Source organism: Halomonas urumqiensis (assembly GCF_003028575.1).
Classification (GTDB): domain Bacteria; phylum Pseudomonadota; class Gammaproteobacteria; order Pseudomonadales; family Halomonadaceae; genus Halomonas; species Halomonas urumqiensis.
The window spans coordinates 286,793-342,757 of sequence record NZ_PYUD01000003.1 but is presented as its reverse complement, the minus strand read 5'-3'; the positions used below and the strand labels follow the sequence as shown (position 1 = coordinate 342,757).

Below are 55,965 nucleotides of genomic sequence, written 5' to 3'. Positions count from 1 at the left end.
GGTCGGCATCTATCGCCTGCTCAAGGCCCTGGCGCACTACCAGGTGCGGCCGACCTTCGCCATCAACGCCCAACTGGCCGAGCAGACGCCCTACCTGCTGGAGCGCCTGATGGCGTTCGTGAACTCAGAGGGTGGTGAGTTCATGTGCCACGGCTGGAACATGGATCACCTGCATTACGGCGGCCAGGACCGCGACGAGGAGGCCGAGATCGTGGGGCGTTCGGTCGCTACCCTGCGCAAGCTGACTGGCCAACCGATTCGTGGCTGGTTGAGCCCCGCCAAGCACCAGAGCTGGAACACCCCGGAACTGCTGGCCGAGCAGGGCATCGAGTACTGCGCCGATTGGGTCAACGATGAGTTGCCCTATGCGTTTCGCACCGACAATGGCCCATTGGCGATGATGCCGCTGACCACCGAGATCGAGGATCAGTTCGTGATGTGCCAGAACCTGCACTCCGAGGACGCCTGGGTCGATCAGGTCAAGGATGCCTTCGATTTCCTGGTCGAAGAATCCCGGCAACAGGGCGGGCGGATGCTGGCGCTCAACCTGCACCCGTGGCTGGTCGGCCAGCCCCACCGCATTGCTTGCCTGGAGGAGGTGCTGGGCCATATCGCCGGCCATGAGGCAGTGTGGCAGGCACCGGCCGGCGAGATCCTCGATGCCTTCCAGGCCCAGGCCGGAGGGGCACGCTGATGGGGATCGTGGCATTTAGCGAGGGCGACGAGTTCGACGTGCACCTGCCGTTGGTGATCATTGGCGCAGGCGCCTGTGGCCTGGTGGCCGGGCTTGCCGCCATGGAGTGCGAGACCGATGTGGTGGTACTGGAGCGTGATGCATTACCACGCGGCAGTACCTCCATGTCCCAGGGGTTCATACCCGCCGCCGGCACCCGCTTCCAGGCCGAGAAGGGCGTCGAGGACAGTGCCGAGCTGATGGCACGCGATATCCAGCACAAGAATGGAGACGAGGCGGACCCGGCCATCGTCGCGGCGCTTGCCGACTATTCCGGCCGGGTGATCGAGTGGTTGGCCGATACGCATGGCGTGCCGTTCGACCTGGTCGAGGGATTTCTCTACCCCGGCCACAGCGCGATGCGCATGCATGCTACCCCAAGGCGCACCGGCGAAGAGCTGATGGGGTGCCTGCTCAACGCCGCCGAAGCGGTGGGCCTCGATATTCTTACTCAAGCGCGGGTGGTCGACCTGCATGTGGACGCAGGCAAGCGCGTGCGCGGTATCACCCTCGAGCGCCCCGACGGCAGCCACGAAAGCATCGGTTGCGATGCGTTGATCCTGGCCTGCAACGGCTATGGTGGAAATCCCGAGCTGGTGGCGAAGCACATCCCCTCGCTCAAGCATGCGCTGTATTACGGCCATGAAGGCAACCAGGGGGATGCACTGCTGTGGGGCGAGGCGATTGGTGCGAGCCTCAAGGACCTGGGGGCTTGCCAGGGGCACGGTTCACTGGCCACGCCCCATCAGACGCTGATCTCCTGGGCGCTGATGATGCGCGGCGGCGTGCAGGTGAATGGCGAGGGTCAGCGTTTCTCCAACGAGCATGGCGGCTATTCCGAACAGGCCGCCAAGGTACTTGCCCAGCCCGGGCAGGTGGCCTGGAACCTGTTCGACGAGCGTATTCACCAGGCGGCGCTGGAGTTCGAGGACTACCGCAATGCCGAGCAGGGTGGCGCGGTACGCACGTTCGGTAGCCTGGCGGAGATGGCCGAGGGGCTGGGCTTGCCATTGCCGGCGCTCGAATCCACCTTCACCGAGATGCACACACTGGCGGAACATGGAGAGGCCGACGGTTTCGGACGCACCTTCGCCGCCGAGACCTTGCTGGTGCCGCCATACCGGGCGATCAAGGTCACCGGGGCGCTGTTCCATACCCAAGGTGGGCTGGAGGTGGATACCGAGGCCCGTGTGGTGGACGCCGCTGGCGAGAAACTCCCCAACCTGTTCGCTGCCGGCGGCGCGGCGCGTGGCGTCTCGGGCTCCAATGACAGTGGCTATCTTTCCGGCAATGGCCTGCTCAGTGCCGTGGTGATGGGAGCGATTGCCGGTCGTGAAGCGGCGCGTGAACTGAAACGGCACGGGAGCTGAAGCGGCGATAATGCGGTTACCCGCTCAGGCGTTGCCCGGTATCGTCAGCGTGGGTGCCTCCCCCATCAAGAAGTCATGGTTGGTTTCCAGTGCCTCGCGCAGGAAGTCCCACAGCACTCTCACCCTCGCCAGGCGGCGCTGCTCCTGGCGGGCGGTGATCCAGAACTGACGCACTACGTCCACTTCGTCATCGAGCACGGTGCCAAGCGCCGGTGAGGTGCTGGCGATGAAGCATGGCAACACGGCGAGGCCTGCACCATGCAGGCAGGCGGCATGCTGGGTGGTCACGCTGGTGCTGCGCATGGCGAAATGCGGGCCGGGGTGGCCTACCACCGCCGGGTCCAGCAGCGGTTCCAGGTAGCTCAACTGTTCGCTGAAGATCAGATCGTCCACATAACCGATCAGGCGGTGTTGGGCGAGCTCTGGCAGCGCCTTTGGTGTGCCGTGGCTGGCCAGGTAGTCTCGGCTGCCGTAAAGCCGCAGCCGGTAATCGCACAGCCGCGAATTGACCAGGCCAGGGCTCACCGGGCGTTCGATGGTGATGGCGAGATCCGCCTCGTGGCGGCTCAGGTTGACTACCCGAGGCAGGGCGAGCAGGTCCAGGGTGACGCCAGGGTGGCGCGCGCAGAATGCCGAGAGCAGTGGGGCGATCACCCAGGTGCCGAAGCCTTCGGTCACCCCCAGGCGAATCTGGCCACTGATCTGATGATTCTTGTCGGTCAGGCTTTCGCCGGCCTCGAAGGCGTGGCGGGCCATTTCCTCGGCATGGGCGAGCAATTGGTGGCCGGCCTCGGTCAAATGATAACCGTGGGTGCTACGCTCGAAGAGCTGAGTATTGAGCGTCTGCTCGAAGCGCCGGGTGCGCCGCGACAAGGTGGAGTGGTCTACTCCCAGGCGCCGTGCGGCGTCGGTCAGGCGTTGACTGCGCGCCACTTCCAGGAAGATCTGGATGTCCTGCCAGTCGAGCATCGCGGCGTTTCCATGCTGGAGAGTGGGGGTAGGGCGGCTTCAATGATCGCTGGTTGTGCGCTGGTGCACAAGTAATGTGCCTGAGTGTGTGTTGTCAGCCTCCATGGGCACTGGATAGACTCGTTGTTATCCAGCTTCGTGCTGATATGCACATAAAGTCGAAGTCTTGTTATCGAACAGACAGCCACCAGGTTGCCAATAAATTCTTATGTTCTTATAAAAAGGAGCACGCACCATGAGCATTCGCGAAATTCCGATGTATATCGACGGCCAGCCCGTCCCGTCCCAGAGCCAGGAGTGGCGTGATGTCGTCAATCCGGCCACCCAGGAAGTGGTCGCGCGGGTGCCGTTCTGCAGCGCCGAGGAAGTCGAGCGTGCCGTGGCCAGTGCCAAGGAGGCCTTCAAGACCTGGCGCAAGGTGCCGTTGGGCAAGCGCATGCGCATCATGCTCAAGCTGCAGGCGCTGATCCGTGACAACACCGCCGAGCTTGCCGCACTGATCACCGAGGAGCACGGCAAGACCCTGCCCGATGCCGAGGGTGAGGTGGGCCGCGGCCTGGAAGTGGTCGAGCATGCCTGTTCCATCACCTCGCTGCAGCTTGGCGAAGTGGCCGAAAATGCCGCCAGCGACGTGGATGTCTATACCCTCAACCAGCCGCTTGGCGTGGGTGCCGGTATCACCGCCTTCAACTTCCCGATCATGCTGCCGTGTTTCATGTTCCCGCTGGCCATCGCCACCGGTAACACCTTCGTGCTCAAACCTTCCGAGCAGGACCCAAGCTCCACCATGCGCCTGGTCGAACTGGCCCATGAAGCCGGGGTGCCGGCCGGCGTGCTCAATGTGGTTCACGGCGGCCCGGATGTCGCCAACCAGATCGCCGACCACAAGGACATCAAGGCACTCTCCTTCATCGGCTCCAGCCATGTGGGCTCGCTGCTGTATAACCGCGCCTCCGCGGCCGGCAAGCGCATGCAGGCGATGATGGGGGCCAAGAACCATTGCGTGGTGATGCCGGACGCCAACCGTAGCCAGGCCATCAACAACCTGCTCGGCTCGGCGTTCGGTGCCGCTGGCCAGCGCTGCATGGCCAACTCCGTGGTGGTGCTGGTGGGCGAGGCGCGCGCGTGGATCGACGATATCGTCGATGGCGCCCGCAACATGAAGGTCGGGCCAGGCACCCAGCGCGATGCCGATCTCGGCCCGCTGGTGTCGCCGGCCGCCCGCGACCGCGTGATCCGGATGATCGATGCCGGTGAAAAGGAAGGCGCCAAGCTGCTGGTCGATGGCCGCGGTTACGAGGTGTCGGGTTATGAGCAGGGCAACTTCGTAGGCCCGACCGTGTTCAATGACGTGACCGCCGACATGACCATCTACCGCGAGGAGATCTTCGGCCCGGTGCTGTGTGTGGTCAGCGTCGAGACCCTCGATGAGGCGATCGAATTCATCAACGCCAACCCCAACGGCAACGGCACCTCGATCTTCACCAACTCCGGCTGGGTGGCGCGCCGCTTCGAGACCGACATCGACGTCGGCCAGGTGGGCATCAACGTGCCGATCCCGGTGCCGGTCGCCTACTTCAGCTTCACCGGCTCGCGCGGCTCGAAGCTTGGCGACCTGGGCCCCAACGGCAAGCAGGCCATCACCTTCTGGACCCAGACCAAGACCGTCACCGCCCGCTGGTTCGAGCCGGAGAATGTCTCCAGCGGCATCAACAGCACCATCTCGCTGAGCTGATTCCCTACGCGCAGTGACAACGCGGCCCCGCCTCGCAAGAGGCGGGGCCGCGTGCGTTCGTATCGCTTGGAAAGCCAAGGGAGACAGAAGGCGTATGGACGACAAGCTAACGTTGACGTTAACTGGATGTCTGCCACCGCAATGTCTGCCCATGGAGCCAACATGACCACCCCGATCAGCCGCTTTCCGATTCCCGAATCGATCCAGGACCTTCCCGAGGACATCCGCGATGCGATGCTCAAGGTACAGGAGAAGGCCGGCTTCATTCCCAACGTGTTTCTGATGCTGGCCCACCGGCCGGCGGAGTTTCGTGCCTTCTTCGCCTACCACGATGCGCTGATGGAACGGGAGTCCGACACCCTGACCAAGGCCGAGAAGGAGATGATCGTGGTGGCCACCAGTGCCCGCAACCGCTGTCTCTACTGCGTGGTGGCCCACGGTGCGCTGGTGCGTATCTACAGCAAGGACCCGTTGCTGGCCGATCAGGTGGCAGTCAACCACCGCGTCGCCGATTTGAGCGAGCGCCACCGGGTGATGCTCGATTTCGCCTTCCACTCCGGTCTTGAGCTTGGTGAACTCACCGACGAGTGGCAGACCCGCCTGCTGGAAACCGGCTTCACCCAGGACGACATCTGGGACATCGGCGCCATCGCCGCCTTCTTCGGTATGTCCAACCGCCTGGTCACCCTCGCCGGCACGCCGCCCAACGAGGAGTTCTTCCTGATGGGGCGGGTGCCGAGGGGGCAGTGAGACATGCTCAGGTGCCTAAAGGACACTCCTCCAGCAGTTGTAGTACTGGCGCGAGCTGGCTTTCGTGCAGCACCAGCACGCTGGTGGCTTGCTCGCCTTCAGGGGGGGAGATGACCGCGAACTCGCCTTCTTCCAGGTGAAATTCATGAACCTCGCACTCGCCGTCCGATGTGCTGAGGCGGATCGAGCGGTAGGCGTCGTCCTCGCCGTAGGTGAGGCGGTGGTAGACCTTGAACAGGGTGTAGAGGATCAGGCCTTGTGGGAAGGCGGGCCAGCGTGAGGGGAGGGTGCGCGTGTCGTTGTCCAGGCCTTCGCCGCTGGCCTCGGCGGCGGCGATGGCTTGAGCCAGGGGGTGGGCGAGTAGTGAAACGGTGTCGCGGGGCAATGGGGCGCCGGCCTCGAAGGCCAGGCGATAGCGTTCGGTGACCTCGGCGAAGGCCTCGAGCGAGTCGATGAGGTGATCGCTGTGGGCAAGATCGGCCACCTCGAAACCCCCGTTTTCCCAGCCGTGGATGACCCGCAGGGTGAGCCGGTGGTCGACCATCGGCGTGCCGAGCAGCTCTTTCACCGCGATTCGCAGATGCAGCAAGCGCTCCGGTACCTCGTTGTCGAAGGCGGCGTAGGGCTCGGCGAAGATCGTGTGCAGGCGGCCTGGGGCGTGTTCCTTGGCTTCCGTGAAGGGCATTGGCAGTGTTCCGGGCGGTGGTCGGGGGAAGACCCGTGCTGCTATGATGCCGATGGGTCGTTGTTGGGTGATCGGCCAGCGCTCACCCAACTTTAGCGCTTACCCATACAATTCATTCACTGTCGCCAGGGGAGTCCCTCCGCATGGGATGTGCGGGGGCTGAGAGGGCCACGCGGCCGACCCTGGAACCTGATCCGGTTAATGCCGGCGGAGGAAGTGCGACATGCCCTACCTGACGTCAGCCGTGCTTGGCGCGGCGCTTTTCTGCTTTGCGTATCTGGGCCTGCGGGCCCGCCGGGCCGATGGCCCGCTCGATGACTACGTCACCGCGCGAAACTCCCAGGGCGCCCAGGCGTTGGGCTTGTCGTTCCTGGCCTCGGGCATGGGCGCGTGGATTCTCTTCGCACCGCCGGAGATCGGCGCCTTTGTCGGTCCCTTGGCCCTTGCCGGTTATGCCATCGGCTCGGCCCTGCCGTTCATCGTGCTGGGCCTTTATGGCCCGGCCATTCGTCGTCGGCTGCCGGAAGGGCGCAGCATCGGCGAATTTGCCGAGGCGTGCTACGGCGCCGGCGTGCGGCGCTGGGTGTCGCTGGTCTCGGTGGCCTACATGGCCTGCTTCCTGGCCGCTGAGCTGACCGCCATTGGCGCCATCACCGCGCTGCTTTCCGATGTGCCACCGGCGCTGGTGGTGGTCGGTGTGGCCATCACCACGCTGCTCTACACCGCGCTGGGCGGGCTGCGCGCAAGCCTTGCCACCGACCGCTGGCAGGCGTGGCTGTTGATCGTTCTGCTGGTGGTGGTCGGCGGCGTGGCGCTTGCGCGGTTGCCGGAGATGCCGGCGGATGCGGTGATACCGTCGATCCCCGTTGGCAGCGCACTTTCCGTGGCGCTGACCCTGGTGATTGCCGTTACCGCGGCCAACCTCTTCCATCAAGGCTACTGGCAGCGCGTGTGGGCGGCCCGTGATGACCGGGCACTGGGACGCGGGGCCTGGCTGGGCGGGGCCATCACCGTGGCGGTCGTGGCAGTGGTTGGTGGTCTGGGCATGCTGGCGGCGATGAGCGGCGTGGCGCTCGGTGAGCCGCCGATTCCATTCTTCGCCTTGCTGACGGAAGCGCCGGGTTGGCTGGCGCTGCCGGCACTCGTGCTGGCCGTGACTCTCGTGGCCTCGAGCGTGGATACCCTGCAGAACGGTATCGCCTCGCTGGTGGTGGCGGGCTCGGGCAAGCGCGGGCTGTCGATCGGTGCGGCACGGTTGACCACGGTGGCGTTGATGGTGCCGGTAGTGGTGGTGGCGCTGCAGGGGTTGTCGGTGCTCAGGCTGTTTTTGATCGCCGATCTGCTGTGCGCCGCCATCGTGGTGCCGGTATTGCTTGGCCTTTGGCGGCGCATGAGCCCGCTTGCCGCCGTGGCGGGCGGGGTGGCCGGCATGCTGGGCGCTATCCTGCCGGGCTGGGTCGCCAGTGGCAGCATTGCCGCGGGGGCGCTTGCCGCCAGCTTCCCGGACAGTATTCCCACGCTGCCGCCGTTTCTCGCCGCGCTTGCCGCCTCCACCCTGGTCAGCCTGTTGATTGCCTGGCAAAGGCCTGCGGCACGTCTCGTCGAGGGCTAGCTTGCCTCGTGCCTAGCCCTTGCGCCTAGCCCTTGCGATAGCCAAGCGGGGTCAGCCCGGTCCAGCCGCGAAAGGCTCGGATGAAGGCGCTGGGCTCCGAAAAGCCGACCTGGATGGCGATGCTTTCCACTGAATCGCTGGTCTCGTTGAGCAGGTGCATGGCCAGGTCGCGCCTGGCTTGGGCCTTGATGTCCTGATAGGTGGCATCTTCGGCGCGCAGACGGCGGCGCAGCGTCTGGGGGTGGATACCGAAGGTGTCGCCGGCGTCTTCCAGGGAAGGCGATGGCAGGCCCTCTTTCATCTGCGCCTCGATCCAGGCGCGAATTGTTCCGCGCAGGCTGCTGGCCCCACTGAGAGGCGTGAACAGATCGAGCGGGGCACGCTGCACGAAGGTCGCCAGGGTCTCGACGGTCTGCTTGTTGGGCAGGTTGAGCAGCGCGCGGTCGAAGGTCAGACTGATGTCCGGCTGATTGAAATAGATCGGTGCGCCGAAGAACAGGTAGCGATATTCGTCGATATGGCTGGGTGGCGGGTAGTCCAACGTCACCCGCCGGATCGGGATGCGCGACTTTGTCAGCCAGGCATGGAAGCGATGCATGTTCATCAGGGTTTGCTCGATGATGAACGAATTGCGGACTGTCTGGCCAGGCAGGCGCGTGAGGCGATACATGCCGCTGTCGTCGTCCTCGATGAGCTCGGCCGACAGGCTGTTCTCGAACAGATTCTGGTAACGCACCCCGCGTTGCCATGCTTCCCCCAGGGTCGGCGCGCTGATCAGCGCATGGCCCATCATCTCCAGGTAGCCGCGCCGCTGCGGGCGCTCGAGCATGCCCACCGCCTCGTCGTCCATGCGCGCCACCAGTGCGCGCAACAGGCAAGTGAATTGCGCAAGGGTGACTCGCGCCCGCCCCAGGCGCAATACCATGGGAGAGATCCCGCATTCTCGCAAAAGCCCCTCGATATCAATCCCCGCCGGTTTTGCCCCGGCCAACGCCTGGTGCACGAAAGGTGAGGCAATGGTGATCGAATGCATGCTGTGTCGGTCTCCACCAAAAGTCGTTTATGGGTGTCACTTAATGTCTATTTTTGACCCGAAATAACATTGTTGGCGGGGTCCTGTCCCGAAACAATAGGCGCATCTTGTTTATTTTGTAACAACGTCTAATGGTTCGGGAGTTGGGCATGAGCAATCAGGCATTTATCTATGAGGCGGTACGCACTCCCCGCAGCAAGGGCAAGATCGACGGCACCCTCCATGAAGTGAAGCCAGTCGACCTGGGCGCCGGACTGCTCAGGGGGCTGCAGCAACGGCTCGATCTCGATACCGCCTATGTCGACGACGTGGTGTTCGGTTGTGTCACGCCGGTCAGTGAGCAGGGCAGCGATGTCACCAAGATGATCGTGCAGAACGCCGAATGGGACCAGTCGGTTGCCGGCGTCCAGCTCGACCGCTTTTGCGCCTCGGGCCTCGAGGCCGTCAATACCGCCGCCCAGAAGGTCGCCTCGGGATGGGACCAACTGGTAGTGGCCGGCGGCATCGAGTGCATGTCGCGGGTGCCGATGGGCTCCAACGGTGGCGCCATGGGGGGAGATCCCGGTTTTTCGATGAAAACCGGCTTCGTACCCCAGGGCATCGGCGCCGACCTGATCGCCACCATCGACGGCTACTCCCGCGAGGATGTCGATGCCTTCGCCCTGCAGTCACAGCTGCGTGCCGCCAATGCCCGCGACAACGGCTATTTCGACCGTTCGGTGCTGCCGGTCCTTGACCGCAATGGGCTGTTGATTCTCGAGCGTGACGACTTCATCAAGCCGGCTACCACCCTGCAAGGCCTGGCCGCGCTCAAGCCCTCTTTCACCACCATGGGCCAGTTTGGCTTCGACGACGTGGCGCTGCGCCACTATCCCGAGGTCGAGCGTATCGAGCACGTGCACACCCCGGGAAACTCTTCCGGCATCGTCGATGGCGCCAGTGCCGTGCTGATCGGCACCGAGCAGGCCGGACGCGACCTCGGCCTTGCGCCACGCGGCCGTGTGGTGGCAACAGCGGTGCTGGCCACCGACCCGGTGATCATGCTTGCGGGCCCCGGCCCCGCCGCCCTCAAGTGTCTGAAGACCGCTGGCCTGACGCCCGACGATATCTACCTCTGGGAGATCAACGAGGCCTTTGCCTCGGTGGCCCTGCGCTACATGAAGGACCTGGGCATCGATGCCTCGGTGACCAACGTCAACGGTGGCTCGATCGCCATGGGGCACCCGCTGGGCGCCACCGGCGGCATGTTGGTCAGCATCATGCTCGACGAGCTGGAACGGCGTGGCCTCAAGCGCGGGATGCTGTCGTTGTGCGTCGGCGGTGGCATGGGTATCTCCACGATCATCGAGCGCGTCTGACCGATCCATCCGTTTCAAGGAAAGCCTCATGAGTGTCTTTGCATATCAGAAGGATGCCGACGGCATCGTCACCATCACCATGGATCAGACCGGCCCGGTCAATGCCATGAACCAGGAATACCGCGACGCCATGCGCGAGACGCTGGAGCGGCTGGAAGGCGAGGAAGGTCTTGCCGGGGTGGTGTTCGCCTCGGCCAAGAAGGTGTTCTTCGCCGGTGGCGACCTTAACGAGCTGCTGGCGGTCCAGCCCGGGGAAGAAGCCACCTTCATGGCGTTGTCCGAGGCCATCAAGAGTGATTTCCGGCGTCTCGAGCGGTTGCCGGTGCCGGTGGTGGCCGCGATCAATGGCGCGGCGCTGGGTGGCGGCTTCGAGCTCTGCCTGGCCTGCAACCGGCGCATCGCCTGGGACGACACGTCAGTCCAGATCGGCCTGCCCGAAGTGGGGCTTGGCCTGCTGCCGGGCGCTGGCGGCATCGTTCGCCTGGTCAACCTGCTGGGGCTCGAGGCCGCGCTTCCCTACCTGCTGGAAGGCAAGCGGGTTGCCCCGGCCAAGGCGCTGGCCGATGGCTTGGTCGATGAGCTGGTCGAAAGCCGCGAGGTGCTGCTGGAGCGAGCGCGCTCCTGGATTCTCGAGCAGCGCGGCAATGACACCGCCGCGCAGCAGCCCTGGGACCGCAAGGGGTTCAAGCTGCCCGGCGGCAAGGCGGGCACCCCGGCGCTGGCGCAACTGGTCACGATGGCCGCGCCGATGCTGCAGAAGAAGACACGCGGCTTGCTGCCCGCGCCCGAGATGATTCTGGATTGCGCGTTGGAAGCGGCGCGCCTGGACGTCGATACCGCGCTGCGCATCGAGAGCCGAGGGTTGACCAGGCTGGTCACCACGCCTGAAGCGAAGAACATGATCTCGACCTTCTTCTTCCAGATGAACAAGGTCAAAGGTGGCGCCAGCCGCCCGGCCGGCGTGGCAAAGCGCAACGTCGAGCGGGTCGGCGTGCTGGGGGCGGGCATGATGGGCCAGGGTATCGCCTACGTAAGTGCCGCCGCGGGCATCGAGGTGGTGCTCAAGGATATCTCGGTGGACGCCGCCGAGCGTGGCAAGGCCTATTCGGCACGCCTGCTCGACAAGCAGATCGAACGTGGCCGTGCCAGCGAGGCGAAGAAGGCCGACCTGCTGTCACGCATCACGACCACCGCCGATGATGCCGACCTTGCCGGGTGCGATCTGATCATCGAGGCGGTATTCGAGGACATCGAGCTCAAGAATCGCCTGCTTGCTGCCACCGAGCCGCATCTGGCCGAGGACGTGGTGTGGGGGTCCAATACCTCGTCGTTGCCGATCACGCAACTGGCCGAGGCCAGCCGCAAGCCCGAGAACTTCATCGGTATCCACTTTTTCTCGCCGGTCGACAAGATGCCGCTGGTCGAGATCATCTGTGGCGAGCAGACCAGCGACGAGACGCTCGCCAAGGCGTTCGACTACACCCTCCAGATCCGCAAGACGCCGATTGTCGTCAATGACTCGCTGGGCTTCTTTACGTCACGCACCTTCGGTACCTATCTCGACGAAGGCGTGCGCCTGCTTCACGAAGGTGTCGATCCGGTGTTGATCGACAGCCTCGGCAAGGCGGTGGGCATGCCGGTGGGGCCACTGGCCGTGCATGACGAAGTCAGCCTGGAATTGACGCGCAAGGCCCAGGCCACCTGGAAGGCCATGGGCGTTCAGGACAAGCATGGCGAGCAGCGGGTGATGCGCGAGGTGATCGACACCATGGTCGGGGTGTTCGATCGCGGTGGCCGCTATCACGGTGGTGGTTTCTACGAGTACCGCGAGGATGGCGGCAAGACCATATGGCCGAATCTCTACGAGATGTATCACCAGCCAACGCTCACCCTCGCCGCTGACGATATCAAGGACCGCCTGGTGTACCGCCAGGTCGTCGAGACGCTGAAGTGCCTGCAGGAGGGGGTGCTGGGCAGCGTGGCCGACGGCAATGTCGGCTCGATCCTGGGCATCGGCGCGCCGGTGCACACCGGTGGCTTCATCCAGTTCGTGAATACCTGTTCGCATGCCGGCAAAAAGGGTCCGGCGGCCTTCGTGGCGCGCTGTGAGGAGCTTGCCAAGCGCTATGGCGAGCGCTTCGCCGCCCCCGCCATCGTGCGCGAGAAAGCCGCCGCTGGCGAGAGCTTGCGGTGATGCCGTCTTCCTTGCCAGCCAGCCGATCACGGGGAGCCTTACGATGAGAGCGTTTACCGAAGAGCAGACGATGTTTCGCCAGGCGTATCGCCGCTTTCTCGCCGCTGAGGTGGTGCCACACATGGCGCGCTTCCGCGAGCAGGGGGTGGTCGACCGCGAGGTCTACCGCAAGGCCGGAGAGCAGGGCTTTCTGATGGTCTGGCCCGACGAATGCTATGGCGGGATGGGCGACCGGGACATCCGCTTCGAGCAGGTGATCATCGAGGAGATAGCGCGGGCCGATGTGTTCGAATTCTTCGCCCCCTTGCATAGCCGGCTGGTCGGGCCCTATCTCGATACCTTCGGCAATGCCGAGCAGAAGCAACGCTGGCTGCCCGGCTGCGTGTCCGGCGAGACGATTCTCGCCGTGGCCATGACCGAGCCGGATGCCGGCAGTGACCTCGCCGGCATGCGCACCCACGCCCGCGACATGGGCGACCATTACCTGCTCAACGGCGCCAAGACTTACATCTCCAATGGACTGCTGGCTGACCTGGTGGTGGTGGCCGCCAAGACCGACCCGGAAAACAACCCTCATGCCATGGCGCTGATGGTGGTCGAGCGCGGCATGCCGGGCTTCGAGCGCGGAAAAAAGCTCGACAAGATGGGCCTCGCGGCCCAGGACACCGCCGAGCTGTTCTTCCATGACGTCAAGGTGCCCAAGGCCAACGTGCTGGGCGACCCCAGCAAGGGCTTCCATTACCTGATGCATGGCCTTGCCGAGGAGCGGCTGCTCGCCGCGTTCCAGAACGTGGGCATGGCTCGGAAGGCCTTCGACATCACCCGCACGTTTGTCATGGAGCGGCGTGTCTTCGGCAAGCCGCTGTCGGCTCAGCAGAACACGCAGTTCCAGATGGCGGCGATCGAAGCCGAGCTCGACATGGCGCAGGTCTACGTCGACCAGTGCGCCACCTGGCTCAACGAAGGCCAGCTCAGCAGCGCACGCGCGGCACGTGCCAAATTGCTGTCCAGCGAAGCGCTGTGGCGGATGCTCGACCTCGGCGTGCAACTGCATGGCGGCACCGGCTACATGATGGAGTCCCCGATCTGCCGCATGTTCGTCGACGGTCGTGTGGCACGCATTCTCGCCGGTAGCTCGGAAATCATGAAACTGATCATCGCCCGCGAGATCTTCGCCGACGATTACCCATCCTTGCTCGACTGACCAGGAGATTCGAGGCATGCAACTCAATGGTAGCGTAGCCATCGTCACCGGTGGTGTATCCGGCCTTGGAGAGGCCACGGTTCGGCGCTTTGTCGCCCAGGGGGGGCGGGTCATGGTATTCGACCTCAATGAGGCGCGTGGCCAGGCGCTGATCGAGGAGTTGGGCGGCAACGTTGCCTACCGCCAGGTGGATGTCACCGACGAGGCGATGGTCAAGCGAGCGGTGGATGACACTGTGGCGACGTTTGGTGCGCTGCATATCTGCTGCAATTTTGCCGGCATCGCCAGCGCCGCCAAGACCGTGGGCAAGGAAGGCGCCTTCCCGCTTGGCGACTTTCGCAAGGTCATCGACATCAATTTGATCGGCACCTTCAACGTGTTGCGCCTGGCGGCGCTGGCCATGGCTGCCAACAAGCCGCTCGACGAGCATGGTGGCCGTGGCGTGATCATCAACACCGCCTCAATCGCGGCCTACGAGGGCCAGGTCGGTCAAGCCGCCTACAGCGCTTCCAAGGCTGGCATCGTCGGGATGACGCTGCCGATCGCCCGTGATCTCGCAAGCCTTGGCATTCGTGTCAATACCATCGTCCCTGGATTGATCCACACCCCACTTTTCGACGCGCTGCCGGAATCCGCGATCAGCTCGCTGTCGGCCAGCGTGCTCAATCCGCAGCGTCTTGGCCAGCCGGGTGAGGTGGCCCACCTGGCGCAATACATTGTCGAGAATGACTACACCAACGGGGAATGCATCCGCATCGACGGCGGCATTCGCATGCAGCCGCGCTGAACACGAGCGGGCAATCCCGCCAGATGAAGACGGTGCTTGAGCCAGCGGCGGCTGGCTCCTTTTTATTGCTGAGCGTTGGGCATGCAGGCCCTTCGCCCATTACCGCGGAGACACGACCATGGGCACAGGCCCCTTGTCAGGAATCAAGGTCATCGAGCTCGCCGGTATAGGCCCCGGGCCCTTCGCCGGCATGCAACTGGCCGATATGGGTGCTGAAGTGATCTCGGTGGAGCGAGCCTCGGACCCGCAGGGGCGACGGTTGCCGGAGTGCAGCCGGCGAGGCAAGCATTCCATCGCCTTGAACCTCAAGAGCGAGGAAGGCATTTGCGTGCTGCTGGAGTTGATCGCCCAGGCCGACGTGCTGCTGGAAGGCTTTCGTCCGGGCGTCACCGAGCGTTTGGGTGTCGGTCCGGAAACCTGCTTGGGGATCAATCCACGGCTGGTCTATGCGCGCATGACGGGCTGGGGACAGACCGGTCCGCTGGCACAGGTCGCCGGTCATGACATCAATTACATCGCGTTGACCGGCGCCCTGCATGCCATTGGCACGCCTGGCAAGCCGCCCGTGGCGCCCTTGAACCTGGTGGGCGATTTCGGTGGAGGCGCCTTGTTCGCGGTGGTCGGCATTCTCGCCGCGTTGCTGGAGGCACGCCGATCCGGCAAGGGCCAGGTGGTCGATGCGGCCATTACCGATGGCACGGCCACCTTGATGGGGTTCATCGATTCCCTGGCGGCCATGGGGCATTGGTCGCCGGAGCGAGGCCGCAACTTGCTGGATGGTGGTGCGCATTTCTATGGTTGCTACGAGACCCTCGACGGCAAGTACGTGTCGGTCGGCGCCATCGAGCCGCAGTTCTATCAGCTGCTGGTCGACAAGGCGGGGCTCGACCCTGATATCTTTGCCGGACAGCAGCAACCGGCACGCTGGCCGGCGCTCAAGATGCAGCTGGCGGCGGTGTTCTTGACGCGCACTCGGGACGAGTGGTGCGCTCTGCTCGAAGGCAGCGATGCCTGCGTTGCCCCGGTGCTTGACTACCAGGAAGCGCGCCGGCACCCGCATCTGGTGGCGCGCGATACCTACATCGACGTGGATGGGATGTCGCAACCGGCCCCGGCGCCGCGCTTCAGCCGCACGCCGTCTCAGGTGGCCTTCGGTGCCCGGGCGAGTGGCGAGGATACCGAATCGGTGCTGTTGGCCTGCGGCATCAGCCAACAGCGCATCAATGAACTGCGCCAATCGGGCGCGCTGGCGTAACCCTCATTGGAAGGTGACTACTATGCAGACCATCAATCTCAGCGTGACCAGCGGCGTGGCGACGATCGAACTGGACCGGCCCGGGGCGCTCAATGCCTTCGATCAGGCCATGCGTCTCGAGCTGCTGGCGGCCATCGAGCGGGTCGAAGCCGACGATGAGGTGCGCGTCGTGGTGATCCGCGGCGCCGGGCGGGGGTTCTCCGCGGGTGCCGACCTGCATGATGTAATGGCGGGTTACGCCACCATCGAAGAGCAGATCAAGGCCGAATACAAACCCTTCCTGACACGGATCGCCAGCTCCGAGAAGGTCTACATCGCCTCGGTGCACGGCGCGGCGGCGGGCATCGGGGCGGCACTGGCGATGACCTGTGATCTGATGCTGATGGCTGAATCAGCCTATATCTATCAGGCCTTCGCTGCCATCGCCCTGTTGCCGGATGGCGGCGCCACCTGGCACCTGGTCAACACCCTGGGCTACAAGCGGGCCTTCGAATCCATCGTGTTCGCCGACAAGCTGTCCGCGAAGCGTTGCGTGGAGTGGGGCCTGGCCAATCGCCAGGTGCCCGACGATCAGCTCATCCACGTCACCTGCGAGTGGGCCGAGCGGCTGGCCAATGGCGCGCCGCTGGCCCAGCGCGCCGTCAAGCAGGCGTTGTATCAGGCCATGCGCCTCGATCTGCCGGGGACCATCGACCTGGAAGCCCGTCTACAGAACATGACCATCCAGAGTCGAGACCACCGCGAGGGGGCGGCCGCCTTTTTCGAGAAGCGTGCGCCTCGCTTCGAGGGGGCTTGACGGCAGGTGCCAGTCGGGCCTCGGTGGAAGGTGGGCGGTTGCCAGCCGGCGCCGTGACGGTCACTCTAGGGATCATCAACTGACCCCCAGGAGACGAGTGTCATGAGCGATACCCCCAACGATGCGCGCCGCCGCCATTCCGCCCCGGTGGTGGATGGCCCCGGCAAGTCGGCAAGCCGTGCCATGCTGCGTGCCGTGGGCTTCACCGACGAGGACTTTACCAAGCCGCAAATCGGTATTGCCTCCACCTGGAGCATGGTGACGCCATGCAACAGCCATATCGGTGGGCTGGCCGAGCGCGCCTGCGAGGGAGCCGATGCGGCTGGTGGCAAGGGCGTGGTGTTCAATACCATCACCATTTCCGATGGCATCGCCAACGGCACCGAAGGCATGAAGTACTCGCTGGTGTCGCGCGAGGTGATCGCCGACTCCATCGAGACGGTGGCCGGTTGCGAGGGTTTCGATGGCCTGGTGGCGATTGGCGGTTGTGACAAGAACATGCCGGGCTGCCTGATGGGTCTGGCGCGTCTCGACCGCCCGAGCGTGTTCGTCTACGGCGGCACCATCCTGCCTGGCGCCGGGCACACCGATATCGTCTCGGTGTTCGAGGCGATGGGCGCCCACAGCCGCGGTGACCTCGACCTGATCGAACTCAAGCAGATCGAGGAAACGGCGATTCCCGGGCCCGGTTCGTGCGGCGGCATGTACACCGCCAACACCATGGCCTCGGCCATCGAGGCACTGGGCATGAGCCTGCCGGGCAGCTCGGCGCAGAATGCGGTATCCGGCGAGAAGGGCGACGACAGCGCGGCCGCCGGTGCGGCGGTGCTGAAGCTGCTCGAACGTGATATCAAGCCTTCCGACATCATGACCCGCGCGGCCTTCGAGAACGCCATCAGCGTGGTGATTGCGCTGGGCGGCTCGACCAATGCGGTACTGCACCTGATCGCCATGGCCAGCACCATTGGCGTTGAGCTCTCCCTGGATGATTTCACGCGCCTGGGCCGCAAGGTGCCGGTGCTGGCCGACCTGCGCCCCAGCGGGCGCTTCATGATGAGCGAGCTGGTGGCGATCGGCGGTATCCAGCCACTGATGAAGATGCTGCTCGATGCGGGCCTGCTGCACGGCGACTGCCTGACGGTGACCGGCAACACCCTGGCCGAAAACCTGGCCGATGTCGCGCCCTATGACGAGGGCCAGCAGATCATCGCGCCGCTGTCGGCGCCGGTGAAGGCAGAGAGCCACCTGCGCATGCTGTACGGCAACCTGGCCCCTGAAGGCGCGGTGGCCAAGATCACCGGCAAGGAGGGCACCCGCTTCTCCGGCAGTGCCCGGGTGTTCAGCTCCGAGGAGGAAGCCCAGGCGCGGATCAATGACGGCACCGTGGTGGCCGGCGACGTAGTGGTGATTCGCTACGAAGGGCCCAAGGGTGGGCCGGGCATGCGCGAGATGCTCACCCCCACCTCGGCGATCATGGGCAGAGGACTTGGCAGCGATGTGGCATTGATCACCGACGGGCGCTTTTCCGGCGGCAGCCACGGCTTCGTGGTGGGGCATGTCTCGCCCGAAGCGTTCGATGGCGGGCCGCTGGCGCTGGTCGAGGATGGCGATGTGATCACCATCGATGCCGAGGCCGATACCATCGATGTGGCGCTGACGGACGACGAGCTGATGCGTCGACGGGCGGCCTGGCGGCAGCCCGAGCCGCGCTACACCCGCGGGGTGCTGGCCAAGTACGCCAGGTCGGTGAGTTCCGCCTCCACGGGAGCGGTGACCGACCTGCCGGAATAAGGCGCCAAGGTGGTGCAGTGCGGCATTATGGAGGGTGTCATGAAGGGTGTCGCACTTATTCGCATTTATTGATGAAGCAGCAACTCGGCGGTAACGCACACGGCGTTGCCGCCGGGGACCAGCTGCCCTTTGCGATGCTGGCCGTCGATGCCCACCGAGGCAAGCTCTATGTGGGCTTTGCCGTCTTCCAGGCGGCCCTCCAGTATCAGCACCTCGGTGGCGTGGCTTTCAATGACCTCACCCTGGGTGAAGGTGGTGCCGACAAGGCTGCCCAACCCCGATAGACGAGCGTCAATGAGCCCGTGGCGCTCGGCGAGTGCTTCCACGGCCTCGGTGAGGTCCTGGTTGGGCTTGAGCGTGAACAGCAAGGCGTTGCTGCTCGCCGACGCAGGGCCCTCGCCGCGCGGTGCGAACAGTGAGAAGCGGGTCTCGGCGTCGGGGGCGACCTCAAGCAAGGCATCCTCCACGACCAGGCAGCTTGCCTCGCTATCCTCCGCCAGCCGTGATTCGGTGGGCAGCAGGTGGCCCATGGCCTGGGCGCCGTCGGCGCCTTCCCAGAGACCATGGCAGTGCAGGAAGGGCGCCCCGTCACGGCGGCCGACATGCAAACCGGCGCGCAGCAGCCGTGCCGGAGGCGTGAGTTCGTGGGTGGCGCTGTACCAGGCGGCGTGCTCGCCGCTGGCATCGTGCCCCGGGATGACGTAGCGCAGCGTCGAAAGCGTGGTGTTCGCGAGCTCGAGATAGGCGGCGGTCACGTCGTTCTCCTCCAGGGCGGCGATCACAGCGTCGTGAAGCGTCTGGCCACCACGCAGCACGACACGGCGCCGTGCCACCCGGCAGGGTACTGCCTGGTGGCGTGGTTCGGCCCGCGGCCCCGGATGCACGATGCTGCGCATCGTCCCGGCATGTCGGGCATCCTGGGTCATGTCGCCTCCTCGAGTTCCCCACGTTCGATGAGCGTCTCGCGGATCAGCTTCTTGGTGATCTTGCCGTAGGCGGACTTGGGCATCTCCTCCCAGAACACGAAGTGGCGTGGCAGCTTGTAGCGGGCCAGCTTGCCATCGAGCCAGTCGGCCAGAGCCTTGGGGTCGGGGCTTTCTCCGGGGTAAGGCACACAGACGGCAAGCCCCACCTCGCCCCACACCGGGTCGGGCACACCCAGCACCGCCACCTCGGAGATCTTCGGGTGGGTGAGCAGCTTCTCCTCGATCTCGCGGGGATAGATGTTGGAGCCACCGGAGATGTACATGTCCGATGAACGGCCGGTGAGATAGACGAAACCCTGCTCGTCCATATGGCCCAGGTCGCCGGTGAGGAACCAGCCATCGCGGAAACTCTTGCGGTTGGCCTCGGGGTTGGCATGGTAGCCGGCGAACATGGCCGGCCCGATCACCGCGATCTCGCCGGTCTCGCCCGGGGCGACCTCGCGGCCCTCGCTGTCCTGGATCTGCACCTGCATGCCGGTGCGCGCGAAGCCGCAGGTGCCGATCTTCATGCGTGCGTCGTCGGCATGGTGGAAGGCCGGCGGCAGCACCGTGATGTTGCCGGTGACCTCGCCAAGCCCGAAGTACTGCACCAGCACCGGGCCGAGCGTCTCGAGTGCCTTGACCTGGTCGGCCCGGTACATGGGGGCGCCGGCGTAGATGACGTAGCGCAGCGAGGTGTGGTCGTAAGTGTGCACGCTGTCGTGTTCGACGAGCATCTTGACGATGGTCGGCACGGTGAAGACATTGGTGACGCGCCACTTTTGCACCAGCGCCCAGATCTCGGCGGGGTCGAACTTCTCGCCGCCGGGCAGGATCGTCTTGACGCCATGGGCCACCTGGGCGAGCTGGTGGATGCCGGCGCCGTGCGAGAGTGGCGCCACGACGATGGAGGCGTCTTCGGGGCCGGTGCCGGGCATCAGGTCGCACAGGTGGTTGGTGACCACGAAGGCCAGTTGGCCGTGGGTCAACACGGCGGCCTTGGGCCGCCCGGTGGTACCGGAGGTGAAGAAGAACCAGGCCGGGTCGTCGCGCTGCACCGCGACAGCCGGCAGGCGCTTGCCTGCATGGCGGGCCACCAGTGTCTCATAGTCGGGGGCGGAATCGCTTTCACCAATGGCCACGCTGAAATCCACCTGAGCGCTGCAAGCCGCGGCGTGTTCGGTGAAGGCGGCACCGCACAGCAGCCCCCGTGCCCCGGAGGATTCGGCAAGCCAGGCGATGTCCTCGGGAGACTGGCGATAGTTGGCCGGCACCCACACGGCGCCGACTCGCCAGCAGGCGAACATCGCTTCGAACATCTGATGGCAGTTGGCGGATTGCACCAGCAGGCGGTCGCCCTTGCGTACGTCGAATTCTTCCACCAGGGCGTGAGCGAAAGCCTCGGCGCGGGCCTCCATCTCGGCCCAGCGCCAGCTGCGCTCGCCCCATACGAAGCCGATCTCGTCAGGATGGCGCCGGGCGCTCTCGGTGAGCAGGTGGGAGAGGTTCATCACCCGAGTGGAAACCGGCGTCATGCCATTGGCCAGGTCCATGCGGCTCATTTGATACGCTCCAGGATCGACACATAGTTGGTCACGGCGGCGCCGCCCATGTTGAACACACCGGCCAGCCGGGCATCGGGGATCTGCATGCCCTCGGCCTCGCCCATCAACTGCATGGCCGCCATGACGTGCATGGAAACCCCGGTGGCGCCGATGGGGTGGCCCTTTGACTTGAGACCACCCGAGGCATTGACCGGCAGCCTGCCGTCCTTGTGAGTGATGCCCTCGCTGATCACCTTATGGCCTTCGCCCGGGGCGGCGAGCCCCATGGCCTCGTACTCGAGCATCTCGGCGATGGTGAAGCAGTCGTGGGTCTCGACCAGCGAGAGGTCGTCGAGACCGAGGCCGGAAGCCTCGAACGCCTGGCGCCAGGCGAGGGCGGCGCCGCGGAACTCCAGTACGTCGCGGCGCGACAGTGCCATGAGATCGTTGGCCTGGGTGCGGGCGCGAAAGCCGATGGCGCGCTTGAGCTGAGCGGCTGTCTCGGCGTCGGCCACCACCAGGGCGGCAGCACCGTCGGAGATCAACGAGCAGTCAGTGCGACGCAGCGGCCCCGAGACGATGGGATTGCGCTCGGAGACGGTGTCGCAGAAGTCGACTCCGATGTCCTTGCGCATCTGCGCCCAGGGGTTGGCGACGCCATTGGCGTGGTTCTTGGCGGCGATCATGGCAAGCTCCCGGGAGCGGTCGCCATAGCGCTGGAAGTAGCGCTCGGCGATGTTGCCGAACAGGCCGGCGAAGCCTCCCTGGATGTCGGCCTCTTCGCGGTGATAGCTGGCGCTGAGCAGGATGTCGCCCACCTCCGCCGTGGGGGTGGCGCTCATCTTCTCGGCACCGATCACCAGGGCGATGCGGCCACGGCCCGACTCGATGAAGTCCAGCGCCCCATGCAGCGCGGCACTGCCAGTGGCGCAGGCGTTTTCGTAGCGGGTGGCGGGGGTGTGGGCGAAGCGCTCGTTACCCATGCCCACCAGGGCGGCCTGGAAATCCTGGCGCGAGAAGCCGTTGTTGTAGACGCCCACGAAGAGGCCATCGATATCCTCCGGGCTGAGCCCGGCATGGATCAGGGCCTCCTCGGTCACGCCCTGCATCAGGGTTTGGGTGTCGGGTTCCGGGAGTTTGCCGAAAGGGCTGTGCGCCCAACCGACGATCTGTGCCTGTGTCATGTGCGTCACTCCTTCAGTCTGTTGTTCGCCTGTCTGGCTGTCTTGTCGTGCTGGCTCAGGTCCTGCTTGGGGTGGAGTTCTTCATGTCCGGTTCGGATCTTTCCCGGGGATAGGCCTGCAAGGAGGCGCTGTGAATCCCTCCCTGGACGCTACCGATTCCTTCCCTGGAATCGGACCTCCTTTACGGCCTATCCCCGGGCTTCTCGGTTGGCTGGCCGTAATGACGCTGCGCATCAAGCGTGTGCAGCGTAGTCGCGGGCGAGCTGGGCCTCGATCTCCCGAGCCTGCTGCTTGAGCAGCGGCAGCAGCTCCTGGCTGCACCGTGGTTCCTGCATGCGGCTCTCGATGGCGGCCAGCGACAGGGCGCCTGCCAGGCTGCCGTCGGGCCACTGCAGGGCGACCCCCAGCCCCCAGGAATCGCGGAACACCAGCCCGGGATTCAGGGCGTGGCCTTGCCGGCGGGTCTCGGCGACCAGTTCGCGGAGCCGCTGCGGGGGGAGCAGGGGAAAATCGGCGTCAAGCGTCGCGTGGTTCGCCGCCAGGATCTCCTCGACCTCGTTGTCCGGCAGTGCCGCCAGCATGGCCAATGAGCCGGCACCGACGCCCAGCGGGTGATAGGCGCCTGGCATCAAGGCGTGGGTGCGGATCGGGTAGGGGCCGTCCTCGCGATGCAGGCACAGCGAATGAAGGCCACGCCGCACGGAGAGACAGGCGGCATCCTCGGTGACCCTGGCCAGGTGAGCCACCTGGCGGGTGGCGGTTCTGATCAGGCCGTGGTGCTCCGCCGCTCGCAGGCCAAGCAGGTAGGCTTCCGGGCCCGGCCGATAACGCAGGGTGCGTCTACACTGATCGACCATGCCGCCGTTGATCAGCGCCAGCATCAGGCGTCGCACGGTCGGCTTGTTGAGTCCGCTTGCCGCCGTCAGCTCGGAGAGCGCCATGCCGTCGCCGGCATGGCGGCCTACCAGGCTCAGCAATACCAGGGCGCGATCGACGCTCTGTGCCCCCGACGTCTTGATGGCGTTGGCATCTGGTTGATGGTGTTTCGTAATATGGACCATTGGTCTCTGAGAGTTGATGCCGTGATAGTGTGGGTTTAAGCCGGAGTTTGACTTTCAAGGGACGCTTTGGCAAGTTTCACCTGTTGCCTTGGCAGGAGCATGGTCCACTATGTGGAGTCATGATCTGCCGCGATAATAAAAGACTCGATCCACGAGCGCGCCACTCAAGGAGTAGAACACAATGAAAAGACTCGATATTCGCAAGCTGGCCCTCACCGCCGCCGTCGCTGCGGCAATGACCGCGGGAACCGCTTCGGCCGAGCAACTGCGCCTGTCCCACAACACCGGTGATTCCACCACCTGGCATCAGGGCGCCGAGCGCTTCGCCGAGCTGGTGTCGGAAAAGACCGGCGGCGAGCACAGCGTGCGTGTCTTCCCCAACGCCCAGCTCTCGGGAGGCGACCAGATGCGCCAGGCCGAGATGGTGGGGCGTGGCTCCCTGGATCTGCTGGTCACCTCGGCGATCAACGTGACGCCGCTGGTGCCGGAGATGGCGGTCTTCTCACTGCCTTACCTGTATGCCAATTACGATCAGGTAGACGCCACCACCCAGGGTGAGCCGGTCGAGTTGCTGGAAGCGATTCTCGAGGATAAGGGCATCATGGTGCTGGCCTGGGGCGAGAACGGTTTTCGCGAGCTGACCAACAGCGTAGGCCCCATTCGCACCCCCGAGGACATGCAAGGGCTCAACGTGCGGGTGGCGGGGCCCATGTACGTCGACGTGATGAATGCACTCGGCGCCAACCCTCAGCAGATGCAGTGGACCGAGACCATGACGGCTCTGCAGCAGGGTGTGGTGGATGCCCAGGAGAACCCGATCGGCGCGGTGATCATTCCCCAGCAGGTCTATGAGGTGCAGGACTACCTGACCGCCTGGCACTACTCCTACGACCCGATCTTCCTGGGTATCTCCAAGGAGAAGTGGGACGGTTACGACGCCGATACCCAGGCGGCGATCCGTGAGGCGGCCGAGGAGGCCATGGCCTACCAGGTGGAGATCACGCGCGAGAGCACCGCTGAGGGGCTCGACTTCCTGCGCGAGCAGGGTATGGAGATCGCCGAGCTCTCCGAGGAGGAGATCGCTGCCTTCCGCGAGGCGACCCAGCCGGCCTTCGATGAGTGGGCCGAGCAGGTGGGTCCGGAGATCGTCGCGGCCTTCCAGGAGGCGATCGACGCCAGCGGCGAGTGATCGCTTGCCCCTGTGTATCCAGGGCAGCCTCAGCCTGGATATACCGAGGGGCGCCGGGGGCAGGTCGAAGCGGAGGTCCGATTCCAGGGAAGGAATCGGTAGCGCCCAGGGAGGGGTTCACAGCGCCTCAGCGCCGGCCTGCCCCAGGTTAGCCCCGAGGCGACGTTAGCTGGAATAGCCTCGCCCCCGCAGCAGTTCTCGTACCTGCATCCTTCGGTAACCGTCTAAAGTGGGCGTCACCAATGAAATTTCTATTGCGAGAAGCCGAGAAGATCGTCTGCGCGGCGCTGTTCCTCGGCATGACGCTGCTGGGCTTCGCCAACGTGGTGGTTCGCTATGGCACCAATTATTCCTTGGCGGCCACCGAGGAGTTGCTGACCAACGGCTTTTTGATCCTGACCGTCTTCGGCGCCGCCATCGCCGCCCGCCGCGGTGAACATCTGGCGGTCACCCTCCTTTATGACGTACTGCCAAAGGCCTTGCGCTGGGTGGTGTTCGTCATCTCCGGGGCGCTGTCGATCCTCTTGCTGGCCCTGTCGGCCTACTTTTCCCTCGAGGTGTTGATGAACCAGCTGAACTCCGGCATGCGCTCATACGGGCTCGGCCTGCCTGCCTGGTACTACCAAGTGGCCGTGCCATTCGGCTTTGCGCTGATCATCGTCCGCTACCTGCAGCGTCTGGTGGAGGAGGCTCGCAAGGGGCGTGCCGTGGAGAGGGCCATTCCCGATGTTTGAGTTCGTCGCCGGCTTCACCCCTGGCACCCAGATGGTCCTGGTGTTCTTCCTGCTGATGCTTTTGCGCGTGCCGGTGGCCTTTTCACTGGGGCTCTCCGCGGTCTACGCCATGTGGCACATGGGCTTTGGCCTTGACATGGCCGGTGACCTGATCGCTACCGGCATCACCAAGTTCTCGCTGCTGGCCATCCCTTTCTTCATCCTGGCGGGCACCCTAATGGGCTCGCTGGGTATCGCCGAGCGCATGATCCGCTTCTTCCGCGTGCTGGTCGGTGGCCTGCCGGGTGGCATGGGCGTGGTAGGCACCGTGGTCTGCCTGTTCTGGGGGGCGGTCAGTGGTTCGGGACCCGCCTCGGTGGCGGCGATCGGGCCGATGATCATCAAGGGCATGGAAGAGGACGGCTATCGCCGCGCCTATGCGGCGGGCCTGGTATGTACCGGGGCGGCGCTGTCGATCGTGATCCCGCCCTCGATCGGCCTGGTGATCTACGGGGTGATCGCCGAAACCTCGATCTCCAAGCTGTTTCTCGCCGCGATCCTGCCCGGCATCCTGATGGGGTTGATCATGGTGGTGACCCTGCCGCTGGGGCGGGTGTCGCGTCACCCGGTGGAGGCTGGCCAGGGGGATTCCCCCAGCGTCAGGGCCATGGGCCTTAGCCCCCATGCCGAGCTTCCCTACCGGCGGCGGTTGTGGCTGACCTTCCGCGAGTCCTTCTGGGGCCTGATGACCCCGGTGGTGATCCTCGGCGGCATCTACTCCGGCATCTTCACGCCCACCGAGGCGGCGCTGGTGGCCACCGTCTACGCCCTGTGTGTCGGTGCCCTTGCCTATCGCACGCTGAGCGTGTCCAAGCTCTACGAAGCGCTTGGCGACGCCGCGTCGTCCTCGGCGGTGGTGATGCTGGTGGTGGCCTATGCCAGCCTGTTCGGCTGGGTGGTCACCGTGGATGACCTGGTAGGCACTTACTCGGGCCTGCTGCTGGGCATGAGCGACAACGAATGGGTGATCCTGCTGGTGATCATGCTGATCCTGTTGCTGGTGGGGATGTTCATGGATGCCGTCACCGTGATGTTCATTTCGCTGCCGATCTTCCTGCCGGTGGTCCACGAAATGGGCTGGGATCCGGTGTGGTTCGGCGTGCTGCTGATGGTCAACCTCTCTATCGGGCTGATCACGCCGCCAGTGGGGATCAACCTCTACGTGGCGGCCAACGTGACCCAGCTCTCCATCGAGCAGGTGGCAAAGGGCGCTCTGCCATTCTTGCTGATCTGCCTGGTGGGTTTGGCGATCATTGCCGCTTTCCCCGCGCTTTCGCTGATGCTGGTGAACGCGCTGAACTGATTCAAGCGTCCTGGTTCGACTGTCTTGATTCGACTGTCTGATTTCGCCCGACGTATTTTGACCGACTTACCTTGTCGGAAAAGGAGCCACTGATGACGAGTTCTCCCCCCAGCGCTTCCCCTGTCGCCGTGGTGACGGGGGCTGCCCGTGGCATTGGCCTTTCGACCACGCAACTCTTCCTCGAACAGGGCTTCACGGTGGTGATGGTCGACCGCGACGCGCCCGAGCTGGAGAGGGTGTCTTCCGCGCTTTCCGGCACCGAGCCACTGGTCTGCGACATCTCCGAGCCCGACCAGGTGACCGAACTGGCTCGCGAGCTGACGCAGCGCCATGGCCGGGTCGATGCCTTGGTCAACAACGCCGGCGTGGCCGATTTTCGGCCCCTGGAAGAGACCGACTACGCCACCTGGCGAGAGGTGATGGCGACCAACCTCGACGGTGTCTTCCTGACTTCCCAGGCGATGCTGCCGCTGCTCAAGGCCGCCCGTGGGGCCATCGTCAACATCGCTTCGATCTCCGGGTTGCGCGCCAGTACCCTGCGGGTCGCCTACGGTACCTCCAAGGCGGCCATCATCCACCTGACCCAGCAGCAGGCTGCTGAGCTTGGCGAGCATGGCATCCGCGCCAATTGCGTGGCCCCAGGCCCGGTGGATACCAAGCTGGCCCTGGCCGTGCACACCGCCGAGATCCGCGCTGCCTACCATGACGCCATTCCGCTCAACCGCTACGGCTCGGAGCGCGAGATTGCCGAAGTGATCGTTTTCTTGTGCTCCACCAAGGCGTCTTACGTGACCGGCCAGGTGGTGGCTGCCGATGGCGGCTTCCAGTCCACCGGGGTGGGGCTGCCGGCGATGAGGAATCGATAGGGAAATACCGCACCAATGCCTCGCGGGAAGGCCCCCGAGCCAAAGAGAAGCGCCCCTGCCGGATGACCGGCAGGGGCGCAGTGTTTGGTGAGAACTATTCGGTGTGAACTATCTGGGTGAACTACAAGACGAGCTCTAGTGAGACGTCATCGGTGGATCAATAGTGTGGTAGAGCTGTTTCAGCTCGTCGAGCGATAGATGCTCGAGCTTGCCGCACAGCAGGTCACTGACCTTTTGTGCCGGAAGGCCTGCTCGGCGGGCGATCTCTCTGCTGCCAAGCTCTGACACGGCAATCAGCCGAGTCACGATACGCATGAGGCGTGAACGTGTTTCCAAGTCCCTGACATCGAGGTCAGGGCTGCTTCGCGGGGGGTCGAGGAGTTCCGCAGTGGTGGTACGACGTGCAGTGCTCATGATGCTCCAGTGGGCGATGGCGACAGACACATCATGGAGGCTAGTGGAGGTTTTTGCCAGTATGGATTCGATGATCCTTTGGTGGCATGGAATGGGCTCATGCCAGGCGCTTCTTGCAAGTGGGTATTTCGCTTGCCAAAGCCCCATTGGTGCGATGATCGCCGGGGATCGGGGAAGCGGAAATGGAGGGATCGATGCACATCCGGATAACGTAGAAATAGGCGTCGTGGTCTCTCACGCTTGAGGCGTGCTAGCTTGAATGCAGGCGTGTACCAGATGGGCAACACAGCCCGTGCGCCATGACAATCACATAATGATCGGTTTCATACCGGAGGACGCACATGAACAAGCTGAAGTACGCCTTGGCCACCACCTTGATGGTTGCGGCCCCAATGGCCGCGGCCCAGCAGATTTCCATTGCCACCGGTGGCACCGGCGGGACCTATTACCCCTACGGCGGCGGGCTCGCCGAGCTGATCAACAATAATATCGACGGCACCAGTGCGGTGGCCGAGGTCACCGGGGCTTCCGTCGAAAACATGGGGCTTGTGTGGCGTGGCGATTCCGACATCGCCCTGGCGCTTGCCGATACCGTCTATCAGGCCTATAACGGCACCGGCGACTTCGAGGATCGTCAACTCGACAATCTCCGCGCACTGGCCTCTATCTATCCCAATGCCGTGCAGTTGGTGACCCTTGCAGATTCCGACATCGAGTCCTTGTCTGACCTCGAAGGCAAGACTGTCTCGGTCGGTGCGCCGGGCAGCGGCACCGAGCTCAACGCCCGCGCGCTGCTTGAAGCGAACGGTATCAGTTACGATGATTTCGAGCCGCGCCGCTTGAACTTCAACGAAACCGCCGATGCCATCCGCGATGGTGACATCGATGCTGGCTTCTGGAGCGTGGGGCCGCCTACCAGTTCGATCCTCAACCTGGCCACGACACGCGATATTCGCCTGATTGGCTTGAGCGATGAGGAAATCGATAATGCCCGTGAGGTAGAACCAGTGTTTGCCGCCTATGAACTGCGCGCCGGCCTCTACGAGGGAATGGACGAGGGCGTGCAGACCATCAGCATTCCCAACGTGCTGGTGGTGAGCAGCGAGATGGATGAGGAGATGGCTTATCAGGTCACCAAGTTGCTGTTCGAGCAGACCGATGAGCTGATCGCCATCCACCCCGCGGCCAACGACACTACCGTTGACTTCAGTGTCGATTCCACACCGATTGCCTTTCACCCGGGCGCGCTGCGCTATTACGAGGAAGTGGGTGCTGAGTTGGCCGACCATCAGCGTCCTTGATCGATGATGCGATCCACGCGCCTTTACACAGGGCGGGCCTTGCTGCCCGCCCTGCTGTTTTGTGTGGCCACGCAAGCCACCCTCGGCCACTCGCTTGCGCATGCCCAGGATGACGACGCACGGCTGATCGTGGTCGATTCAGGCGAGCAGCGTCTTGTCGATGTGTCGATGCCCGAAGGCCATGGCTGGTGCCTGGAGTGGAACCACTCGGTCGCGGGTTTTCCGGTGCTGGATTGCTACAGGCATCGCGATGGACGCATGGTGCTGGTGCGCAGCCATTTGCCGGATTTCGCCGCCGGCCTCGACCACATTCCCGGGCGTGGTACCCAGGTGTCTGATGGCGAGGGTGGCTACTGGATCGAGAATATCAATGAAGCGGTGCCGGGCAATGCCTACCGGTTGCGCGTTGGGTCAGTGGATGTCGATCACCGCCTGGTGTTCGAGGATTCGCGCGTGAGCCTGAGTGGCCTGGCTGCCGACCAGGCGGTGACGATTCGCCTGATGCTGCCCGATACCCCCCTTCGAGAGAACCACGATGACTGATTCGGGAACCTCACCCATCATCCCCGGCAGCCAGGCGAATCATGCCCGTCCGGTACTCTGGGCGATCACTCTGGTGGCGGTGGGATTGTCGCTGTTCCAGCTCTACTCTGCGGGTATTCAGCCCCTGGGACTTTTCTATCAGCGCAGCATCCACTTGATGCTGATCATGACGCTGGCTTTCCTGATGTTTCCGCTGCTCGGACCAAAGCGCCGCCGTGGCCTGATTAGCTGGAGTATTGATGCCGTGTTCCTTGCCGGCGCGCTGATCACTGGTGGCTACCTGGTGCTGTTTCTCGACGAGATCATCAGCCGCGCCGGGTTCTGGAGCCAGACCGACATCATGGTGGGCTGTATCGCCACCCTGACGGTGCTCGAGGCCAGCCGCCGCGCGGTGGGGCTGGGCATGACCATCATCGGCGCGCTGGCGATCCTCTACGCCTTTTCGGGGCCGAGGGGCGAGTTGCCGTGGCTGGGGCAATTCCTGCCCGGCATCCTCGAACACCGGGGCTACAACATCGATCGGGTCGTGGGGCAGCTCTACCTGGGCCAGGAGGGCATCTTCGGCCTGCCGCTGGGGGTCGCCGCCACCTATATTTTCATCTTCGTGCTGTTCGGGGCGTTTCTCGAGGTTACCGGGGCCGGCAAGTTCTTTATCGACATGGCCTATGCCGCCACCGGCCGCCAGCGCGGCGGGCCGGCCAAGGCGGCGGTCATCGCCTCGGCGGGCATGGGGTCGATCTCCGGCAGTGCCATTGCCAACGTGGTGACCACCGGGGCCTTCACCATCCCCTTGATGAAGCGCCTGGGGTACAAGCCGCACCAGGCCGGGGGTATCGAAGCGGCCGCGTCAACGGGTGGCCAGATCATGCCGCCGCTGATGGGTGCCGGCGCCTTTCTGATCGCCGAGTACACCCGCATGCCGTACCTGGAGGTGGTCAAGGTCAGCATCCTGCCGGCGATCATGTATTTCTCCACCGTCTACCTGTTCGTGCATATCATCGCCCTCAAGCAAGGCATGCAGGGCATGGCGCGCAGTGAGTTGCCGCAGATGCGTGAGGTGATGCGTGCCGGATGGCATTTCCTTTTGCCGCTGGCGGTGCTGGTGTGGCTGCTGGTGATGAACATGTCGCCCATGCGCGTGGGCTTCTATGCGGTGCTGACCATGCTGGCAGTGGCCGTGCTGCGCTTTGCCGTGTGGTTCCTGTTCGTGGCACCTGGGCAGGGCGAGCCGGTGACCGCCGACCGCCTTCAGCTTGCGGTGCGCAATGGCCTTTGCAAGCTGTTTGAAGCGCTGGAGCTGGGTGCCCGCAATGCCGTCGCCGTCTCCATGGCCTGCGCCGTGGCAGGGATCATCGTCGGTGTGGTCGGGTTGACCGGCCTTGGCCTCAAGTTCTCGGCGATGATGATGGCCTTCTCAGGTGGCAACCTGTTGCTGGCGCTGGTCATGGTGCTGCTGGCGAGCCTGGTGCTGGGCATGGGGCTGCCGGTCACGGCCAGCTACATCGTGTTGATCGTGCTGGTCGGTCCGGCGCTGACGGCAGAGTTCGGCGTGCCGTTGTTGATCGCCCACCTGGTGGTGTTCTGGTACTCCCAGGACTCCAACGTGACGCCACCGATAGCCCTCGCCGGGTTTGCCGGGGCGGCGATTGCCGGGGCCAAGCCCATGGAAACCGGCTTCCAGGCGTGGAAGTTCGCCAAGGGCCTGTACCTGATCCCGCTGTTCATGGTCTACAACCCCGAGATCATCATCGGTGGCCCTGTGCCCTTGCTGGTGTGGACGGGCTTCACCGGCCTGCTGGCGCTGGGGGCGTTCGCCGCGGCACTGGAAGGTTACCTGTTCACGCGCATGGCGTGGCCGATGCGGCTGCTGCTGCTGCCGGCGATCGTCGGCGTCTTCTATCCCAGCCTGATGGTGGAGATCGCCGGCGCCGCGGTAATGGTACTGGTGATCGTCGGCAACTGGTGGGCCAGCCGACGTGAAGTTGCCACCTACGGAGGATGAGGTACTGCCCAAATGGTCAAGATGACGGCGCCTGCGGGCGCCGTTAGACTATGTGCCCTCTATTTCCTACCGTCCTAGTGTCGAGGAGCAGGTCATGCCGCCGTCGAACGAGTCGTCCCAACCGTCATCTGACCACCCCTCACCACGCGTTGGCGTGATCATGGGGTCGAAATCCGACTGGCCGGTCATGGAGCATGCCGTGCTGATGCTCGAACGGTTGGGGGTGGAATACGAGACTCGTGTGGTCTCCGCCCATCGTACGCCGGACCTGCTGTTCGACTACGCCAGGTCGGCCGCCGAACGCGGCTTGCAGGTGATCGTGGCCGGCGCGGGCGGTGCCGCCCATCTGCCCGGCATGGTCGCCTCGCAGACCGCCCTGCCGGTGCTCGGCGTGCCGGTGGAATCCAAGGCGCTCAAGGGGCTCGATTCGCTGCTCTCCATCGCTCAGATGCCGGGCGGTGTCGCGGTGGGCACGCTGGCCATCGGCAAGGCCGGTGCCACCAATGCGGGCCTTTTGGCCGCACAGATCGTGGCGCTTCAGGACGCCGGGGTGCGTGCCGCGGTGGAGACCTTCCGCGCCGAGCAGACTCAAAGCGTACTGGACAATCCCGACCCCCGCTCCGCGTCACAGTGAGGTATAGGCCATGAACGTTGCGCCTCTGAATATCGGTGTACTGGGTGCCGGCCAGCTTGGCCGCATGTTGGCGCTTGCGGGGTACCCGCTTGCCAACCGCTTCACCTTCATGGACACCACCGGCCACCCCAGCGCCGGCATCGGTGACGTGATGATCGACACCGACCAGAAGCACCTGGCGGCATTCCTCGACAAGGTCGACCTGGTCACCTACGAGTTCGAGCATCTGCCGGTGGCCCTGGTGCGTGCGATCGAGGAGCACACTCCGGTGTTTCCCTCCAGCGAGGCGATTCGCATCTGCCAGAACCGCGCCGAGGAGAAGGCGCTGTTCGACCGGCTGGGCATTCCCACCCCGGCCTATCGGCTGGTCGAACATGCGGACGAGCTCGAGGCGGCGGCGCGCGAGCTGGGCTGCCCGGTGGTGGCCAAGTCGGTCACCGAAGGCTATGACGGCAAGGGTCAGGCGGTGTTGCGCGACCCGGCGGATGCCGCCGAGGCGTGGCGTTCGATCAACCATCCGCGGCTGATCGTGGAGGCCTTCGTCGACTTCGTGCGTGAAGTGTCGATCATCGCCGTGCGTGGCCGCGATGGTCAGGTGGTGTTCTACCCGATGGCCGAGAACGTCCATGTCGACGGTATCCTGCGCTATTCTGTGGCGCCGATGCCGGATCTCGACGACAGCGTGCAGCAGATCGCCGATGGTTACATCCGCGCCTTGCTCGATGAACTCGACTACGTGGGCGTGCTGACCCTGGAGCTGTTCCAGGCCCGTGACGGCAGCCTGCTGGCCAACGAAATGGCGCCACGCGTGCACAACTCCGGGCATTGGTCGATGGACGGCGCGGTAACCAGCCAGTTCGAGAACCACCTGCGCGCCATCCAGGGCCTGCCGCTTGGCGATACCAGCGCGCGTATGCCGACCTGCATGGTCAATGTGATCGGCAGCGAGGGCGATCCCGCTGCCATCCTGGCGATCGGCGATGCCCACCTGCACCGTTACGACAAGCGCGAGCGTGCCGGACGCAAGCTGGCCCACGTCAACCTGCTGGCGCCAACTCACGCCGAACTGCTCGACAAGGTGCGCGCCTGCGCCGCACTGCTGCCGGACGCCCCCGAACCTCGCTTCAGCTTCGAGTAGGTGACGTTCCATGTCAGAGACAAGGGCCTCGCTTCGGTGGGGCCCTTGTCTTTCCTTGCAAGTCGGCGGGGGTGTCAGCCTGTCTTGCGTAGGTTCATTAAGCCGAGCGCCCCCAGCGCGATGCCGATGATCACCATGACCGAGATGACCCAGAGGGGACTGTAGAAGGTGGTGTAGACCTCCCAGCCCATCAGGCCGAGGACATCCGAGAAGGCCGTGGAGGCGCCTGACAGATGGCCGCCCAGGGTGCCGGCAGAGGAGAACATCAGGCCGCCGGTCAAGGCCAGGATCACCAGCGCCCAGCGACGGTTACCCTCGAAGGCGGTATCACCGGCTTTCCAAACCAGCACGGTGATCATGGAGAAGATCCCCAGCGACCAGAAGGCCATCAGCATATGGTTGCGGGCAAGTGGGCTGGCCAGGTTGGCCTCCATGGGCCAGACAAGAAGCCCGATCACGATGGCGGCCAGGCCACCGAGCAGGCTGAGTACCAGCACCGGCAGCAGGGCGGCGCGACTGAGTTCGGCCCATCGCCCGGAGAGGAAGGTCCCGACCAGGATCATCAGGGTCGCAAGTGCCCAGAATCCCACCGGGAAGTGGGAGAGCATGGCGTGAGTACCGTTCATGAGCGGTCTCCTTGACGAGTGGAACGGAAGCTTGGAATCAGGGCGAGGGTGGTACCGAGCATCGCGACGAGTCCGGCCAGCAGGGTCATCCACCACCGCGAGGTGATGGCGTCGTTGAACTCCATCTCAACGCCATAGAGTGCCAGCTGCTTCTCGCTGTGGCGTGCACGCACCGGAGTACCCTCGGCGATATCCTCCGCACCGGCATGAGCGCGGCTGATCAGCAGCGGCCAGTCCACCTGCCCGGGGTAGAAGAGCGTCATGTCGAACCAGTCATCGCTCCAGTCGGGCGACCTGCCGGAGAAGCTGGCGGCCTGGAGGTCGGCATCACGTCCCAGCCCCAGGGAGTAGGGATTGGAGACATAGTGCCAGCGGCTTCCGGTGGCATTGCGGTAGACGGCGATACCGATGTCGTAGATCCCCTGCTCGGCGAGGATCTTGTCATCCAGGGGATTTCCGGTGTCCAGGTCGCGTACCAGGGTCACGTCCCAGTAGCCATTCTCCCAGCGTGCCTGGCCGTGGACGGCGATGCTGCCCCGCGAGCCCTCGGGCTGGCGCAGCAGGCGGCGGGGTATCACGTCGCCCTCCTGCCAGTCGTAGTCGGGATCGAAGTCGGTGCGGTTGTCTTCCGAGAGGTAGTAGAGGCCGTCGAAATCCACCTCGCCGGAGGTCACGTCCTCCCAGCGCAGGGCGCGCTGGCCCGTAACCTCGGGGTCGAGCATCCAGTGTGGCTGGTCGTTGTCGCCATCCCAGTTGGTGGTATAGGGCCCCGAGCCGGCATCACTGTTGCGGTATTCGCCGATCCACTGGTCATCCGAGGCGCCAATAGGGTTGGAGCGACCTGCCCGCCAGTGCCAGAGGTCGAGGAAATAGCCCGCCTCACGCTGGGCAGCAAGGACGTCGGCATCCGCCACGCTGCGCCAGTCGTCCTGGTCGGTACGGGTGGCCGGCAGGTACTTGCGTACGTCGCTTTGTCCCAGTTCTTGACCGAGATGGGGGTGCTCCGAGACCTCCGCCGGGCTCGCCGAGTCGCTGAAGAAGCGCATCCGGTCACCCACGGTAATATAGCCGCCATAGCGACCGAAGTCGGGTACGCCGCCATCGTCCACCAGCATGGCGACCCGATCCTCGTAGGTGCCGTCGGGATCTGGGCCAGGGCGCGAACTGCCGTGGCGGATCCATTCGCCATCCGTGTAGCGCAACATGTCATGATAGACATGGGCCTGTTCGGCGGGCCAACGGTAGCGGAAGAAGATCCGCTCCTCGTTGTAGGCAGCCTGGACCTGCAGCGGCATGGTCAGGGGGTCTGGGATATAAATGTTGCGTTCAGGGTCGTCTTCGATCACCCCGCTGCCCTGGGTAACCCAGGCAAGTCCCAGCGCGACGGGCAGCCCCAGGACCAGCCAGGGGGTAGCGCCCTTGTGTTGACGTGCCATATGAACTCCTGGGTCACGGTAAAGTGATATTACGGACCTCGAGTATGGACCTCGTATGGCGGCGTGGCATGATGTGGATCAAGTAAGGAGTACAAAGCGTTACATCGGTGATTGCCGGCACAGGAGAGCAGCAATGGGGCAACAACCCGAGGGGCAGGATGCTGGGACCATCTCGACCTTGACTGTGGTCCGTGCCACTCGTCCCGACTTCCTGGTGCTGGCGCCGCTCTGCGTGCTGCTGGGCATCGCCCTCGCGGTACGCCAGCCGGTCTCCCTGACGTTCCACGAGATCCTGCTGGTGCTGGTCGGTGCCCTGCTGGCCCACGCCGCGGTCAACCTGCTCAACGAGTACGAGGACTTCCGTTCCGGGCTCGACCTGATCACCCGTCGCACCCCCTTCTCTGGCGGGAGTGGCGCCCTCCCCGAGTCTCCCTCGGCGGCACCGCGGGTGCTGGGTGCCGCCGTGTCGATGCTCGCGGGGGTCGCGGCGATCGGCGCCTGGTTCCTGTGGCTGCGCGGCTGGCCGATGCTGCTCCTGGGCCTCGCAGGTGTCATGCTGGTGGTGGCCTACACGCGGTGGATCACGCGCCTGCCCTGGCTCTGCCTGCTGGCGCCGGGGCTCGGCTTCGGGCCGGTCATGGTGCTGGGTACCCTGGTGGCCCTGGGGGGAGAGGTCGACAGGGCGGCCCTCGTGATCGCCGGGGTGGTGCTGCTGCTGGTCAGTGAACTGCTGCTGCTCAACCAGTTTCCCGACGTCGACGCCGACCGACGGGTCGGCCGCCGCCACCTGCCCATCGTGCTGGGCCTGAAGCGGGCCTCTTGGCTGGTCTCGGCGCTTCTGCTGGGTGCCTACCTGCTAGTAGCGGCGGGCCAGCTGGGCGGGCAACTGCCGGCCGGCGTCTGGCTGGCCTGGCTGACGCTTCCCGCGGCGCTATGGTTGGTCTTGCGCCTGCCGCAGGCCCTGGAGGAGGCGACCCTGCTCGTCCGGGTGCTGGGGGTCAACGTCGCCACCCTGCTGGCGACCCTCGCGCTGCTGGTCGTCGGCCTCTGGATCTGATCGGCCCTGGCTTCCGGGAGAGGGAAGGAGATGCGAAACGGCTTCGGGTTCGATCTGCGCAGCATGGAAATCTTCGTCGAGACCCTCGAGCAGGGCAGCCAGAGTGCGGCGGCCAGGCGCCTGGGGCTCAAGCAGTCGTCGGTGTCACAGAGCCTGGCCAATCTCGAGGAGGCCCTGGGCGTCAGTCTGTTCCGGCGGCATTCGCGACCCCTGGAGCCCACCAGTGCCGGACGCTTCTTCCATGATCGCGCGCGGCGCATGCTCGACGAGGCGCGCAGCATGCGCCGCGAACTGGTGTCCGGCGGCTTCGGCCAACTGCATCAGGTGCGCCTGGCGCTGGTCGATTCGCTGGCCACCGCCGTGGGCCAGCCGCTGCTCGAGATGATCAAGCGCTATACCCGCGATTACACCCTGACCACCGGCCTTTCGCACATGCACAGCCACTCGCTGCTGACCCGGCATGTGGACATCATCATTTCCGATGACCGGCTGGAGAATTACGACGGACTGGAGCGCCATGCGGTGCTGCGCGAGCCCTTCGTGCTGGTGGTGCCGACGGATTGGGCAGGGCCTCTGGACAACCTGCGCTGGCTGGCCCGCCAGCTCGACTTCGTGCGCTATACTCCGCAATCGTTGATCGGCCAGGCCATCGAACGCCACCTGCGGCTCAATCAGCTGGAGTTCTCGGCCCGGCTGCATCTGGACAATACCTTCGCCGTGCTGCGCCTGGTGGGCGCCGGTGCGGGGTGGACCATCACCACGCCGCTGTGCCTCTATCAGGCCGGGCTTGATACGCTCGGGGTGCGCGTGGTGCCGCTGCCGATGCCAGCGCTGTACCGCGAGCTGACCCTGGTGGCACGTCGCGATGAACTCGGCGAGCTGCCCATGCAACTGGCCCGCGATAGCCGGCGGCTTTTGGAGACGGACTTTCGCGCCGCCCTGAACCAGCACCTGCCGTGGCTCTCCGGTGCGGTGGAGACCGAGCGACGAACCGCCGAGTGAGGCGGTCGTGCAAGCCGGTCGTGCGCCACGCGGGTGAATCGGCCCCGGGTTTCGCCCGCCGATGCCCCGAAAGAGCGCGCTATCGGTTTTTCCTATAGACATGTCGTCGGCATTGCCGATGCATCTTGCCGAGTACCAAATCCTCGACCAAGACTGAGTGAGGCTTTCTGCAACATCCGTTTTTACGACCGTTTCGCCGGCCGTTTCGACGACTGTTACATCACTCAGGAATTGTCTCGGATGCCCAATGCCATCAGATGCTACGTGCGCCTGGTCGACCGCCTGAACCGCGGGGTCGGGCGGCTCGTCATGTACCTGATCTTCGCCATGATGGGGCTGCTGCTGTATGCCTCCTTCGCGCGCTCGGTGCTCAACGCCCCGCTGCTGTGGGGGGTGGAGATGTCGCAGTTCATGCTGGCCAGCTACTACCTGCTGGGCGGGGCCTATGCCATGCAGATGGGGGCCCATGTGCGCATGGATCTGTTCTACAGCCGCTGGACACCTCGTACTCAGGCATTCGTCGATGCCATCACCATCCTGTTTCTGATCGTTTTCCTGGTCACCCTGCTGGCGGGGGGCATCTCCAGCACCCACTACGCTCTCGAATACGGCCAGCGCAACTACTCCTCCTGGGCGCCGCCCTTGGCGCCGATCAAGATCATCATGTGCATCGGCATCCTGTTGATGCTGCTGCAGGCGGTGGCGACCTTCTTCAAGGATGTGGCCGTGGCGCGTGGCAAGCCGCTGGATCGAGAGGGTGACGCATGAGTTACGAGATGATTGCCCTGATGATGTTCTCCACCATGATGCTGCTGCTGCTCACCGGCCAGCGGGTCTTCGGCGTGATCGGCTTCGTCGGCGCCGCCTCGGCCCTGCTGCTGTGGGGGGATGGCGGCATCGAGATGCCGTTCAACGCCAGCTTCGTGCTGATGAACTGGTACCCGCTGCTGACGCTACCGCTGTTCGTGTTCATGGGCTACATGCTCTCGGAGTCGGGGATCGCCGGCGATCTCTACGAGATGTTCCACGTATGGATGGGCTCGCTGAAAGGCGGGCTTGCCATTGGCACCATCGGGTTGATGGTGGTGGTCTCGGCCATGAATGGCTTGAGTGTCGCCGGCATGGCCATCGGCGCCAGCATCGCCCTGCCGGAACTGCTGCGGCGTGGGTACGACAAGATCATGGTCACCGGGGTGATCCAGGCCGGCAGTTCGCTCGGCATCCTGGTGCCACCCAGCGTTGTGCTGGTGCTCTACGGCATGATCGCCCGCCAGCCGGTGGGCAAGCTGTGGCTGGCAGGTGCCATTCCCGGGCTGATCCTGGCGGCGCTGTTCGTGCTGTATATCGTCGTGCGTTGCCGGATTCAGCCAAGCCTGGGTCCGGCGCTGCCTGCCGAGGAGCGCGACATCGGCCTTGGCGAGAAGCTAAAGCTGCTGCGTGCCGGCATCCTGCCCCTGTTGATCTTCTTCTCGATGACCGGGTTGTTTCTGGTCGGGGTGACGAGCCTCGTCGAGAGCGCTGCCTATGGCGCCTTCGCCGCCACCCTGGCGGCCATCTTCAAGCGCCGGCTGACCCTCGAGGTGATCGAGGTCACGGTGCGCCGGACGCTGGCCATCAGCTGCATGTTCATGTGGATCATCCTCGCCGCGTTGTGCTTCGGCGCGGTGTTCGACGGTCTCGGTGCGGTGCGCGCCATCGAAAGCGTGTTCCTCGATCGCATGGGCCTCGGGCCCTGGGAAATCCTGCTGATGATGCAGCTCTCCTACATCCTGATGGGCATGTTCCTGGATGACACCGCCATGCTGGTGATCGTCGCTCCGCTGTACGTCCCGCTGGTGGTCAGCCTGGGCTTCGACCCGGTGTGGTACGGGGTGCTCTACACCATCACCGTGCAGATCGCCTACATGACCCCGCCGTTCGGCTACAACCTGTTCCTGATGCGTGCCATGGCGCCGCCGGAAGTCACCCTGGGTGACATCTACCGCAGCGTCTGGCCGTTCGTGGCGATCATGCTGTTGGGGCTCGGGCTGATCACCGCCTTCCCGCAGCTGGCGCTGTGGCTGCCGGAGCTCTACTACGGATGAGGCGTCGAGCAAGGCAAGGCAGCGAGTATGTCCGGTAACGGGCAAGCACGAGACCCGCAAGCACGGGGTGCGATGCGCGGTCAGCAGTAACAACAACAATCCACGGGAGAAGCATCATGACCGATAACAACAGGCGCAGTTTCCTCAAGAAGGCCGGGGTGGCGACCGCCGCCACGGTAGGCGCGGCCACGGTAGGCGCTCCCTACGTGCACGCCCAATCACGCAGCCCCATCCGCTGGCGCATGCAGACCTACGCCGGGCCAGCGTTGGCCGAGCATGTCATCAAGCCTTCCATCGATGCCTTCAACAAGGCCGCCAACGGCGAGATGGAGATCGAGCTCTACTATGCCGACCAACTGGTGCCCACCGGCGAGCTGTTCCGCGCCATGCAGCGGGGTACCATCGATGCGGTACAGAGCGACGACGACTCGATCGCAGCCCCAGTGGATGTCTCGGTGTTCGGTGGCTATTTCCCGTTCGCTTCCCGCTATAGCCTCGATGTGCCGACACTGTTCAACCACTACGGCCTCAAGGAGATCTGGGAGGAGGCCTACAGCGAAGTCGAAGGCGTTACCTGGCTGGGGGCCGGCTCCTGGGATCCTTGCAACTTCGTCACCCGCGAGCCGATCCGCAGCCTCGAGGACCTGCAAGGCAAGCGCGTGTTCACCTTCCCCACCGCCGGGCGATTCCTGAGCCGCTTCGGCGTGGTGCCGGTGACGCTGCCCTGGGAGGACATCGAGGTCGCCATGCAGACCCGCGAGCTCGACGGCATCGCCTGGGCCGGTATCACCGAGGCCTATACCGTGGGCTGGGCGGATGTCAGCAGCTACTACCTGACCAACAACATCTCCGGGGCCTGGGCGGGTTCCTATTTCGCCAACTCCGAGCGTTGGAACGAGTTACCCGAACACCTTCAGACCCTCTTCAGGCTGTGCATGGACAACTCCCACTACTATCGACAGCATTGGTACTGGTGGGGCGAGGCGCATTACCGTACCACTGGTGGCAAGCTCGAACTCACCTCGATTCCCGAGGAGGAGTGGCAGACTCTGGAAGACGCCGCTCTGGAGTTCTGGGACGAGATCGCCTCGCAAAGTGAGCGCAACGCCCGCGTGGTCGAGATCCTCAAGGCCTATCGGCAGACCATGCAGCAGGCAGGGCCTCCCTACCGTTACTCGTGAAAAATGACGGACGGCGTTGGTCGCCATGGCGGGCGGGTGGTAGATGCCACCCGCCCGGGATACCGGAACAGGGCAGGGCGGCTTGGCGGTGCGCCGAGCCACCGAGGGAGAGGCCATGAGTGGAATGAACCCCAGAGAGGTCGCCAGTGCCGACGATGCGCGGCGAATCGTCGAGTCGCGTGGACTAACCCACGTCAAGGTCGGCATGTTCGACATGGATGGCGTGCTGCTCGGCAAGTACATGCGCCGTGACAAGTTCTTCAGCGCACTGGAGGATGGCTTCGCCTTCTGCGACGTAGTGCTGGGCTGGGACAGCAAGGATGAGCTGTACGACAACGTGGCCTACACCGGGTGGCATACCGGCTACCCGGACGCCACCCTGAGAGTGTTGCCGGAGACATGCCGCGAGGTGCCCGCCGAGGGCAACATGCTGCTGTTCCTGGCCGAATTCAGTGGTGCCGCCGAGGCGGTCTGCCCACGTGGCTTGTTGCGCCGCGTGCTGGCGCGCGCCGCCGAGATGGGGCTTGCGGCCAGGGGCTCGCTCGAGTACGAGTTCTTCATGTTTCGCGAGACCCCGGAGTCGGTCCGCGAGAAGGGCTTTCGCAACCTCACCCCGCTGACGCCCGACATGATGGGCTATTCGATGTTGAGAAGCTCGGTGCATGCCGAGCTCTATCATGAGTTGCTGGCGCTTGCCGAGACCATGGACTTTCCCATCGAGGGGCTGCACACCGAGACCGGGCCGGGGGTGCTCGAAGCCGCCATCGGCGTCGATGCGGCCCTGGCGGCCGCCGACAAGGGCGCACTGTTCAAGGCCTTCACCAAGGTGTGGGCTCAGCGGCGCGGGTTGATGGCCACCTTCATGGCCAAGTGGTCACCGGATTACCCCGGCCAGAGCGGGCACATTCACCTGTCGCTGGCGCACGCCGAAAGCGGTGAATCGGCATTCTTTGCCGCCGACAAACCCCATTGCATGAGCGATCTGCAGCGCCATTTCGTGGCCGGCCAGCAGCAACTGATGCCGGAGTTTCTGGCGATGTTCGCCCCGACCATCAACAGCTACACCCGCTTGATTCCGGGGTTCTGGGCGCCCACCGATGCCACCTGGGGGGTCGAGAACCGCACCACCGCGCTGCGGGTGATTCCCGGCAGCGCCAAGTCGCAGCGGGTCGAGTATCGTCTCGGCAGTGCCGATGCCAACCCCTATCTGGCCATGGCGGCGGCGATCGGCGCGGGGCTCTATGGCATCCAGCAGGGCCTGGAGCCGGACGAGCCGATCATCGGCAACGCCTACGAGCTTGAACACCCCGCGCATCAGGCGTTGCCAGGTACTCTGTGGGAAGCGGCACAACGCCTCAAGGCCTCGGCGCCGGCCCGCGAGCTGTTCGGTGACGCCTTCGTCGAGCACTTCGCCGCTACGCGGGAGTGGGAGGAGCGCCAGTTCCGGCGCCATATTACCGATTGGGAGCTGGACCGCTATTTCGAGATTATTTGAGGTGGTTATGCCCATACAGAAGACGATTTCCCCGGTCGATGGCTCGGTCTACGTCGAGCGGGAGCAGGCGAGCGCCGCCGAGGTGGATGCCGCCCTGGCACGCGCCGTGCTCGCGCAACGTGGCTGGCGCGAAGTGCCGATTGCCGAGCGGGCAAGGCTGTGCTCGGCCATGGTCGATGCCTTCGTCGCGCGGCGCGACGAACTGGCCGTGGAGCTGACCTGGCAGATGGGTCGGCCGATCAGTGCCGGCGGCGGTGAGATCGGTGGCTTCGAAGAGCGTGCCCGAGGCATGATCGCCCTGGCCGAGTCGGCGCTGGCGCCGTTGGTGCTGCCCGATAAGCCGGGATTCACCCGCTACATCACCCGCGAGCCACTGGGCGTGTCGTTCATCGTGGCGCCGTGGAATTTTCCGTTCATGACGGCGGTGAATGCCGTGGTGCCGTCGATCATGGCCGGCAACGCGGTGATTCTCAAGCACTCGGCCCAGACCCCGTTGTGCGCCGAACGCTTCGCCGAGGCCTTTGCGGCGGCGGGCCTGCCCGAGGGCGTCTTCCAGTATCTGCACCTGGCGCATGATGCCACCGAGGCACTGATCCGCGACTCGCGTGTCGACCATGTGTCGTTCACCGGGTCGGTGACCGGCGGTGCCATGGTCGAGCGCAATACCGCCGGGCGCTTCATCGCCGCTGGGCTCGAGCTGGGTGGCAAGGACCCGGCCTACATCCGCGCAGATGTCGACCTGGACACCGCCGTGGAGGGCGTGATGGACGGCGCCTTCTTCAATTCCGGGCAGAGTTGCTGTGCCATCGAGCGGATCTATGTGGCCGAGGAGATCTTCGATGCCTTCGTGGAGCGCGCCGTGGCCTGGGTGCGCCAGCTACGGCTGGGTAATCCGGTGGACCCGGACACCACCCTGGGCCCGTTGGTGCGGCCGGCGGCGGCCGACTTCGTGCGTGGCCAGATCGAGGATGCCGTGGCCGCCGGTGCGCGGGCCTGGATCGACCCCGGCGACTATCCGCTCTCGGTACCGGGCAGTGCCTATCTCGCTCCCCAGCTGCTGACCGGGGTCGATCACAGCATGCGGGTGATGACCGAGGAGAGTTTCGGGCCGGTGGTCGGCATCATGCCGGTGGCCAGTGACGATGAGGCCATCGCCTTGATGAACGACAGCGAGTTCGGGCTGACCGCGGCGATCTTCACCCGTGACATCGCCACCGGAGAAGCGCTTGCCAGGCGTCTCGAGGCAGGCACGGTATTCACCAACCGCTGCGACTATCTCGACCCGGAACTGGCCTGGACGGGTGTCAAGCAATCGGGGCGCGGCTGTTCGCTGTCACGGGTTGGCTTTGATTCGCTGACCCGCCCCAAGTCCTTCCATCTCAAGCACGCCTAGGAGCCGCCAATGAGCCAGGAGATGAACCAGTTCACCATGGGCTGGAACTACCCCTCGAATATGTTGACCGGGGTGGGGCGAATCCGCGAGTTGCCGGCCACCTGCCGGGCGCTGGGCATGCGCGCGCCGTTGCTGGTCACCGACCCGGGGCTTGCCGGGCTGCCGATGGTCGAGGCTTGCGTATCGGCCTGCCAGGCAGACGGGCTTGGCATCGCCGTGTTCAGCCAGATCAAGGGCAACCCTACCGGCAAGAACGTCAGGGATGGCATGGCGGCGTTTCGCGATGGCGGCCATGACGGGGTGATCGCCTTCGGTGGGGGCTCGGGGCTGGATGCCGCCAAGGCAGTGGCACTGATGGCCAACCAGCGCGAGGGGTTGTCGCTGTGGTCGCTGGAGGATGTGGGTGTCAACTGGAAGCATGCCGATGCCGACGCCATCGCGCCGGTCGTTGCCGTGCCCACCACTGCGGGTACCGGCTCAGAAGTCGGGCGCGCCTCGGTGATCACCGACGAGGCCGAACACGTCAAGCGCATCATCTTTCATCCCCGCATGCTGCCGGCCACGGTGATACTTGACCCCGAACTGACCGTCGGACTGCCTCCCGCGATGACCGCCGCCACCGGCATGGACGCCCTGTCGCACTGCCTGGAGGCGTGGTGCGCCCCCAACTACCACCCCATGGCCGAAGGCATCGCCGTGGAGGGCATCCGGCGCATCGACCTCAACCTTCTTCGCGCCTACCGCGATGGCAGTGATCTCGAAGCGCGTATGAACATGCTGGTGGCATCGAGCATGGGGGCCACGGCCTTCCAGCGTGGGCTGGGCGCCATGCATGCCCTGGCGCACCCGCTCGGTGCATTGTTCGACGCTCACCACGGCACGCTCAATGCGATCCTGATGCCCTATGTACTGCGCGCCAACGAGCGGGCCATCGGCGAGCCGATGGTACGGCTTGGTCGCTACCTGGACCTGCCCCAACCGGGCACCTCGGCGGTGATCGATTGGGTACTCGATCTGCGCGAGCGGCTGGCGATCCCGCATACCTTGCGCGAGCTGCGGATCGATACCCGGCAGGCCGACAAGGTGGCACGCATGGCCGTGGCCGATCCGTCATCTGCCAGCAACCCGATCGCCTTCAGCGCCGATCAGTATCGCCAACTGTTCGTCGCCGCGGTGGAAGGGCGGTTGTAGCCTTGGCATCGAGACAGGAGGCAGGGTCATGTTGATAGGTCTGTTGCAGTGCGATGATGTCGCCCCGGAGCTTCGCGGCACCCATGGCAATTATCCGGAGATGTTCGAGACCCTGTTCAAGGGCGTCGATCCGAGCCTCGAGTTCCGGGTATGGCGCTGCCTGGATGGCGAGATACCCGACGACATCGAGGCGGTGGATGCCTGGCTGACCACTGGCTCTAAGCTCGGGGTCAATGACGACCTGGCATGGATTCGTGAGTTGGAGACGTTCATCCGGCAACTGTGGGAGGCCGGCAAGCCACTGGTCGGCATCTGCTTTGGCCACCAGTTGATCGCCAGGGCCCTGGGGGGAGAGGTGGTGAAGAGCCCGCGAGGTTGGGGCGTGGGGCTGTCGTTCAATCGCGTGACCGACCGGGCCGAGTGGATGACGCCACCGCGCACGACACTCGACCTGGTGGTCAGCCACCAGGACCAGGTCGAACGCCTGCCGCCAGAGACAAGAGTGCTTGCCGGCAGTGATTTCTGCCCCTACTACCTGATGCAGGTGGGGGAGCATTTCCTCGGCGTACAGGGCCACCCGGAATTCAGCCCTGCCTACTCGCGCGACCTGATGGCGCTGCGCCGTTCACTGGTGGGTGAGCAGCGCGTGCGCGAGGGAGTCGCATCTCTGGAGGCTGAGGTGGACGATACGCTGATGGTACGTTGGATACTCGATTTCATGCGCCGGGCCATTGCAGCGAGACGCGTACCCGGCTGATCCGTATCACCCTGCCTTGTGGTCCTCTCTACGATGGAGGCAGTGGCCCAGCGCCCACACCTCGTCAATGCGCCAGTTGTCATCGTCGAGCACCAGCAGGTCGGCGTCGTTGCCCACCGCCAGGCGCCCCTTGCAGTTGAGCTTGAGCGCCTCGGCGGTGTGGGTGCTGGCAATGCCGATGGCTACCTCCATAGGGACTGCATGGTGCTCGATGCACGCACCGACCACCTCGAAGAGGCTGGCCAGTCGTCCCGCTTTCAGGCCGACGAACCGGCCTGCCGCATCGAACTGCGGCAACGAGGCGTTGGCATCCGAGGAAAGCGTGATGGCGCCAGGCGGGATGCGCGCCTCGAGGGCGCGTGCCACGGCCTCGTGGGCGGCCACTTCGCCCGCCGCAAGCAGTTCCGGGGTGGTGCTGGTGGTGAAGTCGATGCGCCCGCCCTCACGCGCGAAACGCAGGCCGTCCGCGAACAGTTCCGCGGTACGGTTGATATGGGTGGGGTGAAACTGGGTCAGCGGGATGGCGCTTTGGCGAGCGGCCTCGCGCAAGGGCTCCAGATGGCCAGGCGCATCGCCGGTGTGAATGAAGACAATCCCCGATTTACCGGCCAGCATGCCGGCGGTGCGGGCCTCTGAGGCCAGTCGCGCGAGTTCGAAGGCGCTGGGCTGAGAGCCACGGTGGTCGCTGATGGCGACTTCACCCACGCCGATGAATTCAGGGATATAGAGGATATCGCTGCCCACCGAGCCGGTCAGGGTCACGGGTGGCAACTGATAGGAGCCGGTATAGCAAAAGGTGGTCAAGCCACCTGCGGCGAGTTCGCGGGCCTTGCCGAGCAGGTTGGCCGGTGTGCGGGTCAGGGCATCGGTGCCCAGCGCGCCGACCAGAGTGGTGACACCCGAGGCACGCGCTTCATCCAAGGTAAGCTCCGCTGTTCGGGTGCCGAAGCCGCCTTCGCCGCCACCGCCGATGAAGTGCACCAGGGGGTCCACCAGGCCGGGAATCACCCGGCGCCCGCAGAGGTCGTGCGTCTTCACCGCAGCCCCACTTGCGGGCAGCGGTTCGCCCGCTTGAACGATGACGGCGATGCGTGTATCGCAGATCAGCAGATGGCACAGCCCCAACGGTTCGGGGGCATGCAGCCGGGCATTCTTGAGCAGGGTCAGCATGGCATGTCCTGGTGGGGCCGGCGGGCAAGTGCGAGGCTTGGCCGGCAGACCTTCCCCCGCACCTGCCCGCTGGCGCTGCTACAGCTTGATGTCGTAGTTGAAGTAGCGGTTCATGATCTCATCGTAGGTGCCATCTTCCTTGAGGGCTGCCAATGCCGCGTTGATGCGCTCGGCGAGTTCGCCATCTCGCTTGCGGAAGGCCAGCCCCACGCCTTCGCCGAAGATATGGTCGGGCTTCTTGATGAAGTCGCTGACTCGCTTGAAGTCACTCTCGTCGCTATCCAGGTCCATGGCCGCTTCGGCGACCGGGTAGTCCATGAAGGTCAGGTCGAGGCGACCAGCGCGCATATCGGCGATGACGTCGTCGCCACTGGTGTAGCGGCGGATCTCCACCACGTCGCCATACAGCTCGGTGACATAGTTGTCCTGGAGGGTGGCGCGTTGCACGCCGACCACCAGGTCGTCGAGGCTCTCGCGGTCGTCGATATCGATCTCGCGCCCCTGGGTGGTGATCCAGGCGCTCGGGGTGGTGTAGTAGGGCTCGGAGAATAGCACCTGGGCCGCGCGCTCCTCGGTGATCGCCATTGAGGACATGATGGCGTCATACTTGCGGGCCATGAGACCGGGAATGATGCCGTCCCAGGCTTGCTCGACCCAGGTGCAGGTGACGTCGAGATAGTCGCAGACGGCGTTGCCAAGCTCGATCTCGAAGCCTGCGAGCTCTCCATTGGATTGGCGATACATGAAGGGTTCATAGGGAAGGTCCACGCCGAGACGCAATTCGTCCTCGCTGGCCTGAACGGTGGTGGTAAGGCCAGCGGCGAGGGTGGCTGCCAGCAGCAGGTTGATAGGACGCATGGGTGTTCTCCCGTGAGAGTGTTGTTGTTGATAAAACCGTTCATGAAGCTGATACCCGCCACCACGACGCCGTTTGGCCACGACAAGGTGGTCTCGGGCGATGGGTAAGCCAGGCAGGGCCTGCTCAGGTATCGGGTTCGCCGCATCGGCGGCATGGGTCAGGGACGTTCAGCGGTGACCCAGGGGACGGGGCACGAGGGTGCCATGGCGGCCGGGCGGCAGCCGGGGAAGGCTATTCGTCGAACCATTCGCTCAGGTAGAAGCTATCGACATGCATGCTTGCGAACAAGCCACGATAGTTCTTGAGCGATTGGCTAGGGGTAGGACGGGTATCGATCATGGACAGGATCCGGATTCGATGGTGGTGCAAGTGACTTTCCGGAATTGACGCCGGCTTGTCAACGCCTTCCCCGGCGGAGCGGGGAAGGCGCCGGTCACGGCACAGCAGGATCACTCGCCGCCGAAATAGCGCTCGTGGATCTCGTCATAGGTGCCGTTTTCCTGCAGCGTGGCAAGCGCCGCGTTGAAGGCCTCGGCGAGCTCCTGGTCGCGCTGGCGGAAGGCGATACCGAAGCCTTCGCCGAAGTACTCCTTGGGCTCGGTGATGCGCTCGCCGATCAGCATGTAGTCGCCGGCATCGCTGTCGAGCAGGGTGGACTTGCCGATCGGGAAGTCGAGGAACACAGCATCCAGACGTCCGGAATCCATGTCCAGCACCATGTCGTCGGCGGTGGCATAGCGGTTGACGTCAGCCACATCGCCGTAAAGATCGGTGACGTAGTTGTCCTGCAACGTGCCACGCTGGACGCCAACGGTCAGCCCTTCCAGGGTCTCCTCGGAAGGTGTGCCGATTTCGCTGTCGGCGGGGGCGAACCAGGCCGACGGCGGGGTGATGTAGGGGTCGGAGAACAGCACCTGTTCACGACGCTGCTCATTGATGGTCATGGAGGACATGATGGCATCGTACTTGCGCGCCTGAAGGCCGGGAATGATGCCGTCCCAGCCCTGCACGACCCACTCGCACTGAATGCCGATCTCGGCACACATGGCATCGCCCAGGTCGATGTCGAAGCCGGTCAGCTCGCCATCGGGAGTACGATACTCCATGGGTTCGTAGGGCACGTCGACGCCGATGCGAATGTCGCGAACCTCGGCATTGGCGCTACCGGCCACCAGCGCGGCGCCGAGCACGCCGACGCCAAGAATGTGTTGGAGTTTCATGGGTGTTTCCCCTGTTGTTGGTTGTGTCACCTTGGGAAACACTGCACAAATGCCTGCGCGAGCGAATCGCTGCGTTGCGCGGTACTCGGAATCCTCACCTATACCCCATAGGCTCCGGTTCCTGTGCTCCGTGCGTCTTGCGCTTCATCTCGCTCGCCGATTTGTTCAGCGTTCCCCTTGTGGGTGAGGACGCAACTACGATAGCCGATAGGCGGGTCCGTCGAAAGAGGGAACGGAGGACATTCGAACGCCAGTTCCCAACGCTTGTTTTACGTTCCTTGTGGTGAGCCTCCGTGGCGGGCCTTCAGCCACTGGCCGGTTTGAGGTGGGCCAGCAGGCGTTTTTCCAGATAGCGAAAAAGGTAAAGAATGGCGAACGTCAGGCAGAGGTAGATCGCCGCGACGAACAGGAAGGCATCGAAAGGCGCGTAGTAGCGCGCGTAGACGAAACGCGCCGCGCCGGTCAGGTCCATGATGGTGACCACGCTGGCGATGGCGCTGGCGTGCAGCATGAAGATCACCTCGTTGCCGTAGGCCGGCAGGGCGCGACGAAACGCGCTGGGAAGCACGATGCGCCGCAGCATGAGACCCTGGGACATGCCGTAGGCACGCGCCGCCTCGATCTCACCCCGCGCGGTGGACTTGATCGCGCCGCGGAAGATTTCGGTGGTATAGGCCGCCGTGTTCAGGGTGAAGGCAATTAGCGCCGGCACGAAGGGCTTCTCGAGCACGACCCACAGCCAGGTCTCCTGGATGCCCTCCACGAATACCACCCCGTAGTAGATCAGGTAGAGCTGCACCAGCAGTGGTGTGCCGCGGAACACGTAGCAGTAGAAGAAGATCGGCAGGCTGATCCAGCGGTGCTTCGAGCCGCGACCGATGGCCAGCGGCACCGCCAGGATCAGGCCGATCACCAGCGACAGAAACACCAGTTGCACGGTGGTGGTGAGGCCCTCGCCGTAATATTCGAGCGTCTGCAGGGTGAAGATGCTGTTGTCGGCGAGGCGAGCCTCGAGCCAGGTCATCAGGGATTCCATCAGTCCGCCTCCCCGTAGCCGACGTCGTAGCGTTTCTGCAGCCGCGCGAAGCCCCATTCCGAGAGGCTGGCGATCAGCAGATAGATGACGGCGACGATGATCATGAAGGTGAAGGGCTCGCGGGTGGCCTTGGACGCCTCGGAGGCCACGCGGACCATGTCGGTGAGGCCGATCACCGACACCAGGGCGGTGGTCTTGAGCAGCACCATCCAGTTGTTGGAGAGCCCGGGGATGGCGTGTCGCATCATTTGCGGAAAGCGGATGCGCCGGAATACCAGCCAGTGATTCATGCCGTAGGCACGACCGGCCTCGATCTGGCCGGCGTCTACCGCCATGAAGGCGCCGCGAAAGGTTTCGCCCATGTAGGCGCCAAAGATCAGCCCGATGGTCACCACGCCGGCGATGAACTCGTTGACGTTGATGAAGATGTCGACACCGAAGCGGTCATAGAGCATGTCGGTGATCATGTTGATGCCGATCTGACCGCCAAAGAACAGCAGCATCATCAGTACCAGGTCCGGTACGCCGCGGATGATGGTGGTATAGAGGGTGGCGACGCGGTGCAGCACCCAGTTGCGTGACATCTTGGCGCTGGCGGTGGCCAGGCCAAGCAGGATGGCGAGCACCAGTGACAGCACCGCCAGTTCGATGGTGATCAGGGCGCCTTCGGCGAGGCGTGGCCCGTAGCCATGCAGATCGATCATGTGTGTCTCCTCGTCCGGGTGCCTCAGTGCTTGGGCGCCAGAAACTGCTTGAGCCGTTCGGAACGCGGGTTCTCCAGCACGTCCGCCGGTGCGCCGGCTTCCTCGACTCGCCCCTCGTGGAGATAGATCACCTGGCTGGAGACGTCGCGTGCGAAGGCCATTTCGTGGGTCACCACGATCATGGTGCGGCCTTCCGCGGCCAGATCACGCATCACCTTGAGCACATCGCCGACCAGCTCCGGGTCGAGTGCCGAAGTGGGTTCGTCGAATAGCATCACTTCCGGGTCCATGGCCAGCGCCCGTGCGATGGCGCCGCGCTGCTGCTGGCCGCCGGACATCTGCGCGGGGTAGGCGTCGGCACGCGCCGAAAGCCCGACCCGTTCGAGAAGCTCCCGGGCATGGGCGATGGCTTCCTTCTTGGGTTTGCCGAGCACATGCACCGGCGCCTCGATGACATTCTCGAGCAGCGTCATGTGGGCCCACAGGTTGAACCCCTGGAAGACCATGGAGAGCTTGGCTCGCATGCGCACCACCTGCTTCCAGTCGGCGGGTTCGCGGCCCTTACTGGTCTCCTTGAAGAGGATCTGTTCGCCGTGGACGACCAGCTCGCCCTCGTCGGGTTGTTCGAGCAGATTCATGCAACGCAGGAAGGTGCTCTTGCCGGAACCGGATGCGCCAATCAGGGTGATCACATCACCCTTTTGGGCCGTCAGCGACAGGCCCTTGAGGACTTCGGTATCGCCAAAGCGCTTCTTGATGTTGCGCACTTCCAGCGGAATCGGGGTATCAGCCATGGATCGGGCTCCAGGTCAGGTAAGGTCGCCGCGGGCAACGCCGCCATGCAGAGCAGCGCGAAAAGGGGGCGATTCTAACAGCCCGCCGGGCATCCGAAAGGGGGAAATGGCGGCGTGACATCCAACGTTGGTCTGGTGCATTGCGTCGTGTACACAAGATACTACCTCTAGATTGTTGTTGTTCTGGCGTCATTTTCACACTTGAAGCTGCTCGCGGCACAGCGGTGTCACACCTCAGGCGGCTCCTCGTTTTTGACCAGCAGCGCCGCACGGGCGCCGACTTCGACGTCGGCATTGGGAAACACCACGCCAAGTGAGTGATCGCCCACACGGGTCTCGCCGGCGTGGGCGTCTTCGGCAAGCAAGGTGCCCGGCGCGAATTCGGTGAAGTTTGGCGTGTCATCGGCAAAACACAGGCGGAAGTCCCGGGCATGGCGCATCACCTCCTGCTCGACGCGGAAGAAGCGCATGCGCGATGGATCTGCACCACGCGGTTCGCGACCTTCGATCAAGGCTGTCAGCAGGTCGCCCATGGGCGCCAGAGGTGCCAGGTCGTTGTGACCGAAGGGCAGCGCGCGTCCCAGTTCCAGAGTGAAGGCCTGGCCACCATGATAGTGGCGGGTGTAGTGCGAGAAGGTCCAGCTGTGCTGATGCTGATGAAGCACGGCCTGAATGTCGGCGGCGGTGAGCCAGTGCCACTGGGCGGGCTCCACCGGTGTGTCGGCGAAGGGGCTGACCACGAAGCGTGGATAGCGGCTGTCGCGGATTGCCGTGTGCAGGTCGTAATGCAGTACTGAGCGTTCGCCATGTCGCTGCCGGAAGTCGTCCACGCTGGTCATCAACTCTCGCGCACGGTCGGGCTCCTTTCCGGCTTCCGTCAGGTCGCGTCGAAACAGCCGATTGAGGTTGGTGGTGATGAAGCGCTGGCCCGCATGTATCGCCTCCAGGTTGCCCAGGATCATCAGTACCGGGGCCCCGAGGGCAATACGCTCTTCCATCACCTTCGTCAGGCAGGTATCGAGCAATTCGATGGGTGCGGTCTCGTTGCCGTGGATCCCGACGGAGAAGATGCAGGCACGCGCCTGTTCATTCGGATGGTCGGGAATGAGCTCGAGTATTCCGGGCCCCAGGTGGTGGAGGCTGCCGTTGGCGATCGGTTGAGTCTCGGGGAGCGCGCGACCCTCGAGGGTGGCCGTCATCCACTCTCCCAGCTTTCGATCTCCCAACATTCGATCTCCCACCGTTCGATTTCCCGCCCTCGATTCGCTAGGCATGAGGTACCCATGATGTGTGCTGGCCAGCCATGTGCTGCCTGGCGTGTTGTGACTCGTGCGTTCGATTCGCCTCACCTTCCCCCTGGGTCACCCGAACGGCAAGTCCACGGGTCGGTCTGGTGAAAGCCAGGGGTGCGAAGCTGAAACTCAGCGCCACGCCTGGCAGGATTTGCCTTGAGCGACATCAATCAGTTGGTTTACCGGGAAGTCGAGCGCCTCGGCGCGTTGGATCAGCTCATCGAGGGTGGCGTCATCCAGTGTCGGCTGGCGTGCCAGTATCCACAGATAGTCACGGTCGGGACCGGCCACCAGCGACCATTGATAGTCGTCATCGAGCGCCAGCACGTTGTAGCCGCCATAGAAGGGACCGAAGAAGCTGACCTTCAGTCGCCCGACGCTTTCGTCACCGATGAAGTAGGCGCGGCCCTCGGCCTCATCCGGTTCACCTTCGCTCAGGTTCACCCCCCGGTTGATCACGCGCACGCCGCCATCCTCGCGCAAGGAATAGCTGGCGGTGACGCAATCCAGACCCCGTTCGAAGGAGTGGTCGAGACGCGCGATCTCGTACCATTGACCCAGATAACGCTCGAGCTCGAAATCACTGACGGGCTCGGTACCCTCGGGAATGCCGGTGCAGGCGGCAAGCCCGAGGGTCGAGGCGGTGATCAGCGCGAGTGCGGGTAAACGAGACATGCGGGTGACTCCTTGTCGTGAGGGTCTGATTAAAGCTGCACTAATGAAGAATAGGGGAAGCCCGTGGCGCATGGATAGAATGACAGCGCCGAGCCCCTTCAGGAACCCGCCATGATCGACGATCGAAATATCGCCTGTGCGTCGCCCGATGCCCGGGCACTGATGGCGCACTATGATGCGCTGGCCGCGACCAGTGGCGAAACGCTGATGGCCAGAGTTCAGGCGGCGTTGCGACTCGCCGGCCACGACCCGGCGCGGTTGTCCTGCGACACGGTGGCGGGCATCGACCAGCTACACCTCGGTGGCCGTGCCGCCAGCCGCTCGCTGGCAAGGCTAGGGGAAGTCCAGCCGGGGACCCGATTGCTGGACGTGGGCTGCGGAACCGGCGGCGCCAGCCGCTTGCTGGCAAGTGAGTTCGGCTGCGAGGTCACGGGCGTGGATATCACCGCGGCGTTCATCGAGCTGGCGCGTTGGCTGAGCGAAGCCACAGGGCTTGCCGAGCAGACCCGCTTCCTGTGCGCCGATGCGGCCGATACCCCCTTGTCCGCCGCCAGCGTCGAGGCGGTCTGGTGCCAGCATGCGCTGATGAACATGCCGGATCCGGCCCGGGTAATGGAAGAATGGCGGCGCCTGCTGCGCCCAGGGGGGCGGTTGCTGCTGCACGAGGTGGTGGCCGGCGACAACCCGGCGCTACTGGTGCTGCCGGTGCCTTGGGCACGCACCGCCGCGACCAGCCATCTTCGGCGGCGCGATCAGCTCGAGGCCGAGCTTGCCAAGGCCGGATTCATGCCGGTCGTGGTGCGCGATGTCACCGAATCGGCCCTGGCCTGGCGTAAAAAGCACAGCCGTCGCGAAAGCGATGCGGTGTCACCTGCGGCACCGCTGCCGGGCCCGGCGCTGATCTTCGGCGACGACTTCGCGCTGATGGGCCGCAACCTGCGCGACAACCTCGCCGCGGGCAAGGTACGCATTCTCGAAGGCGTGTGGCGCACGGGTTGAAGGGCAGTGGGGCCGGCAGGACGTGTGACCTGCCGGCCCTGTGTCGATTCAGCCCTTGATGCGCTCGGCGATCGCCCGGCCGAGGCCTTCGGTGCTGCCCTGGCCACGCACATCCGGTGTGAGTGTCGACGAGTCGCCTTCGCTGAGCACCGCTTCGAAGGCATCAACGATGGCCTGGGCCGCCTTGGGGTGGCCGAGGTGCTCGAGCATCATCGCGCCTGACCAGATCTGGCCGATGGGGTTGGCGATTCCCTTGCCGGCGATGTCCGGGGCGCTGCCATGCACCGGTTCGAAGAGGCTCGGGAACTTGCCCTCGGGGTTGATGTTGGCGGAGGGTGCGACGCCAATGGTGCCGGTGCAGGCCGGGCCCAGGTCGGAGAGGATGTCGCCGAACAGGTTGCTGGCCACCACCACGTCGAACCAGTCGGGGTGCATGACGAAGTTGGCGGTGAGGATGTCGATGTGGAACTGGTCGACGGCGACGTCGGAATAGTTGGCGCTCATTGCCTTCACGCGCTCGTCCCACCACGGCATGGTAATGGCGATGCCGTTGGACTTGGTGGCCGAGGTGAGCTTCTTGCGAGGGCGGCTCTGAGCCAGGTCGAAGGCGTACTTGAGCACCCGGTCGGTGCCGTGGCGGGTCATCACCGTTTCCTGGATCACCACTTCGCGGTCGGTACCCTCGAACATCTTGCCGCCGACGCTCGAGTACTCGCCTTCGGTGTTCTCGCGTACCACGTAGAAGTCGATGTCACCCGGCTTGCGGTCGGCCAGCGGGCTCTTGATGCCCGGTAGCAGCTTGCAGGGGCGCAGGTTCACGTATTGGTCGAAGCGGCGGCGGAACTGCAGCAGCGAACCCCAAAGTGACACGTGGTCCGGTACCGTCTCCGGCCAGCCCACGGCACCGTAGAAGATCGCGTCGAAATCCTTCAACTGCTCGAACCAGTCGTCCGGCAACATCTTGCCGTGGGCCTGATAGTAGTCGCAGCTGGCGAAATCGAAATTCACCAGTTCCAGCTCGATGCCGAAACGGTGGGCGGCGGCTTCGAGCGCGCGAACGCCTTCCGGCATCACTTCCTTGCCGATGCCGTCACCGGGAATCACCGCAATACGATGTGACATGAAATGTCTCCTGGCCATAATCCTGAAAAGAGGGGAGTGCGCGGATAGTGTAGCCGCTGATAGATGGGAGATAATCAGGCTATCATGCAATGTATTATTGAATGAAAGTGGAGAATGGTGTGGCGCAACTCGACGATCTTGCCTTCTTCCAACGCCTGGCCCATGCCGGCAGCCTCACTGCCACGGCCCGGGAGCTGGGGCTTTCGCTGTCGGCGGTGAGCAAGCGGCTCAAGCAACTCGAGGCACGCATGGGGGTGGAGCTGGCCAGCCGCACCACCCGGCGGCTGAATCTTACCGCCGAGGGTGAGCGCTATCTGATGCGCGGTGCGGCGATTCTCGAGGAACTGGCCGAGCTGGAGGAGAGCCTGGGTGACCACCGTGGCGGGCTTTCGGGGCCGCTGCGTGTCAACGCCACCTTCGGGTTTGGCCGACGCCACGTGGCGCCTCTGCTCTCGTCTTTCTGTACGCGACATCCGGGTGTGGAGGGGGTGCTCGAGCTGTCCAATTTCCCGCTGAACCTTGGCGATCAGGCCTTCGATATCGGCATTCGCGTCGGCGAGCCCCCGGATTCGCGCCTGGTGGCCAGGCGAATTCTCGAAAACCGCCGCGTACTGTGCGCCGCCCCCACCCTTGTCGCGCGCCTGCCGGGGTTGCGCGCCCCAGCCGACCTCACCGCCTGCCCA

The 55,965-nt window shown here is 64.5% G+C and carries 51 protein-coding genes and 1 riboswitch (2 of these 52 only partly in view); of the genes, 32 read left to right on the top strand and 19 right to left on the bottom strand.

The features are described 5' to 3' along the window. Both C6V82_RS11385 and C6V82_RS11380 read left to right on the top strand, forming a co-directional pair. Window positions 1-694, top strand: partial view of a polysaccharide deacetylase family protein gene (locus C6V82_RS11385; RefSeq protein ID WP_102587124.1) — the 3' portion only. It extends 269 nt beyond the left edge of the window; the window shows 694 of its 963 coding nt (coding positions 270-963); its start codon lies off the left edge, out of view; it ends in the stop codon at window positions 692-694. Further along, window positions 694-2,103 carry an FAD-dependent oxidoreductase gene (locus C6V82_RS11380; RefSeq protein ID WP_102587123.1) on the top strand — a complete coding sequence of 470 codons (1,410 nt, stop codon included), beginning with the start codon at window positions 694-696 and terminating at the stop codon, window positions 2,101-2,103. The genes C6V82_RS11385 and C6V82_RS11380 overlap by 1 nt, the downstream gene beginning before the upstream one ends. A gap of 24 nt (window positions 2,104-2,127) precedes the next feature. Here the strand turns inward: C6V82_RS11380 and C6V82_RS11375 are convergent, their stop codons facing one another. Continuing rightward, window positions 2,128-3,072 carry a LysR family transcriptional regulator gene (locus C6V82_RS11375; RefSeq protein WP_102587122.1) on the bottom strand — a complete coding sequence of 315 codons (945 nt, stop codon included), beginning with the start codon at window positions 3,070-3,072 and terminating at the stop codon, window positions 2,128-2,130. A gap of 235 nt (window positions 3,073-3,307) precedes the next feature. On the opposite strand from C6V82_RS11375, the gene C6V82_RS11370 reads away from it, so the two are divergent. Together C6V82_RS11370 and C6V82_RS11365 are read left to right on the top strand one after the other, a co-directional pair. After that, a complete protein-coding gene (locus tag C6V82_RS11370) occupies window positions 3,308-4,807 on the top strand; it encodes a CoA-acylating methylmalonate-semialdehyde dehydrogenase (RefSeq protein ID WP_102587121.1) in 1,500 nt (499 codons plus the stop codon). Between the two features lie 162 nt (window positions 4,808-4,969). Further along, window positions 4,970-5,557, top strand: coding sequence for a peroxidase-related enzyme (locus C6V82_RS11365; RefSeq protein WP_102587120.1), 588 nt, complete (start codon window positions 4,970-4,972; stop codon window positions 5,555-5,557). A gap of 7 nt (window positions 5,558-5,564) precedes the next feature. Here C6V82_RS11365 and C6V82_RS11360 read toward each other — a convergent pair whose 3' ends face one another. Next, on the bottom strand, window positions 5,565-6,242 hold the full coding sequence (locus C6V82_RS11360) for a hypothetical protein (protein ID WP_102587119.1): 678 nt from the start codon (window positions 6,240-6,242) through the stop codon (window positions 5,565-5,567). A gap of 117 nt (window positions 6,243-6,359) precedes the next feature. Next, a riboswitch (TPP riboswitch) is annotated at window positions 6,360-6,476 on the top strand. Here C6V82_RS11360 and C6V82_RS11355 point away from each other — a divergent pair. After that, the gene (locus tag C6V82_RS11355) at window positions 6,466-7,854 is read left to right on the top strand and encodes an SLC5/6 family protein (RefSeq protein ID WP_102587118.1); all 1,389 of its coding nucleotides are present in this window, start codon (window positions 6,466-6,468) and stop codon (window positions 7,852-7,854) included. (Overlaps the previous riboswitch by 11 nt.) A gap of 25 nt (window positions 7,855-7,879) precedes the next feature. On the opposite strand, the gene C6V82_RS11350 is transcribed toward C6V82_RS11355, so the two are convergent. Then, window positions 7,880-8,887 (bottom strand): AraC family transcriptional regulator, encoded by a 1,008-nt coding sequence (locus C6V82_RS11350; protein WP_102587117.1) that lies wholly within the window; start codon window positions 8,885-8,887, stop codon window positions 7,880-7,882. 149 nt (window positions 8,888-9,036) lie between these two features. Between C6V82_RS11350 and C6V82_RS11345 the strand changes: the two genes are divergently transcribed. The 7 genes from C6V82_RS11345 (at window position 9,037) to ilvD (ending at window position 18,272) form a co-directional block, all read left to right on the top strand. Further along, window positions 9,037-10,245: an acetyl-CoA C-acetyltransferase gene (locus C6V82_RS11345; protein ID WP_102587116.1), complete on the top strand. Its 1,209-nt coding sequence runs from the start codon at window positions 9,037-9,039 to the stop codon at window positions 10,243-10,245. Window positions 10,246-10,273: 28 nt separating this feature from the next. Continuing rightward, complete coding sequence (locus C6V82_RS11340; protein ID WP_102587115.1) at window positions 10,274-12,439, top strand: 3-hydroxyacyl-CoA dehydrogenase NAD-binding domain-containing protein; 2,166 nt, start codon at window positions 10,274-10,276, stop codon at window positions 12,437-12,439. A 43-nt stretch (window positions 12,440-12,482) separates the two neighbouring features. Further along, complete coding sequence (locus tag C6V82_RS11335) at window positions 12,483-13,643, top strand: acyl-CoA dehydrogenase family protein (protein ID WP_102587114.1); 1,161 nt, start codon at window positions 12,483-12,485, stop codon at window positions 13,641-13,643. Between the two features lie 16 nt (window positions 13,644-13,659). Next, entirely contained in the window at window positions 13,660-14,430 is a 771-nt protein-coding gene (locus C6V82_RS11330) for an SDR family NAD(P)-dependent oxidoreductase (RefSeq protein WP_102587113.1), read from the top strand. Window positions 14,431-14,548: 118 nt separating this feature from the next. Next, a complete protein-coding gene (locus C6V82_RS11325; protein WP_102587112.1) occupies window positions 14,549-15,685 on the top strand; it encodes a CaiB/BaiF CoA transferase family protein in 1,137 nt (378 codons plus the stop codon). Window positions 15,686-15,707: 22 nt separating this feature from the next. After that, a complete protein-coding gene (locus tag C6V82_RS11320; RefSeq protein WP_102587111.1) occupies window positions 15,708-16,481 on the top strand; it encodes an enoyl-CoA hydratase/isomerase family protein in 774 nt (257 codons plus the stop codon). Between the two features lie 102 nt (window positions 16,482-16,583). Continuing rightward, the gene (gene ilvD / locus C6V82_RS11315) at window positions 16,584-18,272 is read left to right on the top strand and encodes a dihydroxy-acid dehydratase (RefSeq protein WP_102587110.1); all 1,689 of its coding nucleotides are present in this window, start codon (window positions 16,584-16,586) and stop codon (window positions 18,270-18,272) included. Between the two features lie 65 nt (window positions 18,273-18,337). On the opposite strand, the gene C6V82_RS11310 is transcribed toward ilvD, so the two are convergent. From C6V82_RS11310 to C6V82_RS11295, 4 genes are all read right to left on the bottom strand, one after another. Beyond that, window positions 18,338-19,198, bottom strand: coding sequence for a PCC domain-containing protein (locus tag C6V82_RS11310; protein WP_102587109.1), 861 nt, complete (start codon window positions 19,196-19,198; stop codon window positions 18,338-18,340). Beyond that, on the bottom strand, window positions 19,195-20,799 hold the full coding sequence (locus C6V82_RS11305) for an acyl-CoA synthetase (protein WP_219724477.1): 1,605 nt from the start codon (window positions 20,797-20,799) through the stop codon (window positions 19,195-19,197). Before C6V82_RS11305 ends, C6V82_RS11310 begins: the two co-directional genes overlap by 4 nt. Further along, window positions 20,796-21,965 (bottom strand): acetyl-CoA acetyltransferase, encoded by a 1,170-nt coding sequence (locus C6V82_RS11300; protein ID WP_102587108.1) that lies wholly within the window; start codon window positions 21,963-21,965, stop codon window positions 20,796-20,798. Before C6V82_RS11300 ends, C6V82_RS11305 begins: the two co-directional genes overlap by 4 nt. A 233-nt stretch (window positions 21,966-22,198) precedes the next feature. Next, window positions 22,199-23,026, bottom strand: a complete 828-nt coding sequence (locus C6V82_RS11295; RefSeq protein ID WP_102587107.1) for an IclR family transcriptional regulator — start codon at window positions 23,024-23,026, stop codon at window positions 22,199-22,201. 181 nt (window positions 23,027-23,207) lie between these two features. Here C6V82_RS11295 and C6V82_RS11290 point away from each other — a divergent pair, with 181 nt between their 5' ends. The 4 genes from C6V82_RS11290 (at window position 23,208) to C6V82_RS11275 (ending at window position 27,157) form a co-directional block, all read left to right on the top strand. Further along, window positions 23,208-24,215 carry a DctP family TRAP transporter solute-binding subunit gene (locus C6V82_RS11290; RefSeq protein WP_102587106.1) on the top strand — a complete coding sequence of 336 codons (1,008 nt, stop codon included), beginning with the start codon at window positions 23,208-23,210 and terminating at the stop codon, window positions 24,213-24,215. Between the two features lie 242 nt (window positions 24,216-24,457). Beyond that, window positions 24,458-24,949 carry a TRAP transporter small permease gene (locus C6V82_RS11285; RefSeq protein ID WP_102587105.1) on the top strand — a complete coding sequence of 164 codons (492 nt, stop codon included), beginning with the start codon at window positions 24,458-24,460 and terminating at the stop codon, window positions 24,947-24,949. Next, window positions 24,942-26,291: a TRAP transporter large permease gene (locus tag C6V82_RS11280; protein ID WP_102587104.1), complete on the top strand. Its 1,350-nt coding sequence runs from the start codon at window positions 24,942-24,944 to the stop codon at window positions 26,289-26,291. The genes C6V82_RS11285 and C6V82_RS11280 overlap by 8 nt, the downstream gene beginning before the upstream one ends. Window positions 26,292-26,383: 92 nt before the next feature. After that, window positions 26,384-27,157 carry an SDR family NAD(P)-dependent oxidoreductase gene (locus C6V82_RS11275; RefSeq protein WP_102587103.1) on the top strand — a complete coding sequence of 258 codons (774 nt, stop codon included), beginning with the start codon at window positions 26,384-26,386 and terminating at the stop codon, window positions 27,155-27,157. A gap of 135 nt (window positions 27,158-27,292) precedes the next feature. On the opposite strand, the gene C6V82_RS11270 is transcribed toward C6V82_RS11275, so the two are convergent. Then, the gene (locus C6V82_RS11270; RefSeq protein WP_102587102.1) at window positions 27,293-27,571 is read right to left on the bottom strand and encodes an XRE family transcriptional regulator; all 279 of its coding nucleotides are present in this window, start codon (window positions 27,569-27,571) and stop codon (window positions 27,293-27,295) included. 341 nt (window positions 27,572-27,912) lie between these two features. Between C6V82_RS11270 and C6V82_RS11260 the strand changes: the two genes are divergently transcribed. From C6V82_RS11260 to C6V82_RS11240, 5 genes are all read left to right on the top strand, one after another. Further along, window positions 27,913-28,872: a TAXI family TRAP transporter solute-binding subunit gene (locus C6V82_RS11260; protein ID WP_102587100.1), complete on the top strand. Its 960-nt coding sequence runs from the start codon at window positions 27,913-27,915 to the stop codon at window positions 28,870-28,872. 39 nt (window positions 28,873-28,911) lie between these two features. After that, window positions 28,912-29,415, top strand: a complete 504-nt coding sequence (locus C6V82_RS11255; RefSeq protein ID WP_373297599.1) for a DUF1850 domain-containing protein — start codon at window positions 28,912-28,914, stop codon at window positions 29,413-29,415. Continuing rightward, window positions 29,408-31,417: a TRAP transporter permease gene (locus C6V82_RS11250; protein WP_102587099.1), complete on the top strand. Its 2,010-nt coding sequence runs from the start codon at window positions 29,408-29,410 to the stop codon at window positions 31,415-31,417. The genes C6V82_RS11255 and C6V82_RS11250 overlap by 8 nt, the downstream gene beginning before the upstream one ends. Before the next feature lie 94 nt (window positions 31,418-31,511). Then, window positions 31,512-32,051: a 5-(carboxyamino)imidazole ribonucleotide mutase gene (gene purE, locus C6V82_RS11245; protein WP_102587098.1), complete on the top strand. Its 540-nt coding sequence runs from the start codon at window positions 31,512-31,514 to the stop codon at window positions 32,049-32,051. 10 nt (window positions 32,052-32,061) lie between these two features. Continuing rightward, on the top strand, window positions 32,062-33,189 hold the full coding sequence (locus C6V82_RS11240; RefSeq protein ID WP_229843168.1) for a 5-(carboxyamino)imidazole ribonucleotide synthase: 1,128 nt from the start codon (window positions 32,062-32,064) through the stop codon (window positions 33,187-33,189). 74 nt (window positions 33,190-33,263) lie between these two features. Here the strand turns inward: C6V82_RS11240 and C6V82_RS11235 are convergent, their stop codons facing one another. Together C6V82_RS11235 and C6V82_RS11230 are read right to left on the bottom strand one after the other, a co-directional pair. Further along, window positions 33,264-33,815 carry a DUF2231 domain-containing protein gene (locus C6V82_RS11235; RefSeq protein WP_102587097.1) on the bottom strand — a complete coding sequence of 184 codons (552 nt, stop codon included), beginning with the start codon at window positions 33,813-33,815 and terminating at the stop codon, window positions 33,264-33,266. Then, on the bottom strand, window positions 33,812-35,251 hold the full coding sequence (locus C6V82_RS11230; protein ID WP_102587096.1) for an ethylbenzene dehydrogenase-related protein: 1,440 nt from the start codon (window positions 35,249-35,251) through the stop codon (window positions 33,812-33,814). The genes C6V82_RS11235 and C6V82_RS11230 overlap by 4 nt, the downstream gene beginning before the upstream one ends. Before the next feature lie 133 nt (window positions 35,252-35,384). Between C6V82_RS11230 and C6V82_RS11225 the strand changes: the two genes are divergently transcribed. The 9 genes from C6V82_RS11225 to C6V82_RS11185 all read left to right on the top strand — a co-directional run bounded on the left by C6V82_RS11225 (window position 35,385) and on the right by C6V82_RS11185 (window position 45,411). After that, window positions 35,385-36,308 (top strand): prenyltransferase, encoded by a 924-nt coding sequence (locus C6V82_RS11225; RefSeq protein ID WP_102587095.1) that lies wholly within the window; start codon window positions 35,385-35,387, stop codon window positions 36,306-36,308. Window positions 36,309-36,338: 30 nt separating this feature from the next. After that, the gene (locus tag C6V82_RS11220; protein WP_102587094.1) at window positions 36,339-37,310 is read left to right on the top strand and encodes a LysR family transcriptional regulator; all 972 of its coding nucleotides are present in this window, start codon (window positions 36,339-36,341) and stop codon (window positions 37,308-37,310) included. Between the two features lie 240 nt (window positions 37,311-37,550). Next, entirely contained in the window at window positions 37,551-38,078 is a 528-nt protein-coding gene (locus C6V82_RS11215) for a TRAP transporter small permease subunit (protein ID WP_102587093.1), read from the top strand. Further along, window positions 38,075-39,394, top strand: coding sequence for a TRAP transporter large permease (locus C6V82_RS11210; RefSeq protein WP_102587092.1), 1,320 nt, complete (start codon window positions 38,075-38,077; stop codon window positions 39,392-39,394). Before C6V82_RS11215 ends, C6V82_RS11210 begins: the two co-directional genes overlap by 4 nt. A gap of 116 nt (window positions 39,395-39,510) precedes the next feature. Further along, window positions 39,511-40,575, top strand: a complete 1,065-nt coding sequence (locus C6V82_RS11205) for a TRAP transporter substrate-binding protein (protein WP_102587091.1) — start codon at window positions 39,511-39,513, stop codon at window positions 40,573-40,575. Window positions 40,576-40,699: 124 nt separating this feature from the next. After that, entirely contained in the window at window positions 40,700-42,070 is a 1,371-nt protein-coding gene (locus C6V82_RS11200) for a glutamine synthetase family protein (RefSeq protein WP_373297609.1), read from the top strand. Window positions 42,071-42,077: 7 nt separating this feature from the next. After that, the gene (locus tag C6V82_RS11195) at window positions 42,078-43,463 is read left to right on the top strand and encodes an aldehyde dehydrogenase family protein (RefSeq protein WP_102587089.1); all 1,386 of its coding nucleotides are present in this window, start codon (window positions 42,078-42,080) and stop codon (window positions 43,461-43,463) included. A 9-nt stretch (window positions 43,464-43,472) separates the two neighbouring features. After that, the gene (locus C6V82_RS11190) at window positions 43,473-44,654 is read left to right on the top strand and encodes an iron-containing alcohol dehydrogenase (RefSeq protein ID WP_219724476.1); all 1,182 of its coding nucleotides are present in this window, start codon (window positions 43,473-43,475) and stop codon (window positions 44,652-44,654) included. 28 nt (window positions 44,655-44,682) lie between these two features. Beyond that, window positions 44,683-45,411, top strand: a complete 729-nt coding sequence (locus C6V82_RS11185; protein ID WP_102587088.1) for a glutamine amidotransferase-related protein — start codon at window positions 44,683-44,685, stop codon at window positions 45,409-45,411. Window positions 45,412-45,417: 6 nt separating this feature from the next. Here the strand turns inward: C6V82_RS11185 and iadA are convergent, their stop codons facing one another. The 8 genes from iadA to C6V82_RS11145 form a co-directional block, all read right to left on the bottom strand. Then, complete coding sequence (iadA, locus tag C6V82_RS11180; RefSeq protein WP_102587087.1) at window positions 45,418-46,581, bottom strand: beta-aspartyl-peptidase; 1,164 nt, start codon at window positions 46,579-46,581, stop codon at window positions 45,418-45,420. A gap of 78 nt (window positions 46,582-46,659) precedes the next feature. Further along, window positions 46,660-47,439, bottom strand: coding sequence for a transporter substrate-binding domain-containing protein (locus tag C6V82_RS11175; protein WP_102587086.1), 780 nt, complete (start codon window positions 47,437-47,439; stop codon window positions 46,660-46,662). A 450-nt stretch (window positions 47,440-47,889) separates the two neighbouring features. Continuing rightward, a complete protein-coding gene (locus C6V82_RS11170) occupies window positions 47,890-48,660 on the bottom strand; it encodes a transporter substrate-binding domain-containing protein (RefSeq protein ID WP_102587085.1) in 771 nt (256 codons plus the stop codon). Window positions 48,661-48,964: 304 nt separating this feature from the next. Then, the gene (locus C6V82_RS11165) at window positions 48,965-49,696 is read right to left on the bottom strand and encodes an ABC transporter permease (RefSeq protein WP_102587084.1); all 732 of its coding nucleotides are present in this window, start codon (window positions 49,694-49,696) and stop codon (window positions 48,965-48,967) included. Further along, window positions 49,696-50,400 (bottom strand): ABC transporter permease, encoded by a 705-nt coding sequence (locus C6V82_RS11160; protein ID WP_102587083.1) that lies wholly within the window; start codon window positions 50,398-50,400, stop codon window positions 49,696-49,698. The genes C6V82_RS11165 and C6V82_RS11160 overlap by 1 nt, the downstream gene beginning before the upstream one ends. Window positions 50,401-50,423: 23 nt before the next feature. Then, on the bottom strand, window positions 50,424-51,194 hold the full coding sequence (locus tag C6V82_RS11155; RefSeq protein WP_102587082.1) for an ABC transporter ATP-binding protein: 771 nt from the start codon (window positions 51,192-51,194) through the stop codon (window positions 50,424-50,426). Window positions 51,195-51,421: 227 nt separating this feature from the next. Continuing rightward, complete coding sequence (locus C6V82_RS11150) at window positions 51,422-52,423, bottom strand: succinylglutamate desuccinylase (RefSeq protein ID WP_229843167.1); 1,002 nt, start codon at window positions 52,421-52,423, stop codon at window positions 51,422-51,424. A 192-nt stretch (window positions 52,424-52,615) separates the two neighbouring features. Beyond that, a complete protein-coding gene (locus C6V82_RS11145; protein WP_102587080.1) occupies window positions 52,616-53,161 on the bottom strand; it encodes a lipocalin family protein in 546 nt (181 codons plus the stop codon). 111 nt (window positions 53,162-53,272) lie between these two features. Here C6V82_RS11145 and C6V82_RS11140 point away from each other — a divergent pair, with 111 nt between their 5' ends. Further along, a complete protein-coding gene (locus C6V82_RS11140) occupies window positions 53,273-54,160 on the top strand; it encodes a class I SAM-dependent methyltransferase (RefSeq protein WP_102587079.1) in 888 nt (295 codons plus the stop codon). Between the two features lie 48 nt (window positions 54,161-54,208). On the opposite strand, the gene C6V82_RS11135 is transcribed toward C6V82_RS11140, so the two are convergent. Then, window positions 54,209-55,282: a tartrate dehydrogenase gene (locus tag C6V82_RS11135; protein ID WP_102587078.1), complete on the bottom strand. Its 1,074-nt coding sequence runs from the start codon at window positions 55,280-55,282 to the stop codon at window positions 54,209-54,211. A 119-nt stretch (window positions 55,283-55,401) separates the two neighbouring features. Between C6V82_RS11135 and C6V82_RS11130 the strand changes: the two genes are divergently transcribed. Further along, a protein-coding gene (locus C6V82_RS11130; RefSeq protein WP_102587269.1) for a LysR family transcriptional regulator crosses the window boundary here: on the top strand, window positions 55,402-55,965 show its 5' portion. It continues 351 nt past the right edge of the window; only the first 564 of its 915 coding nucleotides appear in the window; its start codon is at window positions 55,402-55,404; its stop codon lies beyond the right edge, outside the window.

Coding starts and splice junctions, on each gene's coding strand:
- C6V82_RS11285 (WP_102587105.1), top strand. CDS start 24,458: ATGAAATTTCTATTGCGAGAAGCCGAGAAGATCGTCTGCGCGGCGCTG.
- C6V82_RS11355 (WP_102587118.1), top strand. CDS start 6,466: ATGCCCTACCTGACGTCAGCCGTGCTTGGCGCGGCGCTTTTCTGCTTT.
- C6V82_RS11360 (WP_102587119.1), bottom strand. CDS start 6,242: ATGCCCTTCACGGAAGCCAAGGAACACGCCCCAGGCCGCCTGCACACG.
- C6V82_RS11305 (WP_219724477.1), bottom strand. CDS start 20,799: ATGAGCCGCATGGACCTGGCCAATGGCATGACGCCGGTTTCCACTCGG.
- C6V82_RS11325 (WP_102587112.1), top strand. CDS start 14,549: ATGGGCACAGGCCCCTTGTCAGGAATCAAGGTCATCGAGCTCGCCGGT.
- C6V82_RS11170 (WP_102587085.1), bottom strand. CDS start 48,660: ATGAAACTCCAACACATTCTTGGCGTCGGCGTGCTCGGCGCCGCGCTG.
- C6V82_RS11195 (WP_102587089.1), top strand. CDS start 42,078: ATGCCCATACAGAAGACGATTTCCCCGGTCGATGGCTCGGTCTACGTC.
- C6V82_RS11150 (WP_229843167.1), bottom strand. CDS start 52,423: ATGTTGGGAGATCGAAAGCTGGGAGAGTGGATGACGGCCACCCTCGAG.
- C6V82_RS11235 (WP_102587097.1), bottom strand. CDS start 33,815: ATGAACGGTACTCACGCCATGCTCTCCCACTTCCCGGTGGGATTCTGG.
- C6V82_RS11330 (WP_102587113.1), top strand. CDS start 13,660: ATGCAACTCAATGGTAGCGTAGCCATCGTCACCGGTGGTGTATCCGGC.
- C6V82_RS11240 (WP_229843168.1), top strand. CDS start 32,062: ATGAACGTTGCGCCTCTGAATATCGGTGTACTGGGTGCCGGCCAGCTT.
- C6V82_RS11295 (WP_102587107.1), bottom strand. CDS start 23,026: ATGGTCCATATTACGAAACACCATCAACCAGATGCCAACGCCATCAAG.
- C6V82_RS11230 (WP_102587096.1), bottom strand. CDS start 35,251: ATGGCACGTCAACACAAGGGCGCTACCCCCTGGCTGGTCCTGGGGCTG.
- C6V82_RS11155 (WP_102587082.1), bottom strand. CDS start 51,194: ATGGCTGATACCCCGATTCCGCTGGAAGTGCGCAACATCAAGAAGCGC.
- C6V82_RS11215 (WP_102587093.1), top strand. CDS start 37,551: ATGCCCAATGCCATCAGATGCTACGTGCGCCTGGTCGACCGCCTGAAC.
- purE (WP_102587098.1), top strand. CDS start 31,512: ATGCCGCCGTCGAACGAGTCGTCCCAACCGTCATCTGACCACCCCTCA.
- C6V82_RS11320 (WP_102587111.1), top strand. CDS start 15,708: ATGCAGACCATCAATCTCAGCGTGACCAGCGGCGTGGCGACGATCGAA.
- C6V82_RS11260 (WP_102587100.1), top strand. CDS start 27,913: ATGAACAAGCTGAAGTACGCCTTGGCCACCACCTTGATGGTTGCGGCC.
- C6V82_RS11160 (WP_102587083.1), bottom strand. CDS start 50,400: ATGATCGATCTGCATGGCTACGGGCCACGCCTCGCCGAAGGCGCCCTG.
- C6V82_RS11220 (WP_102587094.1), top strand. CDS start 36,339: ATGCGAAACGGCTTCGGGTTCGATCTGCGCAGCATGGAAATCTTCGTC.
- C6V82_RS11145 (WP_102587080.1), bottom strand. CDS start 53,161: ATGTCTCGTTTACCCGCACTCGCGCTGATCACCGCCTCGACCCTCGGG.
- C6V82_RS11335 (WP_102587114.1), top strand. CDS start 12,483: ATGAGAGCGTTTACCGAAGAGCAGACGATGTTTCGCCAGGCGTATCGC.
- C6V82_RS11175 (WP_102587086.1), bottom strand. CDS start 47,439: ATGCGTCCTATCAACCTGCTGCTGGCAGCCACCCTCGCCGCTGGCCTT.
- C6V82_RS11350 (WP_102587117.1), bottom strand. CDS start 8,887: ATGCATTCGATCACCATTGCCTCACCTTTCGTGCACCAGGCGTTGGCC.
- C6V82_RS11205 (WP_102587091.1), top strand. CDS start 39,511: ATGACCGATAACAACAGGCGCAGTTTCCTCAAGAAGGCCGGGGTGGCG.
- C6V82_RS11135 (WP_102587078.1), bottom strand. CDS start 55,282: ATGTCACATCGTATTGCGGTGATTCCCGGTGACGGCATCGGCAAGGAA.
- C6V82_RS11165 (WP_102587084.1), bottom strand. CDS start 49,696: ATGGAATCCCTGATGACCTGGCTCGAGGCTCGCCTCGCCGACAACAGC.
- C6V82_RS11200 (WP_373297609.1), top strand. CDS start 40,700: ATGAACCCCAGAGAGGTCGCCAGTGCCGACGATGCGCGGCGAATCGTC.
- C6V82_RS11225 (WP_102587095.1), top strand. CDS start 35,385: ATGGGGCAACAACCCGAGGGGCAGGATGCTGGGACCATCTCGACCTTG.
- C6V82_RS11275 (WP_102587103.1), top strand. CDS start 26,384: ATGACGAGTTCTCCCCCCAGCGCTTCCCCTGTCGCCGTGGTGACGGGG.
- C6V82_RS11185 (WP_102587088.1), top strand. CDS start 44,683: ATGTTGATAGGTCTGTTGCAGTGCGATGATGTCGCCCCGGAGCTTCGC.
- C6V82_RS11280 (WP_102587104.1), top strand. CDS start 24,942: ATGTTTGAGTTCGTCGCCGGCTTCACCCCTGGCACCCAGATGGTCCTG.
- C6V82_RS11340 (WP_102587115.1), top strand. CDS start 10,274: ATGAGTGTCTTTGCATATCAGAAGGATGCCGACGGCATCGTCACCATC.
- C6V82_RS11310 (WP_102587109.1), bottom strand. CDS start 19,198: ATGACCCAGGATGCCCGACATGCCGGGACGATGCGCAGCATCGTGCAT.
- C6V82_RS11270 (WP_102587102.1), bottom strand. CDS start 27,571: ATGAGCACTGCACGTCGTACCACCACTGCGGAACTCCTCGACCCCCCG.
- C6V82_RS11375 (WP_102587122.1), bottom strand. CDS start 3,072: ATGCTCGACTGGCAGGACATCCAGATCTTCCTGGAAGTGGCGCGCAGT.
- C6V82_RS11140 (WP_102587079.1), top strand. CDS start 53,273: ATGATCGACGATCGAAATATCGCCTGTGCGTCGCCCGATGCCCGGGCA.
- C6V82_RS11345 (WP_102587116.1), top strand. CDS start 9,037: ATGAGCAATCAGGCATTTATCTATGAGGCGGTACGCACTCCCCGCAGC.
- iadA (WP_102587087.1), bottom strand. CDS start 46,581: ATGCTGACCCTGCTCAAGAATGCCCGGCTGCATGCCCCCGAACCGTTG.
- C6V82_RS11250 (WP_102587099.1), top strand. CDS start 29,408: ATGACTGATTCGGGAACCTCACCCATCATCCCCGGCAGCCAGGCGAAT.
- C6V82_RS11380 (WP_102587123.1), top strand. CDS start 694: ATGGGGATCGTGGCATTTAGCGAGGGCGACGAGTTCGACGTGCACCTG.
- C6V82_RS11290 (WP_102587106.1), top strand. CDS start 23,208: ATGAAAAGACTCGATATTCGCAAGCTGGCCCTCACCGCCGCCGTCGCT.
- C6V82_RS11300 (WP_102587108.1), bottom strand. CDS start 21,965: ATGACACAGGCACAGATCGTCGGTTGGGCGCACAGCCCTTTCGGCAAA.
- C6V82_RS11370 (WP_102587121.1), top strand. CDS start 3,308: ATGAGCATTCGCGAAATTCCGATGTATATCGACGGCCAGCCCGTCCCG.
- ilvD (WP_102587110.1), top strand. CDS start 16,584: ATGAGCGATACCCCCAACGATGCGCGCCGCCGCCATTCCGCCCCGGTG.
- C6V82_RS11210 (WP_102587092.1), top strand. CDS start 38,075: ATGAGTTACGAGATGATTGCCCTGATGATGTTCTCCACCATGATGCTG.
- C6V82_RS11190 (WP_219724476.1), top strand. CDS start 43,473: ATGAGCCAGGAGATGAACCAGTTCACCATGGGCTGGAACTACCCCTCG.
- C6V82_RS11365 (WP_102587120.1), top strand. CDS start 4,970: ATGACCACCCCGATCAGCCGCTTTCCGATTCCCGAATCGATCCAGGAC.